This is a genomic window from Streptomyces sp. NPDC048248, assembly GCF_043201875.1.
Classification (GTDB): domain Bacteria; phylum Actinomycetota; class Actinomycetes; order Streptomycetales; family Streptomycetaceae; genus Streptomyces.
Map to the genome: position 1 here is coordinate 339,822 of NZ_JBICZL010000007.1, position 57,671 is coordinate 397,492.

45 protein-coding genes and 5 pseudogenes (1 of these 50 only partly in view) are annotated in these 57,671 nt (G+C 69.1%); 20 read left to right on the forward strand and 30 right to left on the reverse strand.

What is annotated here, in order from left to right; genetic code table 11:
* Both ACGFZW_RS17405 and ACGFZW_RS17410 read right to left on the reverse strand, forming a co-directional pair.
* Positions 1–252 (reverse strand): annotated as a pseudogene (locus ACGFZW_RS17405) (transposase family protein); its annotated part reaches 192 nt to the left of the window's first position; the annotation flags it as partial.
* A 123-nt stretch (positions 253–375) separates the two neighbouring features.
* Complete coding sequence (locus tag ACGFZW_RS17410) at positions 376–870, reverse strand: hypothetical protein (RefSeq protein WP_393893981.1); 495 nt, start codon at positions 868–870, stop codon at positions 376–378.
* A 371-nt stretch (positions 871–1,241) separates the two neighbouring features.
* On the opposite strand from ACGFZW_RS17410, the gene ACGFZW_RS17415 reads away from it, so the two are divergent.
* The 4 genes from ACGFZW_RS17415 (at position 1,242) to ACGFZW_RS17430 (ending at position 5,323) form a co-directional block, all read left to right on the forward strand.
* Positions 1,242–1,394, forward strand: a complete 153-nt coding sequence (locus tag ACGFZW_RS17415) for a hypothetical protein (RefSeq protein ID WP_393893982.1) — start codon at positions 1,242–1,244, stop codon at positions 1,392–1,394.
* A gap of 909 nt (positions 1,395–2,303) precedes the next feature.
* Entirely contained in the window at positions 2,304–2,744 is a 441-nt protein-coding gene (locus tag ACGFZW_RS17420) for a VOC family protein (protein ID WP_393893983.1), read from the forward strand.
* Between the two features lie 702 nt (positions 2,745–3,446).
* Positions 3,447–4,091 (forward strand): LysE family translocator, encoded by a 645-nt coding sequence (locus ACGFZW_RS17425; protein ID WP_393893984.1) that lies wholly within the window; start codon positions 3,447–3,449, stop codon positions 4,089–4,091.
* Between the two features lie 518 nt (positions 4,092–4,609).
* On the forward strand, positions 4,610–5,323 hold the full coding sequence (locus tag ACGFZW_RS17430; RefSeq protein WP_393893985.1) for an alpha-L-glutamate ligase: 714 nt from the start codon (positions 4,610–4,612) through the stop codon (positions 5,321–5,323).
* On the opposite strand, the gene ACGFZW_RS17435 is transcribed toward ACGFZW_RS17430, so the two are convergent.
* The gene (locus ACGFZW_RS17435; protein ID WP_393893986.1) at positions 5,265–6,068 is read right to left on the reverse strand and encodes a maleylpyruvate isomerase family mycothiol-dependent enzyme; all 804 of its coding nucleotides are present in this window, start codon (positions 6,066–6,068) and stop codon (positions 5,265–5,267) included. The two genes, ACGFZW_RS17430 and ACGFZW_RS17435, sit on opposite strands and share 59 nt — an antisense overlap.
* A gap of 274 nt (positions 6,069–6,342) precedes the next feature.
* Positions 6,343–7,461, reverse strand: coding sequence for an FAD-dependent oxidoreductase (locus ACGFZW_RS17440; RefSeq protein WP_393893987.1), 1,119 nt, complete (start codon positions 7,459–7,461; stop codon positions 6,343–6,345).
* A 53-nt stretch (positions 7,462–7,514) separates the two neighbouring features.
* On the opposite strand from ACGFZW_RS17440, the gene ACGFZW_RS17445 reads away from it, so the two are divergent.
* From ACGFZW_RS17445 to ACGFZW_RS17455, 3 genes are all read left to right on the forward strand, one after another.
* On the forward strand, positions 7,515–8,201 hold the full coding sequence (locus ACGFZW_RS17445) for a TetR/AcrR family transcriptional regulator (protein ID WP_393893988.1): 687 nt from the start codon (positions 7,515–7,517) through the stop codon (positions 8,199–8,201).
* Between the two features lie 575 nt (positions 8,202–8,776).
* The gene (locus tag ACGFZW_RS17450) at positions 8,777–9,262 is read left to right on the forward strand and encodes a DUF2975 domain-containing protein (RefSeq protein WP_393893989.1); all 486 of its coding nucleotides are present in this window, start codon (positions 8,777–8,779) and stop codon (positions 9,260–9,262) included.
* Complete coding sequence (locus tag ACGFZW_RS17455; RefSeq protein ID WP_393893990.1) at positions 9,262–9,483, forward strand: helix-turn-helix domain-containing protein; 222 nt, start codon at positions 9,262–9,264, stop codon at positions 9,481–9,483. The genes ACGFZW_RS17450 and ACGFZW_RS17455 overlap by 1 nt, the downstream gene beginning before the upstream one ends.
* A gap of 202 nt (positions 9,484–9,685) precedes the next feature.
* Here ACGFZW_RS17455 and ACGFZW_RS17460 read toward each other — a convergent pair.
* Positions 9,686–9,880, reverse strand: a pseudogene (locus ACGFZW_RS17460) (hypothetical protein); the annotation flags it as partial.
* Between the two features lie 259 nt (positions 9,881–10,139).
* Here ACGFZW_RS17460 and ACGFZW_RS17465 point away from each other — a divergent pair.
* Positions 10,140–10,487: pseudogene (locus ACGFZW_RS17465) on the forward strand (type 1 glutamine amidotransferase domain-containing protein); the annotation flags it as partial.
* Positions 10,488–10,581: 94 nt separating this feature from the next.
* Here the strand turns inward: ACGFZW_RS17465 and ACGFZW_RS17470 are convergent.
* Positions 10,582–11,031 carry an SRPBCC family protein gene (locus ACGFZW_RS17470; RefSeq protein WP_393893991.1) on the reverse strand — a complete coding sequence of 150 codons (450 nt, stop codon included), beginning with the start codon at positions 11,029–11,031 and terminating at the stop codon, positions 10,582–10,584.
* A 671-nt stretch (positions 11,032–11,702) separates the two neighbouring features.
* Between ACGFZW_RS17470 and ACGFZW_RS17475 the strand changes: the two genes are divergently transcribed.
* Together ACGFZW_RS17475 and ACGFZW_RS17480 are read left to right on the forward strand one after the other, a co-directional pair.
* Positions 11,703–13,223, forward strand: a complete 1,521-nt coding sequence (locus ACGFZW_RS17475) for an SMI1/KNR4 family protein (RefSeq protein ID WP_393893992.1) — start codon at positions 11,703–11,705, stop codon at positions 13,221–13,223.
* A gap of 301 nt (positions 13,224–13,524) precedes the next feature.
* A complete protein-coding gene (locus ACGFZW_RS17480; protein ID WP_393893993.1) occupies positions 13,525–14,058 on the forward strand; it encodes a GNAT family N-acetyltransferase in 534 nt (177 codons plus the stop codon).
* A gap of 275 nt (positions 14,059–14,333) precedes the next feature.
* On the opposite strand, the gene ACGFZW_RS17485 is transcribed toward ACGFZW_RS17480, so the two are convergent.
* From ACGFZW_RS17485 to ACGFZW_RS17500, 4 genes and pseudogenes are all read right to left on the reverse strand, one after another.
* Entirely contained in the window at positions 14,334–14,495 is a 162-nt protein-coding gene (locus ACGFZW_RS17485; protein ID WP_393893994.1) for a hypothetical protein, read from the reverse strand.
* A 446-nt stretch (positions 14,496–14,941) separates the two neighbouring features.
* Positions 14,942–16,399, reverse strand: a complete 1,458-nt coding sequence (locus tag ACGFZW_RS17490; protein ID WP_393893995.1) for a SulP family inorganic anion transporter — start codon at positions 16,397–16,399, stop codon at positions 14,942–14,944.
* Positions 16,400–16,470: 71 nt separating this feature from the next.
* Entirely contained in the window at positions 16,471–17,064 is a 594-nt protein-coding gene (locus tag ACGFZW_RS17495; protein WP_393893996.1) for a carbonic anhydrase, read from the reverse strand.
* A 752-nt stretch (positions 17,065–17,816) separates the two neighbouring features.
* Positions 17,817–17,990 (reverse strand): annotated as a pseudogene (locus ACGFZW_RS17500) (Sua5/YciO/YrdC/YwlC family protein); the annotation flags it as partial.
* A gap of 726 nt (positions 17,991–18,716) precedes the next feature.
* On the opposite strand from ACGFZW_RS17500, the gene ACGFZW_RS17505 reads away from it, so the two are divergent.
* Positions 18,717–18,989 (forward strand): DUF1876 domain-containing protein, encoded by a 273-nt coding sequence (locus tag ACGFZW_RS17505; RefSeq protein WP_393893997.1) that lies wholly within the window; start codon positions 18,717–18,719, stop codon positions 18,987–18,989.
* 76 nt (positions 18,990–19,065) lie between these two features.
* On the opposite strand, the gene ACGFZW_RS17510 is transcribed toward ACGFZW_RS17505, so the two are convergent.
* Complete coding sequence (locus ACGFZW_RS17510) at positions 19,066–19,917, reverse strand: ribonuclease BN (protein ID WP_393893998.1); 852 nt, start codon at positions 19,915–19,917, stop codon at positions 19,066–19,068.
* Positions 19,918–20,207: 290 nt separating this feature from the next.
* Complete coding sequence (locus tag ACGFZW_RS17515; protein ID WP_393893999.1) at positions 20,208–20,858, reverse strand: carbonic anhydrase; 651 nt, start codon at positions 20,856–20,858, stop codon at positions 20,208–20,210.
* A gap of 372 nt (positions 20,859–21,230) precedes the next feature.
* Here ACGFZW_RS17515 and ACGFZW_RS17520 point away from each other — a divergent pair, with 372 nt between their 5' ends.
* A complete protein-coding gene (locus tag ACGFZW_RS17520; RefSeq protein WP_393894000.1) occupies positions 21,231–21,803 on the forward strand; it encodes a type 1 glutamine amidotransferase domain-containing protein in 573 nt (190 codons plus the stop codon).
* An 820-nt stretch (positions 21,804–22,623) separates the two neighbouring features.
* On the opposite strand, the gene ACGFZW_RS17525 is transcribed toward ACGFZW_RS17520, so the two are convergent.
* Positions 22,624–23,514 carry an RNA polymerase sigma-70 factor gene (locus ACGFZW_RS17525; RefSeq protein ID WP_393894001.1) on the reverse strand — a complete coding sequence of 297 codons (891 nt, stop codon included), beginning with the start codon at positions 23,512–23,514 and terminating at the stop codon, positions 22,624–22,626.
* Positions 23,511–24,608, reverse strand: coding sequence for an NAD(P)/FAD-dependent oxidoreductase (locus ACGFZW_RS17530; protein WP_393894002.1), 1,098 nt, complete (start codon positions 24,606–24,608; stop codon positions 23,511–23,513). Before ACGFZW_RS17530 ends, ACGFZW_RS17525 begins: the two co-directional genes overlap by 4 nt.
* 72 nt (positions 24,609–24,680) lie before the next feature.
* Here ACGFZW_RS17530 and ACGFZW_RS17535 point away from each other — a divergent pair, with 72 nt between their 5' ends.
* On the forward strand, positions 24,681–24,959 hold the full coding sequence (locus ACGFZW_RS17535; protein WP_393894003.1) for a hypothetical protein: 279 nt from the start codon (positions 24,681–24,683) through the stop codon (positions 24,957–24,959).
* A gap of 426 nt (positions 24,960–25,385) precedes the next feature.
* Here the strand turns inward: ACGFZW_RS17535 and ACGFZW_RS17540 are convergent, their stop codons facing one another.
* Positions 25,386–26,222 (reverse strand): arylamine N-acetyltransferase, encoded by an 837-nt coding sequence (locus tag ACGFZW_RS17540; RefSeq protein ID WP_393894004.1) that lies wholly within the window; start codon positions 26,220–26,222, stop codon positions 25,386–25,388.
* A gap of 77 nt (positions 26,223–26,299) precedes the next feature.
* Between ACGFZW_RS17540 and ACGFZW_RS17545 the strand changes: the two genes are divergently transcribed.
* Positions 26,300–26,950 (forward strand): TetR/AcrR family transcriptional regulator, encoded by a 651-nt coding sequence (locus tag ACGFZW_RS17545; protein ID WP_393894005.1) that lies wholly within the window; start codon positions 26,300–26,302, stop codon positions 26,948–26,950.
* 456 nt (positions 26,951–27,406) lie between these two features.
* Complete coding sequence (locus ACGFZW_RS17550; protein WP_393894006.1) at positions 27,407–27,961, forward strand: hypothetical protein; 555 nt, start codon at positions 27,407–27,409, stop codon at positions 27,959–27,961.
* A gap of 512 nt (positions 27,962–28,473) precedes the next feature.
* On the opposite strand, the gene ACGFZW_RS17555 is transcribed toward ACGFZW_RS17550, so the two are convergent.
* From ACGFZW_RS17555 to ACGFZW_RS17570, 4 genes are all read right to left on the reverse strand, one after another.
* Complete coding sequence (locus ACGFZW_RS17555) at positions 28,474–29,370, reverse strand: sucrase ferredoxin (RefSeq protein ID WP_393894007.1); 897 nt, start codon at positions 29,368–29,370, stop codon at positions 28,474–28,476.
* A gap of 10 nt (positions 29,371–29,380) precedes the next feature.
* The gene (locus ACGFZW_RS17560) at positions 29,381–30,586 is read right to left on the reverse strand and encodes a cupin domain-containing protein (protein ID WP_393894008.1); all 1,206 of its coding nucleotides are present in this window, start codon (positions 30,584–30,586) and stop codon (positions 29,381–29,383) included.
* A 577-nt stretch (positions 30,587–31,163) separates the two neighbouring features.
* Complete coding sequence (locus ACGFZW_RS17565) at positions 31,164–32,201, reverse strand: hypothetical protein (RefSeq protein WP_393894009.1); 1,038 nt, start codon at positions 32,199–32,201, stop codon at positions 31,164–31,166.
* Positions 32,129–32,887 (reverse strand): nuclease, encoded by a 759-nt coding sequence (locus tag ACGFZW_RS17570; RefSeq protein WP_393894010.1) that lies wholly within the window; start codon positions 32,885–32,887, stop codon positions 32,129–32,131. The genes ACGFZW_RS17565 and ACGFZW_RS17570 overlap by 73 nt, the downstream gene beginning before the upstream one ends.
* Positions 32,888–33,298: 411 nt before the next feature.
* On the opposite strand from ACGFZW_RS17570, the gene ACGFZW_RS17575 reads away from it, so the two are divergent.
* The 4 genes from ACGFZW_RS17575 to ACGFZW_RS17590 are packed head-to-tail and all read left to right on the forward strand — an operon-like array spanning position 33,299 to position 45,237.
* Complete coding sequence (locus ACGFZW_RS17575; protein ID WP_393894011.1) at positions 33,299–36,247, forward strand: DUF6603 domain-containing protein; 2,949 nt, start codon at positions 33,299–33,301, stop codon at positions 36,245–36,247.
* Between the two features lie 4 nt (positions 36,248–36,251).
* Positions 36,252–39,128 carry a hypothetical protein gene (locus tag ACGFZW_RS17580; protein ID WP_393894012.1) on the forward strand — a complete coding sequence of 959 codons (2,877 nt, stop codon included), beginning with the start codon at positions 36,252–36,254 and terminating at the stop codon, positions 39,126–39,128.
* A 1-nt stretch (position 39,129) separates the two neighbouring features.
* On the forward strand, positions 39,130–43,530 hold the full coding sequence (locus ACGFZW_RS17585) for a hypothetical protein (RefSeq protein WP_393894013.1): 4,401 nt from the start codon (positions 39,130–39,132) through the stop codon (positions 43,528–43,530).
* A 6-nt stretch (positions 43,531–43,536) separates the two neighbouring features.
* Complete coding sequence (locus ACGFZW_RS17590) at positions 43,537–45,237, forward strand: hypothetical protein (RefSeq protein WP_393894014.1); 1,701 nt, start codon at positions 43,537–43,539, stop codon at positions 45,235–45,237.
* Positions 45,238–45,307: 70 nt separating this feature from the next.
* Here the strand turns inward: ACGFZW_RS17590 and ACGFZW_RS17595 are convergent, their stop codons facing one another.
* From ACGFZW_RS17595 to ACGFZW_RS17630, 8 genes are all read right to left on the reverse strand, one after another.
* Positions 45,308–46,507: a hypothetical protein gene (locus ACGFZW_RS17595; protein WP_393894015.1), complete on the reverse strand. Its 1,200-nt coding sequence runs from the start codon at positions 46,505–46,507 to the stop codon at positions 45,308–45,310.
* A 172-nt stretch (positions 46,508–46,679) separates the two neighbouring features.
* Positions 46,680–46,805: a hypothetical protein gene (locus tag ACGFZW_RS17600; RefSeq protein WP_393894016.1), complete on the reverse strand. Its 126-nt coding sequence runs from the start codon at positions 46,803–46,805 to the stop codon at positions 46,680–46,682.
* A 16-nt stretch (positions 46,806–46,821) separates the two neighbouring features.
* The gene (locus ACGFZW_RS17605; RefSeq protein WP_393894017.1) at positions 46,822–47,622 is read right to left on the reverse strand and encodes a phytanoyl-CoA dioxygenase family protein; all 801 of its coding nucleotides are present in this window, start codon (positions 47,620–47,622) and stop codon (positions 46,822–46,824) included.
* Positions 47,623–47,911: 289 nt separating this feature from the next.
* A complete protein-coding gene (locus tag ACGFZW_RS17610) occupies positions 47,912–49,348 on the reverse strand; it encodes a family 43 glycosylhydrolase (RefSeq protein ID WP_393894018.1) in 1,437 nt (478 codons plus the stop codon).
* 102 nt (positions 49,349–49,450) lie between these two features.
* Positions 49,451–50,392 carry a carbohydrate ABC transporter permease gene (locus ACGFZW_RS17615; RefSeq protein ID WP_393894019.1) on the reverse strand — a complete coding sequence of 314 codons (942 nt, stop codon included), beginning with the start codon at positions 50,390–50,392 and terminating at the stop codon, positions 49,451–49,453.
* A 2-nt stretch (positions 50,393–50,394) separates the two neighbouring features.
* Entirely contained in the window at positions 50,395–51,297 is a 903-nt protein-coding gene (locus ACGFZW_RS17620) for a carbohydrate ABC transporter permease (RefSeq protein ID WP_393894020.1), read from the reverse strand.
* Between the two features lie 31 nt (positions 51,298–51,328).
* Entirely contained in the window at positions 51,329–52,672 is a 1,344-nt protein-coding gene (locus tag ACGFZW_RS17625) for an extracellular solute-binding protein (RefSeq protein WP_393894021.1), read from the reverse strand.
* A gap of 66 nt (positions 52,673–52,738) precedes the next feature.
* Positions 52,739–54,577 (reverse strand): glycoside hydrolase family 2 protein, encoded by a 1,839-nt coding sequence (locus tag ACGFZW_RS17630; RefSeq protein WP_393894022.1) that lies wholly within the window; start codon positions 54,575–54,577, stop codon positions 52,739–52,741.
* A 150-nt stretch (positions 54,578–54,727) separates the two neighbouring features.
* Between ACGFZW_RS17630 and ACGFZW_RS17635 the strand changes: the two genes are divergently transcribed.
* Entirely contained in the window at positions 54,728–55,750 is a 1,023-nt protein-coding gene (locus ACGFZW_RS17635; RefSeq protein WP_393894023.1) for a LacI family DNA-binding transcriptional regulator, read from the forward strand.
* A gap of 158 nt (positions 55,751–55,908) precedes the next feature.
* On the opposite strand, the gene ACGFZW_RS17640 is transcribed toward ACGFZW_RS17635, so the two are convergent.
* The 3 genes and pseudogenes from ACGFZW_RS17640 to ACGFZW_RS17650 all read right to left on the reverse strand — a co-directional run bounded on the left by ACGFZW_RS17640 (position 55,909) and on the right by ACGFZW_RS17650 (position 57,583).
* Entirely contained in the window at positions 55,909–56,169 is a 261-nt protein-coding gene (locus tag ACGFZW_RS17640; protein WP_393894117.1) for a WYL domain-containing protein, read from the reverse strand.
* A pseudogene (locus ACGFZW_RS17645) lies at positions 56,158–56,477 on the reverse strand (GNAT family N-acetyltransferase); the annotation flags it as partial. The gene ACGFZW_RS17640 and the pseudogene ACGFZW_RS17645, both read right to left, overlap by 12 nt.
* Positions 56,478–56,917: 440 nt before the next feature.
* Positions 56,918–57,583: a class I SAM-dependent methyltransferase gene (locus ACGFZW_RS17650; RefSeq protein WP_393894024.1), complete on the reverse strand. Its 666-nt coding sequence runs from the start codon at positions 57,581–57,583 to the stop codon at positions 56,918–56,920.
* Between the last annotated feature and the right edge of the window lie 88 nt (positions 57,584–57,671).

The following is a 57,671-nucleotide window of genomic DNA, read 5'->3' on the forward strand; positions in this document are numbered from 1 at the left end:
GCCTTCACGGCGGGGCGGGATGAGCAGGCAGGTGCCTGGATAGCCGCCGTCCGCGATGACCGTGGCCCGGCCGACGGCAGCCTTCGCACCGGAGAGTTCCCACGCCTTGCCGTCGTGGCAGTTGCTCGTGACCGGTCGGCGGACGGCGACGACGAGGCGGGTATCGGCATCGATGACGACCTGGTGGTTGGTCGATTGCCGGTAGTTCTTCGACTGCTCGGCAACCGTATGCCCCCGTGTGGGCACAAGGGTGAAGCCACAATGCCCCGCCACCCCACGGCCCAACACATCCTCGCCGCAGAGCACCGCGCCGCACACCGGCTCGCCCCTCGCCCGCACACAAAAGCGCATCCTGGCCGTTCCACCCGGAGACGTTCAGAAATCCTTTTCCACCAGGGGGCGAAGTTCAGCTGCGAGCGCTTCTTCGTCGACGGATTTAGGCATCATTGTCGTGTCCCCCAGCGCGATCTGCGCCGGACAGCCCTTTTCGGTTCCGCTGAGGGTAAAGGCCTTCAAGAGCCGGCCGGTTCTGGCTTCAAATACCTGGAAATCGTAGTCAGCCGGGAACACTTCCCTGGTCAGGCCTTCGTAGGGGCCACATTCTCCGACGGCTGACTTGCCTGTCAGCCGTGGCCAGGACATACAGACAGCCAATTGGGCTTGTTTGAAGTCGGCCTCCCTGGGCGCCATCTCAAACACCTGGGGATCGGTGCCGTACCCCCCGGGTATGGACGATGCCCAGGACGACGGGAGGCTGGGGCGATAAGGCGGCGCGCTGACTTCCTCATCATCAGGATCGTAGAGCGCGAAACCGATCACCCTGGGCGGGCCCGCACCGGCGTACGGAGGGCTCGCGGTGTAGAAGGGCACGCCGCCTCGGCAGGCTTCTTCGGGGGGCGTCGTCGCTGGCTGCTTGCCTGCTGGTCCTGTGGTGGTCTCTTTGGGATTTGCAGGTGAAGAGATCGCGGTTCGGGGAGTGCGCTGTGGGTCCCCGGAGCAGGCAGCGAGCAAGGTCAGGGACAACAATGCCAAGAGTGCCCACCTGCGCATGGTCTCTCCTTTGGCGTAACTGCACTGCCGTGACCGGCAGCCTACCCACCCTGCACGGGCCGTTCCCGGGACTTGTTGGACTCGCCCTCTCGCCTGTAGGCGTCCTCCGGGACCGGACTGATCGGATGTAGCGGCGGATGGGGCCGTATGCGACCACGTACTCGTGCCGAGCACATTGCCGAGGTCGAGACATGTTTGATGCCGCTGCCAGCGAAGTCGACAACCGGCTGGAGCGGTTGGAGCACCAGCTCGACGCCTTCACCTCTTATGAGCCACTGGAGGCATTGAATGCGGTGGCGACACTGGCACACGGCACCGGGCGCTTCGGCAGGGAGCCGCATTAGCAGCGGAGGCCGAGAAGCTGTCCTGGGGCGTGAACGGTAGGGCTCTCCGGCTCATGGAGAAGGATGCTCGGTCAGGCCTGCCCCATCACGGCCTCCGGCTCTGACACCACGCGCCTGCAGGGCCGATCGCCAGTGCAGCTCCACGCGTTGGGGCCAGCGCCGCGCCACTCGACCATCGGACCGTCCAGCCGGGCTTCGCCCGGCTCGCGGCCGGCCCGGGTCTGGAGCCGTTCGAAGGCGACCGTGCCCGTGTCGGCCAGGACGGCGACAAGCTCGCCGTCGAGCACCGCGTCCGGCAACCTCTGTGCGGCCTGCGCGATGTCGGAGAATGCGCGTGGCAGGTCGGTGCCGCAGGCAGCGCACTGGGTGCCGGTGCTGGCCGCGGTCTGCCGCTGTGTCAGCGCGTACCTCGGCGACGAGGTTCGGCTGGACGGTGACGTACCGGAGCTTGTTCCCAGAGCCCAATCCAGCGCTGATCTGCGATCCGTCCACGGATGCTCGGGCCCGCCGGGGGGCAACGCGGCCCGCAGCTCGCGCCGCCGCGCGGCTGGGCCGGACGGGTGCGGCGAGGACGAGCGGCACGGGGAACTCCACCCGCCAAGGGCGACCCGGCACCGTGAATGGGTCGGTGAGGCGTAATGCCCAAGCGCGCACGCTGCGATTCGTCGAGGAAGCGTTGAACAGCGGGGACGGCACACTGCGGCTGATCGTCTGCATCGGAGCGGCCACCTGCGCCGCACTCACCCTCGGTGGTGGCGCCTGGCTCGCGGGTCTGCTGTGCAGTGCTGAGGCGCGATCCAGAAATTTTCGGAGTTCGGCGGTCTGAGGATGTCGAGAGCGTGTCACCGGCTCCGTCCCAGGGACATCAGGGGCCACCACCGGATGCACGAGGAAGAAGGAGAATCCAGCATGGCGATTCAGCGGATGGACAACGTGGGCATCGTCGTCGAGGACATGGATGCCGCCATCGCGTTCTTCGTGGAACTCGGTATGGAGCTGGAGGGCAAGGCGGAGGTCGAGGGCCTCGTCGCCGACCAGTGCACCGGACTCGACGGCGTCCGCTGTGACATCGCGATGGTTCGGACCCCGGACGGTCACAGCCGGCTCGAGCTGGCGAAGTACCGCAGCCCCGCGGTGATCAGTGCCGGCCCGCGTAACCGGCCGCACAACATCTTGGGAACGCACCGCGTCATGTTCGCCGTCGACGACCTCGAGGACACGGTTGCCCGCCTGCGCCCTCACGGCGCCGAACTCGTCGGCGAGATCGCCCGGTTCGAGGACAGCTATCTGCTCTGCTACGTCCGCGGTCCGGAGGGCATCATCGTCGGACTGGCCCAGCAACTGCGCTGAGAACGAGAAACCGACCCCTGCTGCCGAACGAGCTCATCGAGGTTCGGAACCGCCCGATCACCAGAAGCTGCTGGCCCGTGACCTGACCCGTCTGGCCTACGTCGCCTAGGACGGACCTCCGCGCAAGGTACTTCTGAGTGTCTGGAGAACCATCCCATCTCGACACGCTCGCCGACCACTTCGGCCCCAGGGGGGTCGCCTCGACCGGACGGGCGAAGTCGAGTTCGGCGGGCAGAACGAAGGGCGGTGGCACGGCGCGGCTGGCGCACTGCGGGCGGGGGAGGGCACTGCCGTAGCGCGCCGCCCTTATCCGAGGACTTCAGCCGAGGACCGACGTCCATGGCCGGGCACATGCAGCGGAGCTGTCGCATGCGCCCTCGTCTTCTCTGGCCTGGCTCGCTATGCCAACGACCCCCGCGTGCCCCACGGGCTGCTAACCGGCTCGCCAGGGCCACCGGGAAGGAGAGGTTCTACAAGTTGGCAGATTGCGAATCTAACGGTGTATACGCGCGCAACCTCCCCTGTTTCAGGCCGTGTTCAGGCATGTCCTCACGGGTGCATGCACGTCTCGAGCGGCAGCGGCGTAACCTGCAGTAGGCGAGTCAGATGCTGCTGATGCGTTGTGGCCGTCCGTAAACAACCTCGGGTGGCTCCCGCACTCCGAGGTGTCAGGTGCCCCGGGAGCGACCAGGAGGTTGACCTGTGATCACGCTGACCGCGATGGGAGGGGTGGCCCTGGTCGAATTGGGCATGGTCCTGACTCCGGGACCGAACATGATTCACCTCGCCTCCCGCGCGATAACCCAGGGCCGCAGGGCGGGCCTGATCAGCCTCAGCGGGACCGCCGTCGGGTTCCTGTGCTACCTGCTGGCCGCGGCGGCAGGCCTGTCCGCGCTGTTCGCCGCCGTGCCGGTGGCGTTCACGGTGGTCAAGCTCGCCGGGGCCGCCTACCTGGCCTACCTTGCGTGGGGCATGCTCAAGCCCGGCGGTCGCTCGCCTTTCGCCCCGGACCAGGACTTGCCCCCGGTCTCCGACGCCCGCCTGTTCTCGATGGGCCTGCTGACCAACCTCCTCAACCCCAAGATCGCTTTGATGTACGCCGCGCTGCTGCCCCAGTTCCTGGACCCGCAGGCAGGCCCGGCCTGGGCACAACTGCTCCAGCTCGGCGGTGTGCAGATCATCCTGGCGGTCACCGTGAACGCGCTGATCATGCTGGGCGCAGCACGGCTCTCGGGGTTTCTGGCCACCCGACCCCGCGTCATGGCCGCCCAGCGGTTCACGGCAGGCGGCCTGCTCGGCGCCTTCGCGCTGCGCACCGCCCTGTCCCGTACCCCCGTCTCCGCCTGACCCTGCCCCGGGTGCCCGATCAGCGGAGCTGCCTTTCACGTTGGTGCGGTCAACTGAGTCTCTCTGCGCTTGTCCAACCGGGCGGGGTTGATCAGTTGCGTTCAGCAGGCAGTAGGGGAAGCCCGAGATCGCCAGGTGCCCGCCGCGATCGGGCTGCATCAGCCTGCTTGGTCCGGAGGAAGGTGCGGGGCATGTCGATGCTCTGCTCGCAGGCCGCGTCCGGCTCGCTCGGATTAGGACTTCTCTCCGTCCCGTCCGCCGCCGCCGCCGTCGGGGGCGGCGGGTGGGGAGCTGCCTGACCGGAGACGCCCCCGAGTACCCTTTGCTGGCCCCGACCACCGCGTTGCTGACGCCTCGTCATCACGTCGAGGTCATCGATCCCGGACCAGCCGGCCCGGAGGTTCCGGGAGCCTGCCCCGAACCGGACCATCCGGGCGCGCCCGCCGACGTCTACCTCCTCAAATCACACCCCTCGGGCGCGGGCCCTCCCCGCCCGCCTCAAGGAACGTGGCGCCCCGGTGCACAACTCCGCGGCGGTGACCAGGTTGTGCCAGGACCGGACAGACATGGCGGCGCTGGCCCACCGGGCCGGGCTGCCGTTCGCCGCCACCTGTACCGTCGCGACGCTCGCCGGGTTGCCGGCGGAGGGAGAGCCGGCCACTCCTCTCGTCATCAAGAGCAGAGACAGCCGTCGACGCGACCTCGTCGCCCGTGTCGACAGTCTGCCGGAACTGGCGGCTGCCTGGCCCGACGAGCCGGTGGTCGTCCAGGAGTTCACCGAGAACAGCGGCTGGAACCACGAACTGTGGGCGGTCGACGGCCAACTCTTCGCCGCGCTGCGCCGCTCCGAAGTCACCCCGGGCGGCCGCGGCCCGGCCCGGCCCCGCGCCGTCCGGGGCCTTCCCGCGGGGTGGCCGGAGCTGGTGCTCCGGGTCGGCGAGGTCTTCGGGCTCGATCTCCATGGTGTGGACACCATCGACGCCGGCGACGGTGCGCCTGCCTTCCCCAGGATCCGTGGGCAGGCGGGCGCGCCACAGGCCCTGGCGGAGCTGGCCCTGCGCGCCGGGGCGGGGGCCGCCGGCGCCCGGGGCGTCCCGGGCGCCCGCCGGGGATGGTCCCGCAGTTCGCGCAAACGCGTCGGTCGGTTGGTGCCCGGCTCTCAGCTCTCAGCTCTCAGAACGCGGAGTGGGCGAACCAGCGCTCGAGCAGATCGCGGTCGCCGTGCACCGTGAAGGCGTCTGAGCCGTGGTCGAGGCGTCCGTAGACGAGCAGCAGCAGATCGGCGGCGGCCGCGTGGATGGCGGCGTCGGCCGATGCGGTTGCCGCCGCCGGGCCCCCGTGGGCCGGTTCGACGCTGAAGCCGTCGGGCCGTAGCCGGACCAGCCAGCCCGCCTCGCTGTCGGTGCAGCGGAAGAGCAGGGTCTCGTCCTGGCCACGGAGGCGGGCCACCTCGGGAGCGAAGGACGCCGCGAAGGGGAGGTTCACCAGGAACTCGTCCACGCCGTCGGCCGCCAGCCACGGGTCGACGAGGGGCCGGATGCCCACGGCCATTTCCGCGTCGGTGCGGTGCACCAGCGTCTCGAACAGCATCCGCCGTACCCAGAACCGGGCGTGCTGATCGGCACCCCAGGCCCACATCGGGGCGTCCGGATCGACGGCCGTGAAGGTCTCGGCCGCCTCAGCCGCACTGGCCGTCAACCATGCCGGGTAGCCGTCCTCGTGATCCGGCAACCGCAGCTCCCCGATCTCGCGGGTGCGCGGGGGTTCCTGGAAGCCCTCCCGCAGCAGCGCCGAGAATCGCCGCTGCACGCTTCCGGTGTGCCTGACCAGGTCGAGGAGTGTCCAGCCCGGACAGCTGGGGACCGGGGTCGCAAGGCTCGCGCCCGCGAGCGCGGCCACGAACTTCGCGGTCTCCGCGGCGATGGCCTCGCGACGGGTGACGTGGGAGGAAGTCCGCTCCGGATCCGGCACGTTCATCTGTTGCGTCCTTGACGTCGGCGGTCCGGCCGCCTGGCCGGCTGGGCCTCTTCCCGCAGCCTGCCACAGCGTGCCGCGGTCGCGGTCTTCCGGTCCGGTCTCAGGAACCGACGCCCCCGTCGTCGCCGCTCTCGCCGCCGAAAAGCCGGCCTGCCCTCTTCGGCTTATTGCCGTCCGGAGTCACCGGGCAGCCCGCCTCAGAGGGGGATGGGCCCCTCGCCGGCGGTTGCCCCAGCCCGCCCTTGATAGAGGGCTCCTGATGAGCCTGCTGCAGTCAGGAGGGCTGGACTTGGTCGAAGAGGGCGAGGGCTTCGGCAGGGTCCGGGCTCACGAGGCGTTCCAGACCGGCCGTCGTGATCTTCGCCCACCTGCCGGCCCGTGCCCACATCTGTTCCTCGAAGGCGCGGACGGCCTCGTCCAGATCCTCAGGGCCGGTGGCGATGGACTCCGCGAGTTCGGCGCCTTCCAGCATCGCGAGGTTCGCGCCCGCCCCCAATGGGGGCATCAGATGGGCGGCGTCGCCCAGCAGCGTCACCCCGGAGACGTGGGCCCAGGTGTGGGATGCGGGCAGGACGTAGAGGGGGCGGTGGACGAAAACGGTGCCGTGGCGGAGGAGTTCGAGGACGGGAGCGGCCCAGCCGTCGAACAGAGCCAGCAGGCTCGATCGCACGGCCTCGACGTCAGCCAGGTCCAGGTGTGTGTGCCAGTCCAGCGGCGCGCGGAACTGGGCGTACACCTTTACGTGGCCGCCGTTGTTCCGCTGGGCGACGAGCGCGCGGTTCACGCCGTACACAGCCAGGGAACCGTCGCCGATCAACCGGGCGAGGTCAGGGTGGCGGGTGTCGACGTCGTCCAGGGAGGTCTCGACAAAGGTGACGCCGGTGTAGTGCGGCGTCGCCGACGAGACTGCCGGGCGGATCCGGGACCAGGCTCCGTCCGCGCCGACCACGAGGTCGAAAGTCTCCTTCCGTCCGTCCGCGAACTGGACCAGTGCGCCATCCCGGGTCCCCGGCACCACCTGCGTCACGCCCCGCCCCCACTGGACGTCCAGAGGGCCGAGTAGCAGGTCACGGAGTTGCCCGCGGTCGATCTCGGGGTTGGCCCGGTCCTCTGGACGGGGTTGCCAGTCGCGCAGGACGGTCCCGTCCGCGTCCAGGATGCGCATGGCCTGCCCCTCGGGACGGGACAGCGACTGGAACTCCGCCAGTAGCCCCGCCTTGTCCAGCGCGCGCTGACCCAGCCCTTCGTGCAGGTCCAGCGTGCCGCCCTGGGGGCGGGCGTCGGGGGCGGGGTCGCGTTCGAAGACGGCGACGGGGTGGCCATGGCGGTGCAGGACACGGGCGAAGGTGAGGCCGGCAGGGCCGCTCCCGACCACAGCGATACGATGTCTCATAGCGATACACTGTATTTTGCCAATACGATGCATCGCAAGAGAACGGTGTGACCATGACTGTGTGGGACCGGCCGGAGCCGCCGACTCGCCCCGTGCCGCTCGACCGGGATCGGATCGTCGCCACTGCCATCGCGCTGGCCGACGAGGGCGGGCTGGAAGCGGTGTCGTTGCGCAAGGTCGCCGCCCGGCTGAACGCCGGCCCGATGCGGCTGTACGGATACATCTCCACCAAGCAGGAGCTGTTCGACCTCATGCTGGATGAGGTCCACGCCGAGATTGTCCCCGAGGAGCAGCCCGGTGACTGGCGGGAGGCGTTGCGGATCCTCGCCCACCGCACCAGGCAGGCCGCCCTCCGTCACGAATGGCTGGCTGACTTGCTCGGCGGCCGCCCCACCCTGGGCCCGAACGGCCTCGCCGTGACCGAGGCCACGCTGGCCGCCCTCGACGGCCTCGCCGACATCGACACCGTCATGCGCGCTGTGGAGACTGTCAGCGCCTACTTCACCGGCGCGATCAGGCGCGAGATCGCGAACCTGCGGGCCGAGCGCGCCACGGGCCTGTCCAAGCGCGACTGGCAGCGCGCCTCCGGCCCGCACGTGACCAGGATGTTGGCCACGGGCCGGTTCCCGGCGCTGGCGAAGGCGGTGCACGACGGCACGGACGTGGACGCCGAGGCATCCTTCGCGACCGGCCTGGACTGGGTCCTCGATGCCGTGGCCGCCAATCTCACCCGGCCTTGATCGTTTTCTTGGTCCGGACGGGCTCGGTCGCCGTGACCGAGCCCGTCATCGAGCGGCCGATCTTGGAAAGCGACGCGTCCGGGGGCGTCTCTACCGGCCCCGGATGCATACACCAGACACTGCAGCGAGCAGGCCACGCCCGGTGGTTCGGGGCCTGTCCGTGCTCAGGTGGGCAAGAGTTGCGAGCGTTGCTTTCACGCGCAGGGCCGGCCGCCAGTGGCCGGTTCGGTGGCCAAACGCTCCGCAGGCCGGATGGCGGCGAACACGGCCAGGGAGGCGTTGGACCGCCAGAAGCTGCAACCCTTCCGCCTCGCGCTAGACGGGCGGGAAGCGCTGGTGCAGGGGGAGTACGCACAACTGGAAGCTTCCCGACGGCAGGTCGGGGGCCAGGGTGCCGGATCAGAACGATGGAGCGAAGGGTGCGGCGCCAGGAAGAGTGCGCGGGCGAGCTCGCTCCCCGGGAGCGGCCGCTCGGCGGTGTCCCGCCACGGCGCGGAACCGCTGTCCACCCCAGGCCTTGCCCTGTCTATCGAGATTCGATAGATTCACATCGTAACTCGATGGAAGGATGGGTCGTGGCAAAGCTGACAGTGGGTGCGCTGCGCGCCGTGCTCGTGGTGGTGCTCGCCGGCACCGTGTTCGTGCAGGCATTGATGGTGTGGGCATTGGCCACCGACCCGGAGGACGGGACGCTTCCGCTGACCCCGCTACGCGTGATCACGATCCTGGGCATGGTGTCGGTCCAGGCCACGGTGGTCTGCGTATGGCGGCTGGTAACCATGGTGCGACGCGGAACCGTGTTCTCCCACGCGGCCTTCCGGTACGTCGACGCCGTGATCGGCGCGATCGTGGCGGCTGCCCTCCTGTGGCTCGCGGTCACGGTCCTCAATGCCCCGGGCCAGCGGGCCGACCCGGGCGTCACCGTCATCATGGGCGGGATTGCCCTGGCCATCCTGGGGGTCGCGCTCATCGTGCTCGTGCTGCGGATGCTGCTCGCCCAGGCCGTCGCGCGCGACGTCGAAGCGGCGCAGATGGAGGCCGAGTTGGGCGAGGTGATCTGATGCCGATCGCCGTCGACATCGACGTGATGCTGGCCAGGCGGAAGATGTCCGTGGGCGAACTCGCGGACCGCGTAGGGATCACGCCCGCCAACCTGGCGGTACTCAAGAACGGCCGCGCCAAGGCGGTGCGCTTCGCGACGCTCGCCGCGCTCTGCGAGGTGCTCAAGTGTCAGCCGGGCGAACTGCTGCGCTGGGAGGCTGAGGACGCCGCGGACGGGTGACGTGCCCCGGGCGGGGCGTCACATCGCCTGGCACCACCGGCCCGTGACGCGGCACCTGGACCGCATGGATGTGGACCGATCACCGACACCCTCCAAGGGCATGGGCGAACTGCTGCCTGACGGCCTGGTCGTCGCAACGCGCCGGTGGCCGTGGAACACGAAGGTGGCGGCGTGAGCACAAGGCAGTACACCCAAGACGGCCTCACCGTGCTGTACATCGCTCATTGGATCGGGGGTGCCGACAACTCCCGGGCCCATCGTCCGACGGATGGACGACGGCCTGCGCATCGCCCACGTGGAGGAGGGCGAAGAACAGACGCTGGATCTTGTTGCAGGTGAGCGGACTCAGCTCGTCCGGTCGAGGCTGGCCGGCGTGTTCGTCAGTGCGGACGACGGCACACGTGCACGCGCGCGGTCAGCAGAGTGAACGGACACTCGTTGCTTGCCCCGACTGGTATCGCCGGGTGTGGCGCCACCAGTAGCGCCCGACGATGATTCATCGAGGGCACGGAGCCTGTCCGCAGCCATCTGTGCCTGCGTGCCGGGGCGTTTGAGTGTGAGGCGTAGACCGGAAGCGAGGTGAGCCACTTCGCGAACCTCGCATTCTGCTCGGACAGCTTCCGGCGAGCTTGTCGTCGCATGGGCGATGACGTCGAGACCCGGTCTCGGGAGCGCTCCCCACCCGCGTGCTGCGCTCCGGCAAGCCGCTGGCGCTGCTGTGTCACGCACCGGCCGCCACGTTCGCGGAGAGGAACGAGGACGGCTCGTGGTCGTTCGCCGGATACCGGATGACGGGCCTGTCCAACCTGGAGGAGAAGTTGCACAGCTTCGGACGCAAGGCGATCTGGCCCCTGAAAGACCGCCTGCGCGAAAGCGGCGCCGACTACCGCAAGGGACGCCTGCCCCTGCGTCCGTTCATGGAAGTCGACCGCAATCTCTACACCGGACAGAACCCCGCCTCCTCCGAACTGCTCGCCAAGCGGCTCGTGGACGACTCGCGTTGATGAGCACGGCGCAGTCGTTCAACGCGTCATGGCGCTGGCCGATCTTGGTTGGGGACGTCGCGGTCGCAACGGTGGAGCCGTCCGCCTCGACCACTCAGTCGAAAGTGCTGGCGAGGTAGGCGTTGCGGGTTCTGATGAGGTGGGGCATGTACCGGCCCAGGACAAACCTGTCCACGATGCGTCCGACAGGCCCCAGCGGTGAAGCGAAGTCGATGACATCTCGCATGATGGTGCCACCGTCGCCGTCCGGCTCGAAGTGGTGGGCGTGACGCCATCGTTTGAAGGGCCCGGACTCCTGCTCGTCCACGAAACGTCGGGGCCGATCGTACGAGGTGATGCGGGCCTTGAGTCGCCAGGTCAGGCCGAAATGGCGAGCCTGGAAGGTCACCGTGTCACCGAGCGATAGCTCGCCCCGGGTCCTGCCATCAACGGCGCGCTCCGACGAATCAGCCATCGAGCGGGTATGCGCCTCCACGTCCAGGCACACCGCGAACACCTGGTCCGGGGATGCGGCGACGGCTGTCACGACCTCGAAGTGCTGCACAAACTGATCCTAGGCGCTGGGGATTGCGGGCCTTTCTCCGGGCAGGTAGGTCGAACCTCAGGCGCGGCGCTCCTCCTGGGTCTGCGCGGAGAGCCGGACGGCTGCGGGACGACCGCGTGATGACTGTGCGGGCCGACGGTGCTCGGAGTTACCCGGGGAAGGCTTGACGGGGAAGCTGTCGGTCACGACTGAGAAGAAATGTCATGCCCTACGAGCCCCGGTGGGGGACGTCAAGCCCTCGGTCGCCGAGCTCGCCGAGGCCGGCGCCGAACCCCTGGGCGGACCGCGTGACCGCGCGCTCGCGGAACCCGCGGGTGACCTCGGGGTGTGGCTCGCCCCGGGCAGCGAGTACGAGCACGGCGCCGACGGTCGCATCTACAACACGGCCCCCGTGTACTCCCGCGGGGGGAGCGGGGTGCCGCCCCCCCCCCCGGAAGATCTTCCCCTGGCGCCCCTATGAACCATGAACCCGTCACCCCCGGCGGCGAGTTCACCGGTATGCACCCATTGAGGTGAACGAGGGAGTCGTGCATGTCAGCTACGACAGGGCAGGTGCGATCCGAGACCATTCGAACCGCAAGTGAGCCTGGGTGTGATGTCAGTGGAGCGGTGTAGAACTTGTCAGCATGGATGATCAGCGGAAGCTTGCTGCGGAACGAGTTCTGCGGAACATGGCTGCCAGCATCGAGGCAGCCGCGCCGGAGGGGTGGCGACGGGGGCGGCTGTGTACCTATCGCGGGCCTTCGGGTGGCGGCGGCGGGAACAGCTTTTATGAGATGGCTGATGGCGCCGAACAAGGGTGCATAGTCCCACAGGGGGCCAAGGAGCTGTACGCGCTCAGCGGTGCGTCCGGTGACCATCTGACGGTTGAACTGACTGTCGAGCCCTCGGGGCGGTTCGAGGCGGTCCTCAGCCAGGCCATCACGCGTAAGCCCTACCCTGAGCAAGACCAGCTTCTTTACGTGCTGCGCCCGGACCAGCTGCCCGTGCAGCCTGGCGCCGAGCAGGACGGGCCATCCGATCCAACACCCGCGGGTGATCCGGAGGAGGCCGTCCGGCTGTTCCGTCAGTACGTACGCAAGCGTGCGGACATCCAAGGGGAGGAGGAGCTCCTGCCTCCTCCGTTGGCCGCGGCCGAGCGGGCCGCCCTGCTGGCCGATTTCCGGGGTGAACTCCCCCCTGACCTGGTGGCCCTTTACGGCGAGGCCGACGGCGACGACGAGGTCGGGCTGTTCCACGGCCACCCGTGGTTCGGTCTGGAGTCCACGACCACCCATCTCCATCACGATTATGAGTGGAAGTGGACGGACGATCCGTTGTGGGCGATGGCCGGCGAGGCGGAGCCGCCGGGGGTCATCCGACGGTGGGTGAGCAGCCCGAGCCCGAACTGGATCCCCTTTGCGACCAGCACCGGTGGCGACTACCTGGCGGTCGACATGGATCCGGGGCCGGCAGGCCGGCCGGGCCAGGTCATCCGCGTCGGGAGGAACTATCACCCCGAGCCCGCCTACGTGGCCGACTCGGTCACGACCATGCTGCGCCGCCATGTGGCGGCGCTCGACCGGGGCGACTACTGGGAAGAGGACGGGTACCTGGACGTCGACGTCGAGATCCCGAGTTACTTGGACGACAGCAAGACGCACTGGCGGGGTGAGGGTCCGATCCCGAAGAAGCCGCACCGGATCCACACCCTGGTCGTCGACGAGGTCAAGAGCCTCGATCTTGAAGCCGTCCGCCGGGCGCCCTACATGAGGGCAGTCATGCTGTTCGGTGAAGGTCCCGTCGACCTGCGTCCGCTGCTCGACATCCCACTTGAGGCATTGCGCCTACATCTGGATGCGGTCGACCTCCATCAGCTGGCCGGACACCCGACCCTGCGCGTGGTGCAACTCTCCACAAAACAACCTGTCGATCTGAGCGCGCTGCGGACGTTCCCTCGGCTCGAAGGGCTCGAACTGTCCGGTGCCATAGTCCAGGACGTTGGCACGGTCGCTGATCTGAGCGGGCTGCTTTCCCTCACGCTGTCGTACGAGCAGTGGCAGGAGCTCGACGAGGTGCCGCTACTGGCCGCAGCGGGACTGGGCGGTGAGTCCACGCTGAGCCAGGTGAACGAGTGGGCAGCCCGTTTCGAAGTCAACGAACTGGGTGGCGGATACGAGTATTTCGAGGGACGCTTCCATTCCGACGACTGACGCGACTGACATCTGCATGCGTGAGTGGGTGGTACCCCTGTGCTCGCGGGATGCATGCACAGACAGACCATCTCCGAGCATCCGGGAAGCGCTTACTCCGGCTGAGACCCGCAGGATGCGCCAGTAGCGGGGTGGATGAGTGCGGGCCTCTGCTCTGCATGGGTGCTGCGAACTGGACTACGAGCCGGCCGAATCGCTCGGGTGTGCCGCCTGAACCAGACGTCTCCCTCCATTTCCAGATGGCACCCCCCAGAGGGAAAAGAGGTTGCCTCGGGGCTAGCGCTCACGTTGGCTGGGCGGCATGGCTGAACTGCGTACTGATCGACTCGTCCTGCGTCGATGGTGTGACTCCGACCTTGAACCGTGGGCGGCGATGAATGCCGATCCCGAGGTGCGAGAGCACTTGGGGGGCCTGCTCACCCGTGAAGAGAGCGATGCTTGCGTGGCGCAGTTCCAGGCCGAGTTCGACCAGCGAGGCTACGGCTGGTGGGCGGTTGAGGTGGAGGCCACCGGCGAGTTCATCGGCTTCGCAGGCTTGGACGAGGTGGACGACGGCATGCCGTTCACAGGAGTGGAGATCGGCTGGCGGCTCGCCCGCTCGGCCTGGGGCCACGGCTACGCTACCGAGGCTGCGCGGACAGTCCTGGCCCACGGCTTCGACACTCTTGAGCTCCCTGAGATCCTCGCTGTCACCACAGCCGCCAACCTCCGTTCGCAGGCGGTGATGCGCCGGATCGGCATGACCCGGGACCCGGCCGACGACTTCAACGACCCCACCGAGCCCGACGGGCCGCTGCGCGCGAACGTGCTGTATCGCATCGCCCGTAGGGCGTGACTCTTACGTTCACCGTTGGGGTCGGTTTGATCAGGATCCGGCGAAGAGTACGTCGGGTGGCGGGCGTTGGCGTTGCGTCAGCTCAGGTAGTGGTGGGGGGCGCCTGGGTCTGCGCGGGGTGGCTATGCGGTGGTGGGAGTTGGCCAGGGCGAACTGCCGCAACGGGCCGAAGTGAGCCTCGATGGGTCGGCCCATAAGACGTGGGCCGGGGCGAAGCACAACTCGACCCTGATCTTCTTCGCGCAGCAGTGCATGTCTGCCGTGTTGTGGTGGAGTCAGGTGATGTAGATCGGGGCGTCGTCGGCTCGTGAGGCACCGATCGCTTTCAGCGTGGCTAAGGCTCGATACGCGGCCTTGTCCATCGGGTTGCCGATCCAGCGCCTCCCGCGCGTCAAGTCCTCCAGTAGCCACTCTGCATCCGTCAGGTAGCGCGTCACATTCGAGGCTCGGCCAGGGCGGAGGCGTATGTCGACCGTGATCTGGACGAGGGGCCGGCTCATTGAGCGGCGCCATCGACGCGCCCGAGGTAGCTGTGAGCGTTACCCAGCCTGCTCTGCGTCGATTGCTGTCTCTTGAGCAGTGATGTGTTCTTGGTCGGACGGAGGTGTTGTGGGTGTGTCGCTGTCGTTCTCGCTGGCCTCTTCACGGCGCTTTTTCAGTGCGAGTTCCTTGGCTGTCTTTTCTGAGTGCAGTCTCATTTCTGCCTCGGCCCTGAGGTCGTACACCGTTTGCCTCCTGAGCTTTACCGTGCATGATCGGTGTGGGAGTGCCCGGGTTGCTGTCCCTCGCCCGACGTCGAGCGAGGGACAGCGGAGGACAGGGCTTGTGTGTCTGTTGTGAGGGCGAACTGTCCGTGGGTGGTGTGTTCGAGAGGGGCGGCCGGTCAGGCTGTCACGAGCATCTCGAGCGTGATACCTCGCTGTTTCGCCCAGTTCTCCAGGGTGGTGCGGCAGGCGTGGTCGAGGTGGCGCAGCTCGGAGAGGTCGAGTTCGATGGGCTTGTCGTGGGGGAGGGCTTCGAGGGTTTCGAGCATGCGGGGTAGGCGGAGGAAGGTGGCTGATCCGGTGAGGGTGACGAGGAGCCGGCCGTCGGTCGTCTCGTGAGTCTCGAGGTGGATGTGGGAGGTCTCCCAGGCGCTTTTGATCACGGCGAGGGCGATGCCGAGGAGGACGCCTTCGAACATGTTGGTGGTGATGATGGCGACTGCGGTGACGGCGAGGACGAGGGCCTCGCCGCGGTGCGTGCGCCACAGGGGGAGTAGGTCCTTGACCGGGACGAGCTTGCAGCCAGCGTGGACGAGAACCCCGGCGAGCGCGGCCAGAGGAATGATGCCGATCGCGGCCGGGAGGAGAGCGGCGAAGAGCACGAGCCAGAGTCCGTGCAGGATGCGGGAGAGTTTTGTCTTGGCTCCGGCCTGAACGTTGGCGGAGCTGCGGACGATGACCGCGGTCAGCGGCAGTGCGCCGAGCACGCCGCAGATGGCGTTGCCCACGCCCTGGGCCATCAGCTCCTTGTTGAAGTCGGTTCGCGGACCGTCGTGCATGCGGTCGACGGCGGCGGCACTGAAGAGGCTTTCGGCCGAGGCGATGAGCGTGAAGGCGAGGACCGTGCCGAGGGCTGCGATGCTGCCCAGCGAGGCGAAGTCGGATATCCCTGGGGGCTGGATGGCCGAGAGGAGTCCTTGTACTTCGACTCGGGGGACGGACCATCCGGCCACCGCGGTCGCGCCGGTGGCCAGGGCGACCGCGGCAAGGGGTGCGGGGAGCAGCTGAGCCTGGGCAGGGAGCTTCTTCCACAGCACCAGGACGGCGATGGTGCCTGCCCCGATGGCGAACGCGGTCAGGGCTTGGCTGGAGGTGGCGATCTCGGTGACCAGGTGCGGCACCCCCAGGATCTTGTCGATCCCCGAGCGGGGCTGCTTGACGTCGGCCATGGTGTAGAGCTGGCCGAAGATCAGAACGAGTCCGATGCCGGCGAGCATGCCCTGGACGACGGCCACCGTGATCGCGCGGAGGAAACGCCCGAATCGCAGGGCGCCCAGGGCGAGTTGGGCAATGCCAGCGAGCAGAACGATGGCCCCGAGAACACCGAGGCCGAATTCCTGCACCGCCTCGAACACCAGGACGGTCAGACCGGCGGCCGGGCCGCTGACTTGAAGACTGCTGCCGGGAAGGAAGCCGACGACCAGGCCGCCGACTATGCCTGTGATCAGACCGAGTTCGGCGGGTACTCCGGAGGCTACGGCCACTCCCACGCACAGGGGTAGGGCGACCAGAAAGACGACGAGGGAGGCCAGGACATCACGCCGCAGATGGGCGGGTTTTTTGAGGGTGGAGAGCATCAGTGAACTTCCTCGCACAGCGGAAGCGGAAGGGGAGGTACTGGGTGGCCCGTGGGGCGGGCGGATACGGGTCACAGCGGCAAGAAGGTTTTGCCGTCCGGCCCGCATGCCTTGGCCGATCCGGTGTGCACCTCGTAGTACCAGGCGTGCACCTGCAAGGTTCCCTCCGCGACCCCTTCCACGATGCAGGGGTGGGTGTGCAGCCGCTCCAACTGGGCGACCGTGTGGAGCTGGACCGCCTCCGCGACGTCCGGGGTGTGGGGGGTGGTGATCTCGGGCCTGGCGGCAGCGTGCTCCAGCCAGCCTTGTACGGCGGGCAGTTCGGAGAGGTCGCCTCCGCTGACCAGCGCGTTGACCGCGCCGCAGTGGGAGTGCCCGCACACGACGACATCGCGGACACCGAGCACCCGTACTGCGTACTCGATGGTGGCTGTCTCGGCGCTGGGGTGCTCGCTGCTGTACTCCGGCACGATGTTGCCCGCCGTCCGCAGCTCGAACAGTTCACCTGGGCGTGCGCCGGTGATCAGGGAGGGCACTACGCGGGAGTCGGAGCAGGTGATGAACAGGACCTCGGGACTCTGTCCGGCCTCTAGGGCGCTGAACTCCTCAGCACGGTCTGCCACATGCGCCGTGAAGGATCGTGCGTTGTCAACCAGGGACTTCATGGTGGCCTTTCTCCTGCGCCGCGACAGTGGTCGCGGGCGCGGTGTGTTCAGGTCATCAGTGGAAGGAACATGTTCCGGTCTGCCTGTAGGCAGCAGACGGTGATTCCGCGGCATCGTTGACGCGGAGTGAAGAGGTGATTCGAGACGGGACGACGCTCGCGCTTTACCGAGCTGAGCGCCTCGCCACGGCAGGGCGACGGAAGTGGGAACGTCTGTGTTCGGGGAGTGACCATGCCGACCAGGGGCCGAAAGCGCACAGAATCCGCCGCAGCTCCATCAACACATCCCCCCGAGTAACGTGGCCATGAGCCAGACGCGCACGCGATCGCGACAGCACGTCAGGCGGTTCGCTTGACTACCGCGCGAACACCTCTTTGCCTGGAGATTACCCTACGGTCGGGGATCAAGTCACGGTCAAATAACGGCCAAGCATCGTCCGCTACGGCCAATTGGCGCATTTCCCAATGCGAACCACCCGGGCGTACGCGCCGTGGTGCGGGATCCGGAGAGCGCTTCTACACACGCCCCACTGTTGGAGATCCGGCTTCACTGCAGCGACGCGTCCTGCCCGGCCACCGTCATGTGCGCCGGGCAGCCTCGCGGCGTGCGCCGGACAAGTACGCGACGGTGTGGCCGGAACGGAGGGAGCGCGAGGGCGAGGATGTCCCTAGGGGGTCTGCAGATGTCACGCCCACATCAGGAGCGATGGGAGGGTGGCGCGACGGCGGCCTCAATCGGCACGCCGTCCAGGTGACGGCCACCCGGTCGCCGCGCATGCCTTGGGCGGCTTCACACCCCTGCGGGACGGCTGTCCCGTCAGCTTGGTGCCGGAGACTGCCATCGGCCCGATCTCGGAGGAGCAGGCCAAGAGCCACCGGGTGGGAGGGCGTCCGGACGGCGACTGTGCCGTGGGTTTCACCCAGATCTCAGTCCAGCGATGGCTAGTGGCGGGCGACCGGGGGAGCCCGCCCGGCCGGCACGCCTCGGCCAGGGCCCAGTCGCCGAAGGGGGAGCGGTAGTAGTTGCCCGGGCAAACGGTCGACAGGTGCATCGAGGTCTCAGCCGTCTTGGAGGCTGCCCGAGGGCAGAAGCCACACGGTCGATGTCCGTTTCGGTGATGTGCTGGTGGAAGGGCAGGCTCAGGATCTCCGCAGGTCAGTCTGCTCGGTGGCCGGCAAGGTGCGTCGCCAGGCCGCGAACGCGGGCTGGAGGTGGTTGGGCGGGTAGAGGAGGCCCACATCGGGGCTCCGGGTCCGCAGGCCTCATCCCGGTGCGGTACTCGGACCTGGCCCAGGTGCCGCTCCGCGTGGTGCTGGTCAACGTCAATGAGCTTCATGCCGTCCAGCACGGAGATCCCGCTACAGGCCGTGGCGAGCGCGCACGGGTGGTGGCGAAACTCTTGAGCTGGGCAGTGGGAAGGCGCGAGCCGCACAGTAGCCGACGAGCTACTGCGTGAGCTGCGGTCTGAATTGTCCCCCGCCGGGATGGCACCCCTGGAGGGTGGATCAAGTCAGCCGAGCTCACGGCTGGGGGAGGCTCCGGGTTCGAAGCAGCCCGAAGGCGTGTTGGCGCACGTTGCTCCGCGCGCGAGCGCCGTGCGCGGCGGCTGGAGCGGGCGCACCCTGGTAAGAGGGAAGCTGGAGGTGATCGTCATGTTGCAGAGCGCCGTCGGATGGCATGTCGAGCTGGAATTCGAGGAAGATGCCAAACGCACGCGTGCGGCCGCACTGGTACGGCTGCGCGACGGCACCGAGGTACGGGCCCACGGTTACGCCAGCCGTCACCCGGTCGACTCCAATCAGCCCAGGGTCGGTGAGGAGGTCGCGGGCGCCCGCGCACTCAACGAATTGGCCATGAGGCTGCTTACCAAGGCCCACGACGAGATCGACGATGCGTCCGGCCGCACGTCGTATCCGCTGACCTGAGACAGGCTCCTACGCGGAGGCCGGGCGTACCGGAGGATGCCGCTCGTGGAGAGGTCGGCCGGGAGTGCCTGGCGCGTCAGCTCTGGTCTGGATGTCGTCTGCGCCGTTTCCATGCGTGTGTCCTGCGGAAGGTCTCCTCGTACAGGAGCCGGCCCGTCAGCGCACCTCCGAAGACGACGACACCCACACCGACCAGCCAGGACTGGATGACCAGGACGGTGCCGACGGGGCCGTAGGTGACGGTGCTGGATGCGATCAGCGGCGAGAAGACGAGACTGGAGAAGACCCTCAGGCCAACGAGCCCGACCACGGTGGCCACAGCGCCGGGGAGCAGGGCGCGCCAGCGGACCCGTCCGCCGAGCAGTACGTGCTGGGACCACCAGAGGAACAGTACGGCGCTCAGCGACGCGATGGCCCCTCCCGCGAGGGGGTCGCGCTGCAGCGTGGTGGCCGAGAAGAAGAGAAATCCGGTCAGCACACCGAGCCACAGCACATGTCGCCAATGGGCATGCCAGCGGGCCGGCGGTAGGCCCCAGACTTTTTCGTAGCCGGTCTGCACCGCTACCCCGAAGGTCAGGCCGAAGAGAGCGAGGGCGACAAAGCCGAACGCGGTCGTGCTGCGCAGAGCCTGGCCGGGGCGAGCGAACAATTGCTCGATCAATTCTCTGGAGGCCGTCGAGACCCCGAGCCCTGCTCCCAACCACTGTGCGAACCCACGCCCGTGCTCGGGATCACCAGTGGAAACAATGATGAGCAGCGGCACCAACGTGAGGAACCCGAGCGCGGCGAAGCCCAGCGCGCGCTGCCCCAGTTCAAGTTTCCTGCTCTGCCGCCACCCGCGGCCGACCGGCGACCGGCTGACCGCGCGTCGAAGCCTTCCGATCAGGGAGGCGCGTTCCGCGTCAGCGGGGCTGGGCTTCTTTGGCATACCTGTCGACTACCACGCCCCGTACCGGCATCTCGCGAGGGCGCGGCGCTCGCTTCTGTCGTGTTCCCGGGCCGGGCTCGTGCCGGTGTGGTGTCGAGCAGGACGCTGACGGTGCCGGCAGCGCGGGAAAACTCCTGCCGGTCGGCCGTAGGTGGCTGGCAGGCATGCGGCAATCTGCCCAGTGACCAAGTCGATCTGTGGCCGCATGCTCAGCACACCGACTCATTCCGGGCCTGGCCCGGACGGGCCCTGGGCAGCATCCTCCGCGTCGTCGCCTGTGGAGCAGGCGCTCAGGCCCCCGGGCCCGGCCCTGCGGCTTCGGTGGGCAGGCCGCGCGTTGTGACGAGTCGGGCGCTGCCGTCGGTCAGTCGGTAGGACAGGCCCACCACGGCCGTCCGTCCGGCGGTGACCTGATCGGCGAGTACGCGGGAGCGGTCGAGGAGGAGGTCGACGGTGTGCTTTATGTGCTCGGCGATGATGTCGTCGTCCTGGGTGAGCCCGGCGGCGCGGGCTGCCAGAACACTAGGGGTGACACGTTCGATGACGTCGCGCACGTACCCGGTGGCCGCAACGCCGTCGGTCAGGGCGGCACGGGTAGCCGCGACCGCACCGCATGAGTCGTGACCGAGCACCACGACCAGCGGGCATTCCAGCACGCTCACGCCGTATTCGATGCTGCCCAGCACCTCCGGCCCCGCCACATGGCCGGCGGTGCGGACAACGAACAGGTCACCCAGGCCCCGGTCGAAGATGACCTCGGCGGCCAGGCGGGAGTCGGAGCAGCCGAAGAGCACAGCGAACGGACGCTGGCCGGATGCGGTCTCCGCACGGCGCGCGGCGTCCTGGTTCGGGTGCTCCGGGGTGCCGGCGATGAAGCGCTTGTTGCCGGCCAACAGCAGCTCAACGGCCTCGGACGGAGTCAGCGGTGGGGCGTCAGTCATGGCAGCAGGCTACGTCCAGGCCGAGCTCGCCACTCTGTCGGGGCCCGCCAACCGGGCTGGGGCCGCCTGTCCGCCGCTCTCCGACGAGCCGGCCCCGGTCGACCGCCGCATACCGCTCGCGGGCGCCACTCCGGGGGGATTACTGCGCTGTCCGGACCAGCGCTCGCCGCCTGGTCGGCAAGCCAGGTGCGGAACTCGCTCTCGGTGTGTCGGGTGGTCTGGCCCTTCCGCACACCGACGGGGACGCGCCGGCGCCGGCGTGGAGACCTTTCGGCCCATTCGAGCTCCCGGTGGTGATGGCCCGCGTGTTCGGCGGGTACACGTCGTCACGAAGGTCGCACATACGTACGTCAGATCTACCCGGGAGCCTTGATGAGTGGCCAAAGCCTTGCAGGCAAGAAGATCGCGATCCTCGCCGCGAGCGGGGTTGAGCAGGTAGAGCTGGTAGAGACCCGTGATGCCGTGCGCGCGGCCGGTGCCGACACAGCGATCATCTCCGTGCCGAGCGGGGTGCAGGACGGGCGGATCCAGGCGATGAATTCCGACATCGTGCCCGCTGACACATTCCAGATCGACTCCCTTGTCAGTGCCGTGTCGGTGGACGACTTCGACGCCCTGATCCTGCCCGGCGGCACGATCAACCCTGACAAGCTGCGCCAGGACGCTGAAGCCGTGGCGTTTGTGCGGGCCTTCGTCACCTCCGGCAAGCCGGTCGGTGCGATTTGCCATGGCCCGTGGACCCTGATCGAAGCGGGCGTGGTGCGGGGCAGGACCCTGACGTCGTGGCCGAGCCTGCGCACCGACCTGCGCAACGCCGGCGCCACCGTCGTGGATGAGGAAGTCGTCACCGACAACGGTCTGGTCACCAGCCGCAAGCCGGACGACTTGCCTGCTTTCTGCGCCAAGATCGTGGAAGAGTTCGCCGAGGGGCGTCACCAGAGCTGACCATCCGACCCGACCAGGAGTTTCGCCTACCAGCTATCTCGGACTAGCTCATCCCGAGGAAGCACCGCAGCCGGCATCGGTACGGCCCGAGGCTGCCTCGTTCGTGATCGTCCGCGGCGATCGCCAGTAGCACCAGCAGGCCCAGAGAGGTAGGCAGGGGCAGGGCATCCGGAAGGAGCAGCGCCCGCAGGGTGGCAGGAACCGTAGGGCATTCGACCCCATGTCGGCACCGACCGCGGGAAGCAGGCTGGGCAGGTGACGCTGGCGGACTGCCCGGATGGAGCAGCGAGACCAACGAAGAACGGGCGCAAGGCAGCTTTAGCCACCAGACCCACAAGTGTGGGCAGCGGCTGGCTGAACGTGCGGTGTCCTCTCTTGCTGCGCTGTCGGTGCGCGGTGGTCCTGCTTCGGTCAGGCTGACTTGCTGAGCTGGGCCAGCACTCTGCGGTGGCCTCCTCCTTGTCGACCCCCAACTCCATGTTCAGGGTGTCGAGCTTTCCGCAGCCCGCTCCAGTGCGTCGTAGCGCCGAGGGCGGCGTAGGCGCGCAACAGAATGCGCCAGAGGTTCTCTATCTCGGTTGCCGCGTTGAGCGCCTCGCCGCGCACAGGGCGCCACGCGGATCGCCCTGGGCCAGGCGGCGCTCGGTTGCGGCGTCGACGATCGCGGAGATCACGTCCTGGTGCTGGTATTCGGCCCAGGCGTAGCGGCGGCGGTTGACGCTGGAGAAGGGCTTGCCGCAAACAACTGTGGGATGAGGGGGGACCCTGCGCATCGCCGAGTCCCCATCTCAACTGTGGCTTCGTCTTGAAGGCACGCGGGTCAGACTTTGACCGCCGTGAGCTTCTCCGGGTTGCGGACGCAATAGATGGCCGTCACGACACTGCCGCGGATCTCGACTGAGGTCACCTGATCGAGTTCGCCGTCGATGAGTACCGTCAGGGTGGGCATCCCGTTGTAAGTGCCCATGCGGACGTCGAGTTCGCCCCTGCGGGCTCCCTTGTCCAGGAGCCCGAGAAGCAGCCTGGCCACCTTCTCGGGTCCGACCACGGGGCGCCGCGCCGCGTTCACGACCCCGCCGCCGTCAGCCAGGAACACCACATCGGGTGCGAGCAGGTCCATGAGGCCTTGGACGTCACCGGCCGCGGCCGCCGTCAGGCACCGTTCGGCGACCGGCCGTGCCTCCGTAGGGGTGGCAACTGCCGTGTGTCGACTCGCACGCACGCTTTTGCGGGCGCGCTGGTTCAACTGCCGCACAGCAGCCTCGGACTTACCCACTGCGGCGGCGATCTCCGCGTAGTCGAAGCCGAACACCTCGCGCAACACGAACACCGCGCGCTGGGGCGGGGTCAGGGTCTCGAGAACCAGCAGCATCGCGGTGGTTGCTGCCTCGCCGGTGAGCACATGGTCGATGCCGGCGGGTACGTTGCTGACAGCTTCGGTCACCAGCGGCTCGGGCAGCCACGCTCCTACGTAGTGCTCCCGGCGGCGGACGGCCGACCGCAGTACGCCGAGCGCCTGCCGGGTGACGATCTGTGCCAGATAGGCGCGCGCGTTCTCCACGGAGGAGCGGTTGACCGACCGCCACCGCAGGTAGCTGTCCTGTAGGACGTCTTCGGCGTCGGCAACCGAGCCGAGGATCTCGTAGGCGATCGAGAAAAGCAGGGCCCTGTGCGTGGTGAACTCGTCCACTGGATCAAGCTGTTCGGTCACTTCGAGCTCCGCAGCCAGGCGTAGCTGGCGGTGCGGGCGCCGAACTTCGCGTAGCGACAGATTCGCTCCTTGGTCACGGCAGCGGTTCGCCCTGCGAAGTAGAGCCGGCGCACGGTGCCGTTCCTGCGGTTGACCTGCAGCAGCCCGTCGCGACGGCCCAGGCTCAATGCCTGTCCGACGTACCCCATGGAGTAGGGCTTGAGCTTACGGCCTTGGATCATCCGTGCCAGCGTATCCACTGCGTGTGCGCCCTGAGGCATGGCCGTCGCGCAGGCTGCTCGAGAGCCGGGGACCGCCGCGCAGTCGCCAACGACGAAGATCTGCGGGTCGGTCACGCTGCGCAGATGCTCGTCGACCACCGCACGCCCGTCGGCATCCACCTCAAGTCCACTGCGGGCGGCCAGGTCGGGCACGCTCCCGATGACCGCCCACAGTGTGAGGTCGGAGGTGAACGGCGGGCGTGAGTGGAGACGTACCAGGTCACCTCCCCCTTCCCCGGCGCCATGGTCAATCTGCGTGACGGAGTCCACCACGACCTCCACATTCAGGCGGTCCAGGCTGGTGCGCACACGCTTCTGCGCTCCTGGCGACAGGCTCGGGGCGATCGTCTGTCCCACGAGCCGCACGCGGAGGTCGGGTCGGCCGCAGGCGATCTCGGATGCCGTCTCGACGCCCGTCAGCCCGCCACCGATGACGGTGACCACCCTCCCGCCGGGTAGCGCTGCCAGCGCGGCCCGCGCCTCCTCCGCTCCTTCCCAGATTCCCACTGGAACGGTTCCCGTCAGCGGCGCGACCGTGCTGCCCACCGCGAGGAACAGGTAGTCGAAGTCGAGGGTGGCCCCGCCGCCGAGGGCGACCTGTCCGCCGCCGATCTTGTCGACGGTGCCCACCCGCGTCGCGACCCCTTCGCTCAGCATCGACGTCAGCGGGGTCGCCGCGGCTCCGGTCCCGGCGATCTGCTCGTGCAGCCGCACCCGCTCGACGAAGTCCGGCCGGGGGTTGATCACCGTAATCTCCGCCCCCTTCACCTTCTTGGACAGCCGGTTTGCCGCTATCGTCCCCGCGTAGCCGGCTCCCACCACCACGACCCTCATGCGTGCCTCCTGTTGTGAAATCAGTTCACACACGGGATGCAGCCCACCTCGCGTTGGTGACGGGCAAGGCGAGTGACCTGCATCACTCAGGAGTCATCCGCCTACTCGATTGCCCGCAACGGCCACGGTCTTGCTCAAGCGCTTTACGTCGGATCCCTCATCGCCGATCTGATCGTCGACGGCGAACCACACGAGGACTTGGAGGGGTTGTGGATGAAGAAGCCTGAGTTTCCACGCCCGACGATGGCGGGACCGCTGGGACTGCGCTCCATCTGGACCGTCGACCGATTCAACGATCTGGTCAGCGGAAGCCGGCGCAACGCCCGGAGAGGCTCGGTGCCCGTGGCCTGACCGTTCCCGACAAGAGAAGGGAGGGACGAAGACATCCCTGCCGCGAGGCGCCTCGGTGTCCGTCCGTGTGGCGCTCGGCGAGCCTGATCTGCCGTCATGCCCCCGCGGGTGGGCCCGGGCCGACTAGTGACCATCATGGGGCGCCTCGCATGGAGCGCCGCACGCACCCAGTGGACGGGCAGAGCACGACGCTCTGCCCGCACCGCGACTTCATCCAGGCGCCGTAGATCTCCAGGCAGCGTTTGATCCCGAGTCGTGTGCCGGCGTCCAGGTCCGATGCGTCAAGCAGCTGGAGTATCAAGCCGTGGCCCGTGAAGGACGGAACCGAGGCCTGGGGCCCCTGTGGGCACCGGCATCCGGGCGTTGCCGACCTCGGCCGGCGCGCCACCGGCCTGAACCTTGGCGTCCTTATTTCACCGTGCGGGGTCAGCCGTCGCCCTGGGCACGGGTCCGCCAGAGGTCGTTCTGGGCGCTCGCGTTTTCCCAGAGCCGGCCGACTCCGTCCGGTCCGATGTCGTCGAGCGGGACGAGGAACCGCTCGGAGAGCGTTGCGGCGAACTCGTCCGGGCCGCTGATGGTCCAGGATCTCCTGCCTTCGGCGCCGATCTGCCGCACCGTACGTGACACCAGCAACAAGGTGTGCCCCGTGGCGGCCAGTGCGGCGATCAGCGTGGTGACGTAGGGCGAATCCGGGGACGTGGACAGTTCGTGCGAGCGGACGACGAAATCGGCGGGCTCGCACGGCTGGAGACGAAAGTCGTAGGAGGCGATCGTCCCGCCCGGGTGATGGTGGAAGCGCCACGTGTCCGGCGCTATTTGCTCCAGCCGATAGGTGAACTCCCCCTGTGTTTGCAGCCCTTCGCGCAACGGCAGCGGTTCCAGGAAGCCGTCTCCGATACCGGCGTCGGCCAGCCAGCGCCGACCGTCGAGGTCTACGAGCAGCGCGTTGTGGTTGCCCCACATCGCGTCTCCGCGGGTCTCGCGCAGGACGCCGCTCTCGATCATCGTCACCTCGAACCCGGCCAGGCGCAGCAACATGGCGAGGCCCGCGTTCTGTTCGTAGCAGTAGCCACCGCGCCTCCGCCGCACGAGCTTGTCGAACAGCGCATCGGGATCGAGGCTGATGGGCCGGCCGAGCTGGATGTCGAGGTTCTCGTAGGGCACCGTGCGCCGCCAGGCCCGGTGCAGGGCGAACAGTGTGTCCAGGTCGGGAGTCGCACCGCCTTGGTGCCCGATCCGTTGCAGCATCGCGTCAAAATTCATCCCTGACCCCTATCTGATAGAGAACCCGCCACTTAGGCGCAGTATATGGCTGATGGCGGCTCACATATACTGCTGCGGTGACAACTTCGACCTCCGGACGCGAACTGCGAGCCGATGCCCGGCTCAACCGTGAACAGATCATCGAGGCGGCCCGGGCCCTTATCGCCGAGCGGGGCCCGGACGTGCCGACAGAGGAGGTGGCCCGCCGCGCCGGTGTCGGGACCGGCACCCTCTACCGCCGCTTCCCGGACCGGGACGCGCTGATTCGAGGGGTTGCGCTGGACGGCTTTCACCGCGTCGTCGCCATCGCCCGCACGGCCGAGGACGAGGAGCCCGACGCCTGGCGGGCGCTGACGCGATTCGTGGTTCAGGCCGCCGCCGAGCTGCGCCTGGCCACCTGGCTGTCGGTCTGGTTCGCCAGCACGTGGGCCGAGCTCCAGGAGGACCCCGAGAACCGCAGGCTGCGCCAGATCCTGCTGAAGATCCTCGATCGGCTCGTCCACGGGGCCCAGGCTGACGGAGACATGCGCCCGGATGTGGACACCGGCGATCTGGCCTTGATGATCGCCCTGCTGCTGCGACCGGTCCCCGGGCTGCGCGCAGAACTCGCCCGGCGCAACGCGGATCGCTGTCTGGCCCTCATGCTCGACAGCCTGCGAGCCCGCGATGACGCCCAGCCGTTGCCTGACCGGGAGATCGCCGTCACCGACCTGGACCCCGGCGTCTAGCGCGGGGCGGCATCAGCTCGTCTTGCTGCTGCACCCGGCGGATGTGTGAGGCCGTTATCCGCAGGCTCCTACCTGCGTAGGTGCAGGGGACGTGGCGGGCCCGGATGGCTTCGACGGCCCGGTTCTCGGTCTTGCCGAGCAGGTCACCGGCCTCTTCCGGGGTGTAGCTGCGGAGATTCTCCTCGGCTTGCCGGACGGCGATGAGCTCGTTGAACTATTCCGCGGCGGCAGTGAGGTGTTGGAGGTCACCGTCGTGCGAGAGTGGCATGCCCTCTGCAGCGGGAATGTGTGCTCCCGGCTGAAGCAGAGGCGGGGCTCAAGGTCGGGCTTGCCCGGCAAGCGGGCCGCCGTCACAAAGCCGTCAGGAAGCTCGGCAGGCGAAACCAGGCGGGGAGCAGGCTGAACGGGAGCGACGCCAGGCCGCCGAGAGCCAGCCCTGCGAGAAGGAATGAAGCGATGACATTGCACACCGATGTGGCGGAGCTGCTCGCGGGAGCCGGCATCCTGGACGTGGACGTTGATGATGTCGTCGCGGATGAGCACGTCCGATCGTCCGCGTACCAACGCGTCATCTCGGTGGCCGCTTCCTCGCGGAGCCGCGACCGAGACCGCGCGATGGTGGCCACGATCCTGCGCGACCCCAACGAGATCTCGTCCAAGACGGCGGTGGTCGCCCTCGTGGACAGCGTTGCGGTGAAGGTGACCGGTCCTGCCGAGTTCCGGCAGTGGTCCGCCGAACTACTGCCGGAGACCGACCAGCTCAAGACGGAGCAGTTCCGCGAGTTCATCCGGCGCCGCATCCACGACTGGCTGTTCTACCTGTCCATCAAGGACGGTCACGTGCCGACCGCGGCCGAGTTGGCGAAGGTCACGGACTGGATGCAGCGCCTCCTCGCCGAGGAGTCGACGTCGCCGGCGGTACTCGCCCTGCTCGCCGAGTCAGCCAGCAGGAAGAAGACACGGAACATCGCGAAGAACCGAGCCGGAAGCCGCAAGCTGAAAACGCAGTGACTCGGGCCATCGGCAGACGCGACGACTGCATCACCACAAGAACGGTGTCATGTCCGACGATCACGCGGGAGAACACATCCAGGGCGAAGGCTATGTAAGCCCAGCCGGGCCAGGTTCTGACCCAGGAAGTTTCGTTTGGATCAAGATGGGGGCGAGCGACCGGCAGGCGCTTCAGGGTGGCGCCCTTGGGGCGATGCAGTCATGGACCCATCCGCCGAGAACGACAGATCTCGTAGTCACGGTGCCTATCCGAGCGGGCACCAAACCACCTGAGATGTCTTTCCAGTGGGCCGTGTTGCCCTCATTCTCCTGGGCAACGTGTATGTGGAGCGCAGCAAATGGCGCCAGAGCCAACGAAGCGAGCAGAGAGCCGTGTTCTCTTGATGCCGCACCCTCCGTCGCCGTTTGCTCCGCGGTCACTGGTGGCGCGGGCAGGGGGAGCCGACCGAGGTAGCGCCCTTCGGGCCGCCCGCCCGCGCCCACGTCCCACGCCGGCGGGTAGGACAAGTAGTTCAGCCGATACGGATCGAAGTGACCGTGTAGACCACGGCCGAGCTCATTGACGGTCCGCGGCAGGTCAGCCGGCACGGCGGTGTGCGGTAGGCCTGCACCTCGACGTCGATGGCCGCGGGACGTGGCGGGCGTCCGGTGATGCGGATCCGCCAGCGGTCGATGTCGCGGGAAGTCTCTGCGATGACGTAGTCATGGCGGCCGGCGGGGCCGAAGCGTTTGAGCACGGCTGCGACAGCGGCCTGCTGCGGCGGGAAGAGATCCGTGTATCCGCGCAGGTGCTCCGCGTGAATGCGGTCGGCGAGGTGCTCTTCGATCGCTGCGACGGACGACCTGGCATCGAGCCCGCCGTAGTAGACGCCATCAGGTGCGACGACGACATTGGCGGCGAACCTGTCACCGCCCACGTGGGTGCATTCCCACACCAGGCTCGGCCAGCGCTCACTCAGGGCGCGGCCCACGGGCCGTCCGCGCAAGGCGCAACAGGCGTCGTGCTGACCGTGGGTGCAGACGAGGACGACGAGCGGACAGCCGAGGTCTCCGGGGGAGCTGAGGGCTCTGACGATCTGCGCCAAGTCCTCACCTCGGTTCCACGTGCCCCATTGCTGCCGATGGGCGCCTGAGCTGTCATGGCGCAGTACGGCCCAGCGACCGGAGCCTTCGGGCTTGCGGGGGCCGTGCCGCCTGACCAGAAGCACGCGTGCCCGCATCGCCTGGGCGGCGGAGAACACGCGTGCTTTGGTGGCAGGCTCAAGATTGAGGCCGTCGAAGCCGTTGGGAGGCCAGCCGCCTCGGTACTCGATGAGGACCCAGACAGAGCCGTGCGGTGCGGTGCCCACGATCGAGTCGCCGCGCATCCGGGCTGCATCGGCGCAGAAGAAGCGGTCTGTCGCACTCACCGCGGCGTAGTCACCGTTCGGCGGGCACCAGTACGCCCGCGCGCAGCAGTCTCTCGACGAGTCGGACGCCGAGATCACCGGCGGTGTGGACCTCTCCGTCGAGCACGCAAGTCAGCGACGGCAGGTCGGTCTCCGGGAAGTCGAGCCAGCCCACGCGTGTGGTCAGGCGCGCGCCCTCCAGCCGCGCCTCCAGCGCCTCACGGAGCCGCACCCGGGAATCAGGGCCGAGGCCGTCGACGGCCCTGAACTGGGCCAGCGGTCCCAGCGGCGCCGGGCGTCCGTGCCCGCGCCGGGTGCGGTGAAACAGCGGGGCGGAATCGGCCTCTGTGACGGCGGCGACGAGGCGTTCACGGACGATGTCGATCTCGCCGGCCGGTCCGTCCACGCCCAGAGGCAGGGTCTGGCGCATCTGGGGATCCTCGCGCAGCACCGCGAGTGCGGATCGGGCGAGCTGTTCGGCCAGTGCGTAGCGCGTCCAGCTGTGAATTCCGAGCGTCAGGTGGATCGAGACCTCGCCCTGCGCCTGGGCGCCGTGCAGCCAGCCCCGCGGCAGGTAGAGGACATCGCCGGGCTCGAGCACGGTGTCGATGTAGGGCGTGCTCTTCGCGGCCCGGGCCACGGCGGAGCGGTGATCGGTCCAGGGCTGATCGGGCAGCGGATCCGAATGGACGGGCTCGTGGACGAGCCAGAGCTTGGTGCCTTCGATCTGAAGGACGAAGACATCGTGGACATCGTAGTGGTCGTCGAACCCGTGGTTCTGCGGTGGCGTGACGTAGGCATTGGCCTGCACTGGATGCCCCAGCTCGGTGCTCAGTCTGGCGCTGAAGTCCGCGACCGGCTGCCACGTGCGCTGCAGAGCCTGCAGGACGAGTGTCGAGCCGTCGGCAAACGCGCGCCACAGCGCGGTGTCGTCGAGCTGGTCGGAGATGGTGGCGCCGACGCCGCCGGACGAGGTGAATGACGAATCGGGCAAGGTGGCGCCCTCCTTGGCAACGCGGAGAAAGGGCGTGCGCAGTCCGCGACGCGAGATCAGTTCGTCCACGTCCTCGGCGGAGAACAGGTCGGAGAAGTCGCTCGCACGGTGGGTCAGCAGAGCAGTCCGCGCCCAGATGTCGCGGGCGAACGCCTCCCGGCTCAGGTTGGTCAAGCGCGTCTCCAGAACCCCGGGGCCTGCTGTGGCGCCGGCGCCCGGTAGCTCGGTGCTGGAGGTACTCAAGAGCGGCTGCCGGACTCGTCAGCTCCTCCGTCGGCTCCTCCGTCGTGGGTGCCGGGTGTGCCGGCTGCGCCGCCGTCCGCGGGGCCTTCTGCTCCGTTGTCGGCTCCTCCGTCGTGGGTGCCGGGTGTGCCGGCTGCGCCGCCGTCCGCGGGGCCTTCTGCTCCGTTGTCGGCTCCTCCGTCGTGGGCGCCGGGTGCGCCGGCTGCACCACCGTCCGCGGGACCCTCTTGCTGGTTCGGAAGCTGCTCCGGGTTGGTCATCATGCCTCCTGAGAATGGGACGGCAGGGACCGGGCTCTCGCATACGTGCCTGATCGGCAGAGAGGGCGATCCTCAAGGACACCGCCCACAATCACCGTATCGCTGTGGGGCGAAAGCATCGATTCGAGAGGGAAAATCTCCCGGGCGCCGGACCGGTCGATAGTCGTCGAGGCTAAAGAAGCCGTCGAAGGTGTGGGTAGTGGACATGCAGCTCTCCTCGAGTGCGGTTCGCTGTGTGTGCACTCGGACCGGAGTCCACGACGAAACCCGTCGGCAGAGGTTGATGGGAGCGTCGGCCGTGGTCGCCCGAGCAAGCTCTAAGCGAGGGCGAGATCGATGGTGCCTTCGATGAGCCGGGCTATGGGGAGCAGGGTCGAGAGAGTCGGTGGTCCCAGGACGTTCTGCCAGGTGACGATGAAGTCGCGGTCGTGCGCGACTTCGTGCACGATGGCGCCTTCCGAGAGGACCTCACCGGGGGCGAACGGGGGGAGGGGGCCCCTGCCGACCTTGGAGTGCGTCACGAGGAGGTTGAGGTTCGGCGGCCAGATCTGCGGCGATGTGTGGGTGAACCACGTGGCCCCTCCGGCGAGCAGGTCGAGCATCGAGTTGCTGTCCTGGGGGCCCACCAGAGCCTCCTCGCGCATGAGGGCGTAGAGATTGGCCATCTGGTGGGTCGTGGTGGCCTGTGCGACCATGCCGTCGTTGTCCGAGCTGATCCGCACGGGCGGCCATTGACCCTGGAAGTCGCCGGCCAGCCATATACCGATAGCGGACGGATCGTCAAAAAATCCCCCGTTGGCGAGAGCCCCGTTCAGATAACCGAACCCGAGCCCATGAATAGTTGCGGCTGCTGCGGCATTGGATCCGCCAATCATGTCTTGGAGGGAATTCCAGAAACTCTCACTGAAATTCACCGCGAGCTGCCCTGTCGAAGGATTGAACGGACTGTCAAAGACCTTTCCATAGTCGGGGAAAAGGTGGAGGTCCGTTATTGCGGACGCATTCGCGATCCTGGGTACGGCCTCCCTGATGGACGGGTTGAACTGCTCCCGCAGTGCCGTCAGGAACTCCTGGCGGCTCGTCAGGCCGTGGGAGACCGGTGTCACGTCCTTGCGCAGCTCGAATGCCGCATACATGGCGGCGACCTTGAGCAGGCTGGCGGAGAAGTGCTCCTGGTGTTGGTTTCTTCCGGCCGTGGGATAAACGCCGACGTGGCTGCTCACCAGTGCAATGGTCACAGCCGCCCGGTCGACGATGTCACGTTCGACGGTGGTGAGGTTTCCTAACGCCGTGTCGAACGAATTCTGCATCTCCGCGCTATCCTGCAAGATGGTGTCGTACGTAGTCGGGAACATATTTCCATCATGCGGCGCCGGAACAGTTTGGGCAGCATCACGAGGTCGTCGGTGATCGAGGACACGCCCATGACTTTCGCGCCCGTTGTGGTGGTGTCGCTCGGCCACAGGCCCTGGCCGGGGGCCGCTTGGGCCTGGTGGGACGCGGCAGTCAGCTCCGCGCGCAGACCGGGGAAGAGGCTCCGGTAGAACGTGGGGTAGGCCAGGCCAGAGGCGAGCAGATGGTGGTTGGCCGTCGTCCTCAGAATGGTCGCGTCGACATCGATTTCCAGACCGCTGGGTCCCGGCGGGGCGCCGCGCCCGATCAGAGCCACACAGCGGCCGTGCGCGTCGGCGCCGCGGGTCAGCACGAACCCCGGCGTACTTTCGGGTGTCGCGGCGGTCACGGTCTCGTCCGGCTGGTGTTGGATCTCCGTGAATCCCAGCCAGCTCAACAGTTCGTCACGTGCCGCATGCGCGAACCCCAGAGGCTGGTGAAGCCGCTTCGGGCCGTAGTGCGTCTCCAACGCATCGATCGCGTCCAAGCGCAGCTTGGCCCGACCCGTAGCGCTGTGTTCCACCGCACGACCTCCGCCGCCTCCGACGAGGTCCCACACGTTCGGGTCGTCGGGCGTGAAATGAACGGTGTCCCCGTCCGGCTGGGCCCCCTTCACCTGGAACGAGCCCTTGATGAGCAGCATCGGCATAGCGTCTCCCGGCGGTGTGACGGTGCCTGATCAGATCGGCTGGCAGACCACATGAACCACGCTATGTCAGGGTAAAAGGGCTCGCAATCGTAGGCTTCGCGCGGAGACGCGGACAGGCCGGGGCCATCCCGGGGCCATCCCGGGCGCAGCATGAGTCCCGTCGCGCGCTCCAAGCCGGAGTCCCGTCACGCGCAGCCAGCGCCTGAGGTCCGTGCGGGGCCGAACGGGTGTCGTACGGCGCGGGTTGCGCCACCCGCCGAGTGTGCTCCCGCGTCCGGCGCCTGCGTAGCGCCTATGCTCGCGGCCACCGAGCGCATAGGGGACGGTGCGAGATGTCCGTTCAAAACGCGCGGCTCGCCCACCCGGTCTTCCCTGATCCCCGCGGGCGGACGTCGAGCGCAGGCGCCCGCCGTGGCTGAGGAGGCCGGGCGGGCACTGCTGGGACTGCTGCGTCGGCGGCTGGTGGATCTCCTCGACGGTGCAAGGCAGGCGCTGCAGCTGGACGGGCTCGGTCCCGTCGACGGACCATGGACGGGTTCGGGGTTGGAAGGGCAGCTGCTTGCGGCGCCGGGGCACACCGGGGCAGGGGACGCGGTCACCACGAAGGTCCTGGACATCCTCGATCAGGCTTCCGTCCCCAGCGGGCAGGCCGAGGGCGGGCTCTTCGGCTGGGACCCCGAACCGGGTGGGCCCTCCCAGGCCCGCGGCATCGCCTACGCGCTCCGCACCGGCGACGTCTCTCGGACGGACAGCCCTGTTCTGGCTGCTGCGCTGGCGGTCACCTCACCTCCCGGGGGAGCGGCACGGCTCGAACTGGTGGCCTCCGGCGCGGCGAACGGCACATCGGCACCGGCACTCGAATTCGGCGGCGGATGGGCGCTGCGGGTGGATGGAGAGGTCGCCGGGGTCCTGCGGGTGGGGCTCGGGGCGGACGGGGACGTGGACGTCTCGGGCGGGGCCGAAGGGGACAGGCTCCGGATTGAGGTCTCTCGGCGGAGACCGGCAGCCGGGCAGGGCAGGGGGCAGGAGCCGGGGATCGATCTCGGTGGGCTCGCCCTGACCCTTGAGGTGCGCATTGCCGGGGGACGGCCCCGGCTGCGTGGCGGACTGAAGATCAGTGGCGGTGAAGTCCGTCTGGCCCCAGGTGACTTCTCCGCCCTCGTGCCCGCCCTCGGGCCGCTGCCGCTCGATGTGGAACTCGGTGTCGACGGTGAGCGCGGCGTGGACCTGGCCGGCAGCGCGGCGTTGGTGGTCCGGCTCCCGACCGGGGCGTCGATGCCTGGTATCAGCGCCGGGCCGCTCGACGTGACCCTGCGCCCGGCGGCGCCGGCCGCGGACGCGGTCCAGGTCCATGTGACCACCGCACTCGGACTCGACCTGCCCGGCCTGCCCATCCGGCTCGCTCTCGCCGGGGTGGGGCTGGAGCTGCCGTTCTCGCTCGGCGGGAGCGAGGTGCTCGGTTTCGACCCCCGCGCACTGGTGCCCATCGCCCCCGCGGGGGCGGGAGTCGAGCTGGACCTGCCTCTCGTCAAGGGCGCCGGGCATGTCCGCAGTGCCCAGCAGGGCGAGTACGCGGGCACGCTGACGTTGCGTATTCCGCCGGTCTCCCTGGATGCCTTCGGTCTGCTCGGACTGCGCCCTCTGTCGTTCCTGGTGGTACTGGGGGCGGCCTTCCCGCCGCCCGGCATTCAGATCGGCTTCGGCTTCGCCATCACGGGCCTGGGCGGTGTCGTCGGTGTGAACAGGCGGGTGGACCGGGAGGCGCTGGCGCAGGCGGTGGCCGACGGCTCCGCCGCGGCCTTGCTTTTCCCCACCGATCCGTCAGCGCAGTCCCGACAGGTGATGGCTGCGCTTCCGGGCATCTTCCCCAAGGCGCCGGGTCGGGCCGTCGTAGGGCCGATGTTCCAACTGTCCTGGGGACGCTTCGTCAGCGCCTCGGTCGCGCTGCTGCTCGAACTGCCCGATCCGGTACGGGTGTCCATCCTCGGCAAACTCGTGGTTGCCGTCCCCGATCCGCTGCTGCCCCTGGTGCAGTTGCAGGCCACGTTCATGGGCCAGGTGGACCCCGGCGAACCGAGTGTGACCTTCCAGGCATCCCTGATCGGTTCGAGGATTGCCGGCGTTCCCCTCGCGGGAGATGTCTTCCTCCTCAGCCGGGGCGGCGCCGAGGCCGAGTTCGTACTGTCCGCAGGCGGTTTTCACCCCCGGTACAACCGGCCCCGAGGGGTGCCCGCCCTTGCCCGTCTGGGCATGGACCTGTCTCCGTCACCGCTGATCGGGCTGCGCTGCGCCGCCTACTTCGCCGTCACCTCCAACACCGTGCAATTCGGCGCCCGGGTGGAGCTGGTGGCCGAGGTGGCAGGCTGCGGCCTGCGCGGGCATTTCGCGTTCGACCTGCTCATCCAGCTCAGGCCGCTGTACTTCATCGCGGAGGTCTCGGCGGGCGTCGCCGTCGAAATCGCCGGGGAAACGCTGGTGGGCATCCAGCTCTCCCTGGCGCTGGAGGGCCCCACGCCCTGGCACGCACGTGGCCGCGGGTCGGTCGACCTGTTCCTGTTCAGCGCTTCGTTCGACTTCGACGAGGTGTGGGGAGCTTCGCCGTCGGCCGCGCAGCCGGCCACTCCGGACATCTTCAGGCAACTGACGGTCGCATACGGGGACCCTGCGTCCTGGACCGTACGCGCGCCGGATCCGAACGCCGGACCGGTGCGGCTGACCGGGCGGGCCGCTCGGGCTCTGAGCGAGGGAACCGTCGTACATCCGCAGGGCTCGCTGGCCACCCGGCAGCGCGCCCTGCCTCTCGGTGTGACGGTCACCCGCTTCGAGGGGCTGCCCGTCGCCCCGCAGTTCTGGGACGTATCCGACCCGTTCTTCCGCGTGGGCCAGCGAGCGGAGGGTACCGGCGAGGAGCGTGAGCAGTTCCCGCCCGGGCAGTTCCTGGACCTGACGGACGACGAGCGGCTCAGTCGGCCCGCCTTCGAATCCTTCAAGGCCGGACTGGGCCTGACCGCCGACGGGTTGCTGTTCGCCGCGGCCCGCGGTACCGAACTCGACTACGAGACAAAGGTCGTCGCCGGGCCCGAGGAGACGCGGCGCCTGACGGTCGGCCACCTGGGCTCGCTGTTGCGCCAGGTGGAGACCGTCGCCGGGACCGGGATCGCGGACCCCCTGTGGTGGCAGACCCCCGACGAGCGCATCGCGGTGGCCGCCGGCCCCGAGCTGGTGGTGGCGGACACCTGGTCGCTCACGTCGCGAGGCGGAGCGGGGACCACGGTGACCGAGGCGCATGAGTTCGCCGGGCTGCTCGCGGACCGCGGTCGCCCTGTAGGTGTGGTGGAGAGCTGGGAGATGACGGACTGATGCGATGCCGGATCTGACGTTCGCGTCCTGGGCGCAGTCACCGATCGGCCGGGCCATCGCCACGGGTGGTGGCCCGGGACCTGTCGGCACCGCGGCGTTCCGCCCCGGTCTGGTGGTGCGGCACCCGGACGGACACACCACTCCCGTGTTCGGGCCGTCCATGCGCATGCTCGGCCCCGAGGGAGTCTCCGGAATCGACCCGAGAGGCGTCGTCCGATGCGATCCTCCCGACGGGGCAGGCGAGGTGGAGGCGAACTACCTGGCCTCCGTGGAGTTCGACTGCCTCGAACTGCCCTGGCTGTTCACGCCGGCGGCCCCTGACGCCCGTGGGCGGCTGCGTCCCTGGATCGTCCTCGTGGTCGTCGAGAGCGAGCGCAGTGTGCTGCGCCCCTCGGATCCCGCACCGGTGCTGAGCGTCGGCCGGGACCAACTGCCCGACCTCGAAGACTCCTGGGGCTGGGCGCACATCCAGCAGCCGGCACCGGACGCCACCCCGCCTCCGGGCCTCGGCGCTCTCGTCGGTCGTTCGGTGGCGCGCCTGATCTGCCCGCGGCAGCTCGCCCCGAACACGCACTATCGGGCGTGCGTCGTACCGGCGTTCGCCGGCGGCAGGGAGGCCGGGTTGGACCTGCCGGTGACCGAGGCGAACATCAACGCGCATGCCTGGAAGGTCACCGACTCCGGCGATATGGACCTGCCGGTCTACTTCTCCTGGCAGTTCGCGACCGGCCCGGCGGGCGACTTCGAGCAGTTGGTGCGCCGCCTGGCTCCTGCGGAACCGGAGCGGATCGCCGGGCTCGGATGCCGCATGGTGGATATCGGCAAGCCGTGGAACGCCGACGTTGCGCTCTCCGGTCCGCAACCCGCCACCCTCGCTGTGCAGGGCGCGCTCGTCACCTTCGACGAAGCGCCCGCGGGCACCGCCGACGAGGACACGCTCACCGACATCGCATTCCGCCTCCAGGCACATCTGAACGCACCTGCGGATCGGGTGGCGGGAGAGCCACCGGACGAACGCGCCACCGCGGTCGCCCCGCCGATCTACGGGGGCCGTCACGTCAGCCGACAGCGGGTCATGGTGGATCCACCCGCGGAGCCCCCGGCGGATCCCTGGGTGGAGGAGCTGAACCTGCTGCCGCCCGGCCGGGTCGCCGCAGGACTTGGCGCGGAGTATGTGCGCACCCACCAGGAGCAGCTGATGGCGCGGGCCTGGGAACAGGTGGGCGCCGTCCGGGAGGCCAACCGGCGCCGTGCTCTGGGCGAACTGGCCGCCAGTGTGGCCGAATCGCTGCACCGCCGTCATGTGCAGACCCTCGCCCCGGGGGAGGCTGTCGCCCTGAGCAGCCCCGCGGCCTGGCGCATCCGGCGGGCGGCCGGAAGCACCACCCTCGCGGCCGAGATCGGCGTCAGTACCCTCGCCGACGCCGCGGCCACCCCCGCCTTCGTACGGCTGCTCCGGCCGGGCGGGCCGGTGGCGCGAGCGGCGCGTACCGACGTCCGTCCCCTCATCGAACGAGGGCTGACGGGGGAGGTGGTGCCACCCCAGGCCAGGCCGCTGCTCGCCGGGGTGGAGAACACGGAGATCGAAGCGACCGGTGCGCTGGGCGACATGGCCTTCGGCGCGGTGGTGGCGGGCCGCTCCACGGCCGTCGCCCGACGGCTCACCACCCTGTGGGCCCTGTCCGACGCCGCCCTGGCCAGCGGGCTGACGGACGAAGCCGACCGCCTGCGGCAGCGCCTCGAGGCCGTGCCGGTCGACACGGGGGCGATGGCATCCGGGGACCTGAGGGCGCTGCGGCTGGCCATCGCGCCGATGCTGGGCATCGCCGGCAGCGAGGTGGTCGGGGCGGAAGAAGACCTGTTCTCCGGCGCGCAAGGGGAGGCGAACGGGCCCGCACTCACGCCGTTCGGGGTGCGCGTCGATATCGGCTCACTGCACGCCCGTATCGTGTCCGCGCTGGCTCCCGCGGACCGGATCGTCCGCCGCGTCGCCTCGCAGGTGACTCTGCCCGCCCGGTTCGGAGATCCGCTGTCGTTGGCGCCGGTGATGGAACACCCGGTCTTTCCGGCGCCCATGGCACTGGCCTTGTTGGACATGGCGCCGGACTGGTTGCTTCCTGGCATCGCCGACTTCCCTGCCGACTCCGCCACCCTGCTGATGGTCAACGCGCCGTTTGTCGAGTCCTTTCTGGTGGGGCTCTGCCACGAGTTCAATCGCGAGCTTCTGTGGCGTGAATATCCGACCGATCAGCGCGGCACGCCCTTCCGTTCCTTCTGGCCGCGCGCCGACGGGGCCACGGACATTCCGCCGATCCACACCTGGACCGGTCCGCTCGGCGATCACCTCGCAGGATCCGACATCTGCGTGCTCCTCGTCAGGGGTGCTGTTGTGCAGCGCTTCCCCGGGATGACACCGGCGTGCGTGCCCGCCCGGTCGGCGGGTCCGGGCCTGGCTCCAGTGCCGGACACCGACCCGGCCACCTGGCTGCTCCCGTTGTTCACGCTGCGCGTGGACGCGGCAACTGCCGCCTATGCCTTCGCCGTGGATCCCGACGAGCTGCGGGGGACGCCCAGCGCACAGGCTCCAGGTCGCTTCTTCGCGTTCCAGGAGCACGGCTACCGGATCCGCTTCGGGTTCGATCTGGCCGACACCCAGCCGCCCGACCCCAACCGTCCCTTCCACACCTGGAATGACCTCGACTGGGACCGGGTGCCGCGCTCGCGCGGATTCGCCGTGGCCGGGAGGGGCATCGCCCCGCCCGACGGCGAGCCGGGGCTTGACGCGGCTCGCTGGGACCGCGATTCCGCGGACATCGCCCGCATCTGCCTTCAGCGCCCGTTCCGTGTACTCATCCACTCCCACGAACTGGTCGGAGGCTGACGTGCCGAACGCTGACATCGACGAACTGGCCACGTTGTACCGGGCCTGCCGACAGACTCGGGCGGATCACGAAGAGGCCTTGCGGGAGCTGCAGGACGCCGATGAGCGGCTGGCGTCGATGGAACGACTCGCCCCCTGGGTGGGGCTCGACCCGCGTAACATCCAGGCGTTCAACGAGGAGAAGAGCCAGCGCGAACTGTTCGTGCAGGGCGCACGGCAGCGGCTGGTCGACGCCGACTTCGCCAGGAACGAGGCCGACAACGCCTACGACACAGCAGCCGAGGCGGCCCCGCCGCTGTGGGACGAGGACGGTGACCTGCCCCTGCTTCTGCTGCCGTTGCGGCTGGAGACCGTCTACCGGCCCGCCGGTGCCGGTGCCGAACTGTGGATCCGCGCCTACCCCGATGACGTACACGTCGACGGGCACGAGGTGGGACTCACTCCGCGGGAACAAGCCGCCGGTGAGGAGTACCGGCGTGCGGCACAGGAGCCGGACCCGGAGGCCGCGGCAGTGGCCTGGCGGGAGCTCGTGAGGGAGTTGGGACCCTCGCGCGCCGCCTGGGTGCGGGAGCGGATGCGCCCCGGGGCGCCGGCCCCGGACGGTGACTCGCACTCCCGTACAGGCACCTGGACCCGCGCCCCGCACACCGAACTGATGCCGGACCACCTGGTGTTCTCCGGCTACCGGGAGGGCCGGCTGGCGTGGCGGACCGAGGGCGCTCCCATCCCTTCCCCGCTGCCGGTCTCCTTCGCCCCGCCCGGCTCGGACGTGGCCCCGGCGGACCCGGACCTGCCCTGGGACGAGGGATGCCACTGGCTCGTGGACTTCGACGCGGCCGTCGCGGCCGGGATGGCGGTCCGGGTGCCGCTCGCAGATCCGGACCTGCACTACGACCTGATCACTGTGGCCGGTGCGCGGACCGACGACTCGGCGCTCGACGGGGCCCGCCGCTGCGAGAACCTGCTGATCGCTCACACCTACACCGACGGGCTGGCGGTGCTGCCTGCCGGGACTCCCACCAACAACACCTCGGAGACCCGGTCGGGATGGCGCTCGCGTCCCGAACCGCGCAGCCCGGAGGAAATCGACCGGCTGCGCGAGGAGTATCTGCCCGACAGCACACAGCCGGCGTCGAGAGTCGCCCGTGCCCTCGGCATCGATGGCCACGACAGTCTCGCCCTGGCCCCGGACGCCCTCGTCGACGATGAAGCCGTGATCGCACGGGTGAACGCGATGATCGGCCGCTGGTTCACGCACTCACCCGACTTCCGCTCCCCTTCCGACAGGCTCTTCCCGGCCCTGGAGGGATACGACTTCCTCGTCGACCACTTCGGTTCGTACGTCCGCAGTCGCGGCCCGCTGCCCACGCTGCGGGTGGGGCGTCAGCCCTATGGCCTGCTCCCGGCCGGCTCGCTGACCCTGTGGCGCGGCGACGACGTCGCCCGGGAAATCGTCACCTCGGTGGCCTCCGTCCACGACGCCTTCGCCCTGCGGGTCCCACGCGCCCCGCGCTTGGGCTCCGGACCGGACCAGGACGCGGTCCTGCTGGACCTGCTCAGCCGACGGCCGGCCTCGCGCCGGGTCCGCCGCAGCAACAAGGACCCCGTCAACCCCAAGCGGACGGCGGCGACTCCCGCCACCATCGGAGTGGTGGGCGCCGGGAGCACGTTCGCCCACCGCGGCCCGCAGGCACCGCCCAGGACCGAGATCGCCGCCGCTTTCGATCCCACGCCGGAGATGCTCGGTCTGGTCGCGGACCGGCCCCTGACAGCGCTCGCAGCCATCGCCACCCATGGGTTGGATATGTTCACCACTTGGGATCCGGCAACCGAGGACATGCCGGATCTGGCCTTCCTGCGCCCCGAACGGGACCAGATCAAGGCCCGGCTCGCGCCCCTCGTGGACTCGGACGCAGCCGGACTCCTGTACGCGCTGGGGGTGCCCATCCTGCTCGACGGGATCTTCTCCGGATTCTTCGCGGGATTCGTCACGCAGCGGCTTCCCGAGGATCCCGAGATCGTCGAGCGGTGGCGCGCGATGCTCAGCAGGCACGCCAACCTGGCGGACGACGTCGTCTTCCTCGAACAACTGGCCGAGAGCGATCTTCCGCTCGTGGAGCAGTTGTTGTGCGAGAGCCTGGACACCACCGCCCACCGGCTCGACGCCTGGGTGACCTCGCTGGCGACCGCCCGCCTCGACCGGACCCGCGAGGACCGGCCGGCGGGCCTGCGTACCGGGGCGTACGGCTGGCTCGTCGACGTGGCACCCATGGAACCGGACCACCGCACGGCGGGTGACGGGTACCTCGTCGCCCCCTCGCTGCACCACGCGACGACGGCGGCGGTGCTTCGCTCGGGTTGGCTCGCCCACAGCAACCGGGAGGCGTTCGCGGTCAACCTCACCTCCCGACGCGTGCGCCTGGCCCTGTCACTCGTGGACGGGGTGCGCTCCGGACAGGACCTCGCCGCGCTCCTGGGCTACCGCTTCGAAAGGCGTCTGCACGACGCGGGGCTCGACCGGTGGATTGCCTCCTTCCGGGAACGCTATCCACTCGCGCCCCTCGCCGATCCGGAGGGCGAGGGCGCCGCCGACGCCCGGACGGCAGTCGCCGCCCGCAACGTGGTCGACGGCCAGGCTCTGCGGCGTGCCCGGCTCGCCTTCGACTCCGAGGAACCCCCGTTGGCGGCCGAGGACGACCAACTCGAAACCATCAGGATGCTGATCGCCGAACTCGACGACGCGGTCGACGCGCTGGGCGATCTGCTGCTGGCCGAGAGTGTGCACCACCTCGTCGGCGGCAACCCACTCCGAGCGGGCCTCGCGGCCGACGCCATCGGCCGGGGCGAAGGCCTCCCCGAGGAGTTCGAGGTGGTCACGACGCCCCGCAGCGGCAACGACATCACCCACGCGGTCGGCTTCCTGACACCGGCCGCAGGTGCTGCCGGTGGAGGCGGATGGTCCGACACATCCGCGCTCGCGATCCTCGAACCACGATTGGAACAGTGGTGCCGTGCTCGCCTGGGCCCCGCGGACCAGTGGCGGTTCACGTTCCCGGTCGGCGGCGGCGCTGCCGATTCGCCGGTCTCCCTCGCCGCCTTGGACGTCAGCGCCCTCCAAGTCGTTCTGAGCGCCACGCCCGGCGCGACGTCACCGTTGATGCGGCTGCTGCGCCGGGCCGGCGGGGTCGATCCGGCCCAAGGGCTCGCTGACGAAGCTGGTGACTCCGGCGGCCGCTACGGTGAACTGGCCGCCCTGACCGGCTCCCTGCGCGCCGTTCTGGCGACTTCCCATCCGCTGCTCGCACCGCATCTCGACCCCACGGTGGCCGACCCGTGGGCCGCCGCCGATCTGGACGATCTGGCGACGCGGATCGGGAGTTGGCTGGCCCGGGTGCGCGCCGCCGCAGACGCCTTGGGCCCGCAGGCCGAAGCGCTGGCGGGCGCCTCCGCAGGTGCCGGGCAGCAGGCCGCGGCCGAGGAGCTTCTGCGCACTCTCGACATGCTCGCGGGCGCCGGATTCATCCCGGCGGCCGCGGACGGACCGCTGCCTCGGCCCTCCGACGGTGGAACCGATCCGTCCCTACTGGTAGTCCAAGCTCTCCGCATCCGCACCGCCTTGGCTGACCTGGGACTACCGGGTGCGCTCCAGCCCCCACCGTCCGGCGACCAGCGCACGGCCACGACAGCACTCGCCTGGGTCACTGCCGTGACACAACTCGTGCGCAGGGTGGTCGGCGACGCGATCCCGCTGGTGCCCGTACTGAACCTGTCGGGTGACGCAGCGGCCAGGGCAGCGGCCGCGACCCTGGACCCCAGCCACCGCCCTGAAGGCGCCGACGACGAGGCCGTAGCGGACTGGCTACGTGAGTTGTCCCAGGTCAGGTCCGCGGTGTCCGATCTGGATGAGGCCCTGCTCGGCTCGCAGGTTATGGCGGGCAGCCGGCCGCCGGGCTTCATCGTCGCGCAGTCACCGGCCACCGCAGCCCACCCGCCCTGGGCTGCGAGGTCTGCCCTCGGCTCGGGGCGGTCGGCGGTTCGCTCCTGCTGCGTTCTGGCTGCCGATTCCACCGATGGTGGCCTGGATCCGCGTAGCGTGGCGGGGCTGGTGACGGACACCTGGACGGAGCTGGTTCCGAGCCAGGGCCGGGAACGCGGCACAGCGGAAGAGATCGCTGCCATCGCGTTCAAGGCGGACCGTCCCGGTGCCCGGGCGCCGCACGCCCTGCTGCTCGCGGTGCCGCCCGATCGCTCGCGGGGCTGGCGAATGCAGGACGTGCACGCCGTGATCGAGGAGACGTTCGACCTCACCCGCATCCGGCCCCTCGACCTGGGAGATCTGCCCGAGATGCGCGGCCCGCTGCCGCTCGAGGCGCCCTTCACCATGGAGTTCAGGGAGCTCTGACAACCGATGAGCCGATTCGAACCGATGCCCCGCGACGACGGCGTCGGCGACGCGGTGGCCGCGCGTGTCCACGATCCGCTGTGGATGCTGGGCCGCCAGTGGCAGTTCGGCGAATTCCTCGGCGAGGACGCGGGGAGCGTCGTCCAGGTCGAGGCCACTGCCGACACCCACCGGGTCGACGGCTGGCGCCCCGCCACGGAACGCGCCTTCCGCCCGTACGACCCCGCCAAGGCGCCCCTGGAGCGGCTGGTCGAGGAGGAACCACCGGTCCCCGGGGCCGACCCCCGGCTGCGTGCCGCGGCCGGTGCCCGCTTCGTCCGGCAGCTGACCGATGCCGCCCTCGGTGCGAATCTGCCTGCTTTCGTGGCCCGTTACGGCTTCTCGGACGAGCAGCCCGCGCCGCGCGGGCTGTCGGCCCTGCTCCATCGCAGTCTGCCCGACGGTGTCTCACTGGCCGCCGGACTGCGCGTGCTGACCGGCCCCGACGGCTCGGCTGCGGAGGCTGAGGCCGAAGCGCTTGGGCTCGACACGGCGAGCCGGGCCGCCCTCGCGGCGTCGGCGGGCGAGTGGCTGCAGTGGTGGGAGGCCAGAGTCCCCGCCCCGGCGGGCGAGCTGGACGGAGGCAGTGGGCGCCACCCCGCCGCATGGAACGAGAACCGCCTCGAATACGCCTTTTCCGTACGGGCCTCCGGACTCGGCGACACCGAGTTCGCCGCCGCCGAATACATGGGCGGACGCCTGGACTGGCATTCCTTCGACGCGGTCCCCACGACGGGGCCTGGCCCGGATGCGGAGCCCGGTGAGTTGTTCCTGCGTGGGGTCCCCGCCCCCGCACGGTTCGGCGGCATGCCGGCGAACCGGTTCTGGGAGATGGAGGATGCCCGGATCGACATCGGCTCGGTGGACGCCGCTCCGCATGATCTCGGCCGCCTGATGATGGTCGCCTTCGCCACCTCGTCCTCGAACGACTGGATGGTGGTACCGGCACGCCTGCCCGTCGGTACGTTGCTCCGCGTAAGGAACTTCACCGTCACCGATGTTTTCGGCGGACGGGAGGAACTGGCGCCCCTGGCGGCCGACAGCCCCGATTGGAATCTGTTCGCCCTCGCCGACGGGCGCGAGACCACCGGCGCCAGTCCTTGGTTTCTGCTGTTCCCGGCCCTTTCCGGCAGCCTTGAAGGTGCACCTGTGGAATCGGTGCTGCTCGCCCGCGACGAGATGAGCAATCTCGCCTGGGCAGTCGAGGAACGCGTGCAGGACAGCTCCGGTCGACCGCTGGACCGCTACGACACCTGGGCAGCCCGCCCGGTGACGGCTTTGCCCCCCTCCCTCCTGCCCCGCTACCGCGTCGACTCCGAGGTACCCGACCACTGGTACCCCTTGGTGCCCGAGCAACTGGAGGATCACGAGTCGATCAAACTGAGGCTGGTGCCCCTGGTCCGACGAACGGCCGGGGAGATCTGCACCGTGACGCCGTTGGGCGCCCTGCTGGAGTCGGTGTCCGCCTCCGGGCAGGGGGCCGATGCCTTGTGGCTGCACGAGGAGGAGGTACCGAGATCCGGCGCCACCGTCATCCGGGCCCATCAGCGGGCGCGCTGGCACGACGGCTCGGTGCATCAGTGGATGGCCCGCCAAAAGACGAGCGGCACCGGCGAGGCATCCAGTGGCCTGCACTTCGACCGGGTGGAGGCACCGAACGCCCGCTGAGTGGACCGTCCGCCGAGGTCGTCGATCGTGCGGCCAACGGTCTGCGAGGACGTGCGGTCCCGCGCGTGGGTCAGAACAGGTTGTTCAAGCGTTCCCGCAGTTCGAGCATCCTCGGCTCGTGGCGGCGGGAGCGAATATAGCGGTGGAGATCCAGGGGAGTGACAACCCCGTCGCCGTCCATGTCTGCCGTGCCATGACTGGCGAAGACCTCCTCGCGTGGCCCGCCTACCGCCCCGAGCACGGTGTCCGCCGCCAAGTCCAGGCCCGGCACCAGCAAAGAGGACCATACCGCGGCCTCGTCCGCGTCCGAGGGAATGCCCACATTCAGAAGGTGGGCCGTGAGCACCGGAGTCAACTCTTCCGGCATGGCGTCCAGCACGTTCCCCGGCAGATCCGCCCAGCCCGCCGCCTCGAGCTGATCAGCCGTCAGCTGCAGTGGCCCGTACCGGCCGGATGGGTGGTACGCCGACGTCCGCATGCCGCTCTCCGCGTAGGCCACGGCCAGGAGCACGCCGGGGGAGACGTCCGCGCCGAGTGCGGCGTCGCTCAGGGACCGCAGCACTCCATCAGATACGTCGGGGGTGAGCTGCGGGGCCGGCCACTGCTCAGGATCGCCGGTCATCAGCCAGGCAGCTTCCGGAGGCGCCATGCCGGATTCCACCAGCTGGGGCCAGTCCTGCGAGAGCAGACGACGCACCCCGTCCGTCGTCCGGGTGTTCATGTCGAACACCTGGTACGTCCCGGCGAAGCCGAAGGCCGCGAACATGTGCAGTTCGCCGCCGGGCACGAAGACGGCCTTGCCACTGCCGTTGAGCAGGTCCTGTGAGCCGTCAGGGGCGGTGAACCCGAACTCCTCGTAGGGCCGCATGCCGTCGAAGGTGTCGTGGACCGGATCGTGGAAGCCCCATCCGTCGAGTGCGCGGATGAGCACCGTGGAGCGATCGATCCCCACGATGTCTTGCCCATTCAGGGGTGGCGGCAGACCCAGCCCTGCGTCGATGGCTGCCGGGAACTCGATGACAGCGCCGGTCGCCATGTCCAGACGTATCGAACCGGTGGCGCCCCCCGGCCCGCCGCTGATGAGGACGATTTCCGATGGCCCGGTCTGTATACCGCCCATGATGCCCAGCAGCGGCCGTACGACACCCATGAGGGCGAGCGCGGGAAAGCGTGCCGCGAAGTCCTTGGGCCGGGACCAGTGCACGCCGTCGTCCCGCCCGTCCATGCGTATGACGAGCCCACCCGCGGTGAACCAGATGGAGAAGCCCACGTTCCCATGATCGCCCGTCCCCGGGCTCCTCGCCATCGCGGAGGCTGATGCACCGAGGCCGGCGGGGTCGAGGGGGCCCGGCGGCCCGCTCAGATCGTGGGGCGGGCGGCGTCGTCTGCCGATAGCGCCGCCGGGCAATCCTCCGGAGGGCCGCCTCACCCGAGGCCGTGCCTCAGATGCTGGTTCGGGGCGAAGCGGCGCAACCGGTGAGGAGGCCGAGGATCTGCTCGACCAGCTCGAACGCCGGGAGCATTGCCTTGCACTCGTCCGCGTTGAGCCCGCCGAGATGGATGACCACGCCACCGTTCTTGACTTCAAACGGTGCCGGCCCCGTCCGGACCGGGGGAGTCCTGTCCCAGGCCCCGACGGATCGCGATCTCCACGGGTGAGTACCCGCCGTCGGCCCGCTCCAGTTCGTACGGCGCTGCCGGCATCAGCGGCGGCTGGGCCATGAAGCGCGGCCGCACCCCATGGTGCGGTTGCGCCGCGTGCACCAGGAACGGATGGCACAGGAAGACGTCCCCCGGGGACCCGGTGGCGAGGGCGAGTGGCCGGTGGTCGGACGCCGCCACCAGATCGGGCGCAAGGGCCAGCCCGCTCGCTCCGTCCTCCCCGTACTTCTCCAGTACCTTCGGCACATCGAGGTGAGAGCCCACCCGGATCCGGGTCGGGGCGTCCTCCTCACCGACTTCGCTGAACAGGAACAGCATCAGCAGCGCCCGGCCCCGGGAGCGCAGATTGGTGAAGTACCAGCTCTCGCCCTCCGGCAGATAGCTCCCCTCGATGTGCCAGCCCGCGTCCGCCGGCTCCTCCTCGTGCGGGAAGCGCAACGGGAACGTGCCCAGCGAGTAGCGCGGCTCCCAGCGCCCCTCGCCGACCAGCAGGTCGTACGCGCGATGTAGGGACGGGGAGTTGGGGGCGGCGCCGAACGGCCCCTGCGCCATGCCGGCCACCCAGTGCACGGGCTGCGTCCACGTCGCCGGATCGTCCGGATCGCAGCCCGTCTCCCGCCACAGCAGCCGTGCGCAGTCCGCGGCCACGCGCGGCGCGACGGCGCCATCCAGCTTCACGAAGCCGTCGCGGAGAAAGCGGGATACCAAGGTCGTGTCATCCATGCCCCCATCGTGCGGCGACACCGATCCCGGTCACCCGACAGCATGCGCACCACCTTTGTCGGGTGTTCACCTCATGCCCGCGCTCCGAGAGGAGAAGGAGATTCTGGTGCACGAGGACCGCAGGCCGGGGCGCCCGTTGGAAATGGGCGTGCCCGTCGATGAGTCCCTGCCCGCGCCGGCCTCCGAGTGGCGAAAGCCTCCGTGCCCTGGCCGCCCGGGCTGGTGCGGCGACCCGAAGGAAGGTCGCCGCACCAGCCCGGGCTCCGCGTCGGCCTCGTGCGGCTGCAGCTCAGTCCGTGTACACCTCGGCCCGGTCCACGCTCACGAAGGCGGCCCCGGACGACCCGTTGTGCTCGCCGGTCACCCGGACCCGGAGCGTGTGCTCGCCGTTCGCCAGGCGCGGGCTGAGGTACTGGAGCGTCTCGCCGGTGCGGATCGCGCCGTGGAAGTCGACGCGCTTCTCCGGGCCGCCGTCCACGCTGATCGCCGCTATGCCGTTGCCCGTGTCGCGGACGGAGAGCAGCGCGATCCGGGTGCCCGTGAAGGTGTACGTCGCGGTGTTGCCGGCCTGGTCACTCCAGTGGTCGTCGCTCCAGAAGCACTGCGCGGCGCAGCCCGTGCCGGAGTTCCAGGTGCCGGTGTACGCGACTGTCCCGGGCCCGCTGGAGCGGCCGTCGTCGTTGATCCAGTAGGCGCCGGAGCCCGGGTCGCCGGACGGCAGGTCCTGTGTCGCGCCCATCGCCAGGGGAGCGCCGAGATCGGGACTGCCGTCGGCGTTCCAGATGATCTTCTGGGCGCGGGTCGTGCGGTCGCTATAGGTGTTCTGCGCCGTGGTTTTGGCGTGGTAGATCAGCCAGTCCTCCTTGCCGTCGGGGGACTTGAAGAAGGCGTGGTGCCCGGGGCCGAACACACCGCGGTCGTCGGCGCGGGAGAACACGGGGCCCGAGTGTTGTGACCAATTGCCGGGGACGAGCGGGTCGACGCCGTCGGGCAGCGACATCATCCAGACCTGGTAGTCGGGCTTGCCGGTGTCGCAGGTCGAATACGTCATCCAGGTGCGGCCGTTGCGGTTCAGGAACTCGGGGCCTTCGCGCACCTCGGGGCAGCCCCCGGCCCCGTCGATGGCGACCGCGTCGCCCGAGACGGTGTACGGGTTCGACATCGGCGCGATGTTCAGGCCGTTGTGCTGGTACGCGTTGATGCCGCTGTACGCGAGGTAGAGGCGGCCGTTGTGCTGGAGGATGCCGGGGTCGATGGCGAAGTCGTTCGCGTGGTTGGGCGGGGTGAGCTTCGCCTTGAAGTGGTACGGGCCCGCCGGGTCGTCCTTCTCCGACTCCAGGACGTACAGCCGGTGATGGTCGTCCGTGCCGTCGTCCGCCGTGTAGTACAGGTACCAACGGTCACCGAAGCGGTAGAACTCGGGAGCCCAGATGTGCTGGTTGCGGGAGGCGTCGGTGTCCGTCCACACGGTGATCGGGTCGGCGTCGAGCAGCGTGCTCAGGGACGGTGAGCGCCACATCTTGATGCTGTCGCCCTGAGTCGTGGTGAGGTGGTAGGCGCCCTTCGCATACGAAACGAAGGGGTCGGGGCCGGTGTTGAGCGGATTACGGAAGGTACCGGCAGCGTTGGGCGCCTCGCGCCCCGCGGTGGCCTCCGGTGCGCAGACCAGGCCGACGAGCAGGGTCAGGAGAGCGGCGAGCAGTGGCGTGCGGTAGCGGGCGCGCATGGGCGAATCCCTTACATCGATGTAAGTGCATTGCTGCAGGACCGTAGGGAAGAGGCCGGGGGAGTGTCAACGCACGGTGTGCGCAGGCGAGTCGGGGCGGCCTCACTGGCCGCCGAGACCCGTGGTCGCCACCGATTTCACGATGTGCCGCTGGAAGAACACGAACACCGCTACAAGCGGCATCGCGGCCAGCACGGCCGAGGCCATCGACTGCGCGTACTGGACGCCGTACGCGTCCTTCACCGAGGTGATCCCGACGGGCAACGTCATCAGCGACGGATCGGAGGTCGACACGAACGGCCACAGGAAGTTGTTCCACGCACCGATGAAGACGAAGATCGCCACGGCGGCGAGCATCGGCCGGGACAGTGGCAGCATTACCGACCAGAAGATCCGCCGGTGCCCCGCGCCGTCGATCCTGGCCGCCTCCTCCAACTCCCGTGGCAGCGAGTCGAAATGCTTCTTCAGAATGAACACCATCACCGGCGCCACCGTCTGCGGCAGGATCACCGCCGCGTACGTATCCAGCAGGTGCAGCGTCAGCATCTGCTGGAACCACGGCACGATCAGGATCTGCGGCGGCACCAGCACGGCCGCGACAGTGAGGACGAGGAGCGCGCGGCGGCCGGCGAACAGCGTGCGCGAGAACGCGTACCCCGCCATCGCGGAGACCAGCACGGTGACCACGGTGACGGCCGAGGAGATGAGCAGGCTGTTGAGCATCCACAGCGGCAGGGCTCCGCGCTCCCACACGCTGCTGAATCCCTGGAACGTGAAGCCGTGCTCCGGCCACAGCCAGTGCAGCGGATCACTTGCGTCCCGCTCGGATTTGAACGCCGTCAGAAGCGCCCACGCCATCGGCAGCAGCCAGACCAGGGCGGCCACCGCCAGCGCGGCAAGGGCGAGCGAGCGCGCCGTGCGGCTCGCCCCGAGCGTCAGGTTCGTACGCGACCGGGCAGGACGCCGCGGTGGTCTCGATGTGCGCAGGGGCCGGGCGGCCCGGGGTTCGGAAGCGGCGTGGGCGGGGGCATCGGTGGCGGTCATGGTCACTTCTCCCGGCGGCGGAGTGCGAGGAATTGGGCGGCGGATGCGAGGAGAACGAGGGCGAAGAAGATGTAGCTGATCGCCGAGGCGTAACCGAGCCGGTATCCGGTGAAGCCGACGTCGTAGACATACTCGACGACAGGGCGCGTCGAGTTGTTCGGGCCGCCCTTGGTGAGCAGGTAGACCTGGTCGAAGACCTTCAGGGAGGCTAGGATCTGCAACACGGTGATCACCATCGTGATGCGGCTCAGTTGAGGCAGCGTGATCGATCTCAGGCGCCGCCATGCCCCGGCTCCGTCGATCGCCGCGGCCTCGTACAGGTGGTCCGGGATCGACTGCAACGCTGCCAGGTACAGCAAGAAGTTGAAGCCGACCGTCCACCACAGCGTGGTCAGCGCGATCGCCCACATGGCCACCGACTCAGCGCTGAGCCAGGCGAGTTGTCCGAGTCCGAGGGCGTCGAGGAGATGGTTGTAGAGGCCGAGGTCGGGCTGGTACAGCCAGAGCCAAAGGAGACCGACGACGCCGACGGGTAGCAGATACGGCGCGAAGAACGCCAGCCGCCACACCCACTGACCTGGCAGTCCGGTGTGCACGAGCAGGGCCATGCCGAGCGCCACGACGACGAGCGGCACAGTCGAGATGAGGGTGAACCACGCGGTGTGCCCGAGCGCCCGCCACATCTCCGCGTCCTGGATCGCCTCGGTGAAGTTGCCGAGGCCGACGAAGGAGGGGGTGTGCGCCGACAGGGCCCGGTCCGTCAGGCTCATCCACAGGCCCTGGCTCAGTGGCCAAAGCATGAACACCGCGAACAGGACGAGGAAGGGCAGCGCGAAGAGCAGGCCGGGGGGCAGCCGCCGCCGCACCGACACCCCTGGCCGGCGCGAGGCGTGGGGAGAGGACATCGTGGTGCCTCCTGAGGGGGCGCGCGGCCGGTCAGGCCGGGCTGGGCTTGGCTAGGAAGGTGTTCAGACGACGCACCATCGCGCGCGCCGCACGGTCCGGGGCGAGACCGTCGAGCAGGGCCTGCTGGAGCACCTGCGACATGGCGTTCTGGAAGTCGGAGCCCGCGCCGGCGAACCAGACCGCCGGGTCGAGCACGACGTGGTCGGCGGCCGTCTTGTAATGCGCCTGGGGCAGCAGGCCGGCGTACTCCGTGGTCCGGGTGACCGGTTCGTAAGCGGGAATGTGGCCCGCCGTCGCCCAGATCTGACCAGCCTTCAGGAGCGTCGCCACCGCGCGGTGCGCCCGGCGGCGGTGCGCTGCTTCGGGGTGGTCGCGGTGGGGGAGGACGAACGCGTGCGAGTCGGCGTAGACGGCCGGGGTGCCGAAGACGGTGGGGAACGGGGCGGCGCCCACGTTCTTGTCCGCGGCCCGGTACGTGCCCAGCTCCCACTCGCCCGACAGGGTCATCGCGGTCTGCCGGTTGGTGAACGCTGCCAGGCCCGCGTTGTAGTCGAGCCGCTTGGGATTCACGCGGCCGTCCACCACCTTGGCCATGAACGCGATGACCTCGGCCATCCGGTCCACGTCCACCTCGGCCGGACCGCCCGGGGGGAGCGTGAACGCGCCGCCCGTCTGCCGGTACAGGCCGTAGAACAAGCGCCAGCCCTGGGCGGTGTCGGTGACGTATCCGAAGGCGATGCCCTGCTTCCCGGATGCCCTCGCCAGCTCCTTGCCCGCCGCAAGGAAGCGGTCGGGGGAGGAGAACGCGTCCACGTCGAGCGTGCCGTCCTTCGTCAGCAGCCCGGCTTTCCGCACCGGCTCGGGGTGGAAGAAGACGATGAAGGGGTGGGTGTCGAGGGGGACCGCGTAGGTCCTGCCCTCGTACTGGGTACGTGACCACACTGCGTCGGCGAAGTCCTCGCGCCGGACACCGAAATCGGCCAGCAGGTCCAGGTCCCACGGATCCACGAGGCCGGTCGGCGCGTACCCGGCAAGACGCGACATGTGCGCGACGGCGACGTCAGGGCCGCGTCCGCCGGCCGAGGCCATGGCGAGTTTCGTGTAGTACGGGGTGCCCCACTCCAGGACGGTGCGCTGGATGCGGGTGCCCGGCATGCCGGGCCGTGCCGCGCGCACCATGTCGTTGAGCAGGGCACCGTCGGCCCCGCTGAACAGGTCCCACAGGCGGACGGCCGACTCGTCGGCCGCCGACGCGCTGTCACAGCCGCTGAGCGCCCCGGTGCCCAGGACCGTGGCCCCGGCGGCGAGCGCGGTGGTGAGCGCGCGTCGCCGGGTGAGCCCGGGGCGAGCGACGGGAGCAGGTGTGCCGGTCATCCGGCTCCTTCCCCGGGTTGCGGCGGACGGACCCACCGCCACCCGGTCGTTACATCGATGTAATGGTCAATGACCGATCTGGTGCGAGCCTTCGAAGGCCGCGGGACGCCGCTGCGCGGCCCGCAGCAGGGCGGTGTCAACCTTTTCGCCGCGGTCGAAACGGTAGATGCCGTTGCGCTCCTGGAAGACATCGGTCAGCTGGGTGTAGCAGTAGCCGAACATGTCCGGGTTGCCGAGCAGCACCCCCGTCAGGCCGGTGAAGCGGTCGATGAACTCCTGTGCGCTGCGAGGCCGTTCGCCGTACCCCCAGGAAGAGTCGAGCTCGTCGCCCGCTGCCTCGGCGGCCGCCCGCGGGTCCCACCAGATGCCGCCGAACTCGCTGCAGAAATAGGGCTGTCCGCCGTACGGGACGGACCATGGGCGGCCGTCGGGCCCCGCGTTCACGTACGGCTCGTCCTGCGCGAGCCCGTGCATGATCTTGGCGAAAGCGGTGGGATCCTGCTCGTAGCAGTGCGAGTCGTACACGTCGGTCTCCGGGACCCGGTGCGCGTAGCCGGACGCGTCGATGACCGGGCGCGTAGCGTCGGCCAGCTTGGTGGCCAAGAACATCGCCCGCGTGACGTCATCAAGCTGGGTGATGCGGTCGTGCAGATGCTGGTACGTCTCATTGAGCGGGCACCATCCGACGATCGAGGGGTGCGAGTAGTCCCGCTCCAGGGCCTCCAGCCACTGTGTGACCCAGCCGGCGTCGGGGCGTTGGTTGTCGTCGCGCACGCCTACCTCGCAGCCCCAGTCGCCGAACTCGCCCCACACCAGGTAGCCGAGCCGGTCCGCGTGGTACAAGTACCGCTCCTCGAAAACCTTCTGATGCAGTCGGGCGCCGTTGAAGCCTGCGGCCAGGCCGAGTTCGATGTCGCGTACGAGGTCCGCGTCACTCGGCGCTGTCATCAGGCCGTCCGGGTAGTAGCCCTGGTCGAGCACGAGGCGCTGGAAGACGGGTACGCCGTTCAGGAGCAGCCGCTTGCCGTCGGCCGAGACCGAGCGCAGGCCCGCATAGGACCGGACCCGGTCCACCGTCGCCCCTCCCTCGTCAAGGACCTCAAGCGTGAGGTCGTACAGGTGCGGGTCGCCCGGCGACCAGACGCGCAGCCGATCCTCAGGAACGCACAGGGCGAGGCGGGGGCTGAAGTCGAGATCGGCGCGGGCCTCGGCGGTGACGACGGCGCCGTGCTCGTCCGCCAGGGTCGCGCGGACCCGGTGTTCGGGTGCGTTCCCGGTCAGCGGCAGCTCCAGGAAGAACGATCCCGAGGCCAGGTCCGGCGTGATGCGAGGCCGCTTCAGCGCCACGGTCCGCGGCACCGGCTCCAGCCATACGGTCTGCCAGATACCGGTCGTGCGGGTGTAATGGCAGTGCGTGTTGGCGTACCAGGTGGCCTGCTTGCCGCGCGCCTGCGGACCGTGCCGGCTGTCGCGGGCCCGCACCACGAGCGTCAACTCCCGGCCCGCCACGGCCACCTCGCCGAGGTCGGCGGTGAACGGTGTGAACCCGCCGCGGTGCCGCGCCACCTCCACGCCGTCCGCCCATATGGTCGTGTCGTGGTCCACGGCGCCGAAGTGCAGCAGCACCCGGGCGTCGGCCCACTCGGCGGGCACGGTCACGGTCCGCCGGTACCAGACAGCCTCCAGGAAGTCGGTCTCGCCGACCCCGGACAGCTCCGACTCGGGGCAGAACGGCACCGTGATGACGCCGCTCAACTCACGCTCACACAGGCCCCGTTCGCGCCCGGTATCCGCGCGATCGATCTCGAACTGCCACTCGCCGTTGAGATTGAGCCAGGCCTCGCGGGCGAACTGTGGACGCGGGTACTCGGGTCGCGGCAGGGCCTGGGCATGCGGGACGGGCATGGTGCTCCTCGCTCGTGGGTGCGGTGCCACTCGGTGCGGGACTCATGGCACCATGGGGATTACATCGATGTAAATATCCGGGGCGTTCGAGGCTCCGGCCTGAAGCCGATTCGTGATGCTCGATACGATCGCGGGCGGCAGACGGAAGGAATGAGCAGCGTGGCGGCCAGACCCAGGATCAAGGACGTGGCGGAGTACGCGGGCGTCTCGCCCAAGACCGTCTCCAACGTGATCAACAACTTCGAGCATGTGTCGGACCGGACCCGCGAGGCCGTGCGCGAAGCCATTGTCGCCCTCGGCTACCGCGTCAACATCGCCGGACGCCAGCTCCGCCAGGGGCGCACCGGCATGATCACCCTGGCCGTGCCCGAACTCGACGTCGCGTACTTCTCCGAACTGGCGAAGCACGTGATGATGGAGGCCGACCGGCGGGGCCGAACGGTGCTTCTGCACCAGACCGGCGGCGCCCGCGAGCGGGAACTCGCCGCGCTGCACGGCTTCGACGCGCAGTTCACCGACGGGGTCATCCTCAGCCCGCTCGCCCTGCAGCCCCGCGATCTCGCCACACGCGACCGCGGACTGCCGGTCGTCCTGCTCGGCGAACGCCCCGCCGAGGGCAGTACCGACCATGTCGCCATCGACAACGTGCGAGCCGCGCGCGAGGCCACCGAGCACCTGCTGGCACGAGGGCGGCGCCGCATCGCCGTCGTCGGCGGCAAGGTGCGCGGCCCCCAGGGCACCGACCGGCTGCGCACCGACGGCTACCGCGAGGCGCTGAAGGAGGCCGGCATCCCCTTCAACGGCGACCTCGTGGTGCCGGTGGACGCGTACCACTGGACAGACGGAGCGCGGGCAGCCGCCGCGCTCATGGGATCCGAGCAGCGCCCGGACGCCCTCCTCTGCCTCAACGACCACCTCGCGCTCGGAGGGCTGCGCGCCCTGTACGAGCTGGGCCGGAGCGTGCCCGGCGACCTGGACGTGGTCGGCTTCGACGACATCGAAGCCTCCCGCTTCAGCGTGCCGAGCCTGACCACCGTGTCCCCGGACAAGAAGGAGATCGCCCGCGCCGCCGTGGCGCTCCTGCTCGACCGCATCGAGGAGCCGGTGGCGGGCCCGTTGCAGGACCATGTGGTGGGCCACGAGCTGAAGGTGCGGGAGAGCACAGGGGGTTGATGGCCGACTGTTGCCACCAGGCGAGGTTGCCGGTCCGGTCCGGGGGCCCGGCAGGTCGGTGAGCAGTCGGCCACGTTCTTCTACCGAGGCGTTCCCGCTGGGATGCTCCGGCGTCAGCGGCGTCAGCGGCGTCAGCGTCGTCAGCGGCGTCAGCGGCGTCAGCGTCGTTCGTGGAGTTCGTGGAGTTCGTGGAGTTCGTGGGCTCGGGCGAGCTCCACGGTGTCGGCCATGGCCCGGCGGAGGTCGGCCGGTGCGACGACCTCGACGTCCGCGCCGAGCCGCAGCAGCTCGCCGCAGGCGTGCTCCGTGCCCTCGATCGGGATCACCGCCTCGACCCAGCCGTCGTCGCCGACGGCGGTCGTTGTGGAGGAAGCGCGCCCGGTAGGGCATACCGTTCGACTCGCTCGCCGCAGCTCGATGAGCTGATGCCGCCTCATCGCGTTGAGCACCCTGGCGTCGATGCGTGGGCAGGACGCCGACGAAACTCACATCGACGGCCGGGGCGCGGATCTCACCGGGCGGGGTGAGGTCGAAGGAGTACGCACCGGCGGTGCCGACGGGTCGCCCGTCCGAGTCATGGCGAGAGGTGGTTGCGGTCCATCTCGTGCGCCGCCCGCCAGACCCCGCCTCCGCCCTCGGTCGGGGGCTCCGGGAAGCGTCCGAACGTGGCGTGGAGTGTGTCGACGCAGATGCCGAGATCCTTGTCGGTTGTCGGACGGATCTCCATTGCTGCCGCTGCCTCCCCGGGGACGCCACCGCGACCAGTGGTGCCCGCCGCAGTGCACCGTTGACCGGTGGCCTGGTCAGGCGAATCACGATCTGAAGGGGCGGGCGGCTTCCCCTCACCGTCGACAACCGGCCCGGCCGGCGCGAAGTGAAGCCGGGCGAGGTCCGCGATGGTCACGCAGTTCTGGTGGCCGCGTCGCTCACCATCCCACCAGTGTGGCGGGTTATCCGACTCCGACTCGGGCAGCAACGGCGCTATCAGCGACCGCAGACAGTCCGCCGCTGCCGGGTGTGGTGCGGGGGAGAGGGGGGAGCGTACGCAGCCGGAGGCCGGTGGGCTGGGTGCTCTCACACAGCCCCGAGCAGGGCGTTCGGTCGGTGGCGTGGCGCTCGGGGCTGTGTGGGCCAGGTGGGCGTGGTTGTGCTGCTGGGTGGGTGTGGTCAGGCTGATGTCTTGGGGCAGTTGCAGGGGTGTACCCGCTCGGCGTGGCCTGGGGGGTTGACCGGCGTCAGGTGGTGGACTCGGGCGGGTGGGAGGTTTCCCAGTACCGTTTCGGTGCGGAATGTGTGGCGGTGCAGGATGCGGCGCAGTACGTCGAGGCCGGTGCGGGTGCGTTCGCGGTCGGCTTGATCGGCGAGTGCCCGGCGTATGGTGTCGCCTCCCATGTATCCGAAGAGGGACAGTGTGCCGCCGGGCCTCAGGGACCCCAGCAGCCCGTCGAAGATCTCTTCGGTCGTGCGGGCGTCGAAGTTGGCGAACGGCAGGCCGCACACGATGGTGTCGTAGGAAGCGAGTTTATGTTCCTGGATCAGGTCCGTGTGGATGCGCAGTCTGGGGTCATCGGCGTAGGTGTGTTGCAGCAGGGTGGCGAAACGTGGGTTGGCCTCGATCAGATCGAGGGTGTCCAGTTGTCCGAGTGAGTCGGCGATGTAGCGGGTCACCGCTCCGGTACCGGGCCCTACCTCCAGTACCGCGCGGGAGCGGCCGGGGCTGGGGATCATGTAACGGGTGAGGGCCCTGCAGAGCCGGGCGCTGCTCGGGGCGATTGCCCCTACGTCCCGGCGGGTCTTCGTGTATTCCCGGAGGAACAGCGTTATTTCGGCCACGCCGCCATCCATCTGTCGAGTGCTTGCAAGTGGTCGAGGTGCCGGTGATGACACCTGTTGAGATGGCCTGCTCGGCGACATCGTGCCG

What these genes read in the sequence shown, in the direction of transcription:
- ACGFZW_RS17415 (WP_393893982.1), top strand. Translation starts at nt 1,242, where the DNA reads ATGTTTGATGCCGCTGCCAGCGAAGTCGACAACCGGCTGGAGCGGTTG.
- ACGFZW_RS17420 (WP_393893983.1), top strand. Translation starts at nt 2,304, where the DNA reads ATGGCGATTCAGCGGATGGACAACGTGGGCATCGTCGTCGAGGACATG.
- ACGFZW_RS17435 (WP_393893986.1), bottom strand. Translation starts at nt 6,068, where the DNA reads ATGAACGTGCCGGATCCGGAGCGGACTTCCTCCCACGTCACCCGTCGC.
- ACGFZW_RS17440 (WP_393893987.1), bottom strand. Translation starts at nt 7,461, where the DNA reads ATGAGACATCGTATCGCTGTGGTCGGGAGCGGCCCTGCCGGCCTCACC.
- ACGFZW_RS17445 (WP_393893988.1), top strand. Translation starts at nt 7,515, where the DNA reads ATGACTGTGTGGGACCGGCCGGAGCCGCCGACTCGCCCCGTGCCGCTC.
- ACGFZW_RS17455 (WP_393893990.1), top strand. Translation starts at nt 9,262, where the DNA reads ATGCCGATCGCCGTCGACATCGACGTGATGCTGGCCAGGCGGAAGATG.
- ACGFZW_RS17475 (WP_393893992.1), top strand. Translation starts at nt 11,703, where the DNA reads ATGGCTGCCAGCATCGAGGCAGCCGCGCCGGAGGGGTGGCGACGGGGG.
- ACGFZW_RS17480 (WP_393893993.1), top strand. Translation starts at nt 13,525, where the DNA reads ATGGCTGAACTGCGTACTGATCGACTCGTCCTGCGTCGATGGTGTGAC.
- ACGFZW_RS17490 (WP_393893995.1), bottom strand. Translation starts at nt 16,399, where the DNA reads ATGCTCTCCACCCTCAAAAAACCCGCCCATCTGCGGCGTGATGTCCTG.
- ACGFZW_RS17495 (WP_393893996.1), bottom strand. Translation starts at nt 17,064, where the DNA reads ATGAAGTCCCTGGTTGACAACGCACGATCCTTCACGGCGCATGTGGCA.
- ACGFZW_RS17505 (WP_393893997.1), top strand. Translation starts at nt 18,717, where the DNA reads ATGTTGCAGAGCGCCGTCGGATGGCATGTCGAGCTGGAATTCGAGGAA.
- ACGFZW_RS17510 (WP_393893998.1), bottom strand. Translation starts at nt 19,917, where the DNA reads ATGCCAAAGAAGCCCAGCCCCGCTGACGCGGAACGCGCCTCCCTGATC.
- ACGFZW_RS17515 (WP_393893999.1), bottom strand. Translation starts at nt 20,858, where the DNA reads ATGACTGACGCCCCACCGCTGACTCCGTCCGAGGCCGTTGAGCTGCTG.
- ACGFZW_RS17520 (WP_393894000.1), top strand. Translation starts at nt 21,231, where the DNA reads ATGAGTGGCCAAAGCCTTGCAGGCAAGAAGATCGCGATCCTCGCCGCG.
- ACGFZW_RS17530 (WP_393894002.1), bottom strand. Translation starts at nt 24,608, where the DNA reads ATGAGGGTCGTGGTGGTGGGAGCCGGCTACGCGGGGACGATAGCGGCA.
- ACGFZW_RS17540 (WP_393894004.1), bottom strand. Translation starts at nt 26,222, where the DNA reads ATGAATTTTGACGCGATGCTGCAACGGATCGGGCACCAAGGCGGTGCG.
- ACGFZW_RS17550 (WP_393894006.1), top strand. Translation starts at nt 27,407, where the DNA reads ATGACATTGCACACCGATGTGGCGGAGCTGCTCGCGGGAGCCGGCATC.
- ACGFZW_RS17565 (WP_393894009.1), bottom strand. Translation starts at nt 32,201, where the DNA reads ATGTTCCCGACTACGTACGACACCATCTTGCAGGATAGCGCGGAGATG.
- ACGFZW_RS17570 (WP_393894010.1), bottom strand. Translation starts at nt 32,887, where the DNA reads ATGCCGATGCTGCTCATCAAGGGCTCGTTCCAGGTGAAGGGGGCCCAG.
- ACGFZW_RS17580 (WP_393894012.1), top strand. Translation starts at nt 36,252, where the DNA reads ATGCCGGATCTGACGTTCGCGTCCTGGGCGCAGTCACCGATCGGCCGG.
- ACGFZW_RS17590 (WP_393894014.1), top strand. Translation starts at nt 43,537, where the DNA reads ATGAGCCGATTCGAACCGATGCCCCGCGACGACGGCGTCGGCGACGCG.
- ACGFZW_RS17605 (WP_393894017.1), bottom strand. Translation starts at nt 47,622, where the DNA reads ATGGATGACACGACCTTGGTATCCCGCTTTCTCCGCGACGGCTTCGTG.
- ACGFZW_RS17610 (WP_393894018.1), bottom strand. Translation starts at nt 49,348, where the DNA reads ATGCGCGCCCGCTACCGCACGCCACTGCTCGCCGCTCTCCTGACCCTG.
- ACGFZW_RS17615 (WP_393894019.1), bottom strand. Translation starts at nt 50,392, where the DNA reads ATGACCGCCACCGATGCCCCCGCCCACGCCGCTTCCGAACCCCGGGCC.
- ACGFZW_RS17620 (WP_393894020.1), bottom strand. Translation starts at nt 51,297, where the DNA reads ATGTCCTCTCCCCACGCCTCGCGCCGGCCAGGGGTGTCGGTGCGGCGG.
- ACGFZW_RS17625 (WP_393894021.1), bottom strand. Translation starts at nt 52,672, where the DNA reads ATGACCGGCACACCTGCTCCCGTCGCTCGCCCCGGGCTCACCCGGCGA.
- ACGFZW_RS17630 (WP_393894022.1), bottom strand. Translation starts at nt 54,577, where the DNA reads ATGCCCGTCCCGCATGCCCAGGCCCTGCCGCGACCCGAGTACCCGCGT.
- ACGFZW_RS17635 (WP_393894023.1), top strand. Translation starts at nt 54,728, where the DNA reads ATGAGCAGCGTGGCGGCCAGACCCAGGATCAAGGACGTGGCGGAGTAC.